The sequence below is a fragment of the Pelorhabdus sp. sgz311002 genome (assembly GCF_056134285.1).
This window is the reverse complement of sequence record NZ_JBWBCL010000001.1, coordinates 1-57,671: the sequence shown is the minus strand read 5'-3', so window position 1 is coordinate 57,671 and position 57,671 is coordinate 1. Positions and strand designations below refer to the sequence as shown.

Annotated in this window: 58 protein-coding genes, 2 riboswitches and 1 other annotated feature (1 of these 61 running past the window's edge); of the genes, 10 read left to right on the top strand and 48 right to left on the bottom strand. The window is 43.0% G+C overall.

Annotated elements, in window-relative coordinates; translation table 11 throughout:
- The 8 genes in view from hisIE to hisG are tightly spaced (at most 13 nt apart) and all read right to left on the bottom strand, a layout consistent with a single transcriptional unit that may run on beyond the window.
- Window positions 1-31: the 5' portion of a bifunctional phosphoribosyl-AMP cyclohydrolase/phosphoribosyl-ATP diphosphatase HisIE gene (gene hisIE, locus AC0NJP_RS00290; protein WP_474037932.1), read on the bottom strand. It extends 641 nt beyond the left edge of the window; only the first 31 of its 672 coding nucleotides appear in the window; the start codon lies at window positions 29-31; its stop codon lies off the left edge, out of view.
- Entirely contained in the window at window positions 28-786 is a 759-nt protein-coding gene (hisF, locus tag AC0NJP_RS00285) for an imidazole glycerol phosphate synthase subunit HisF (RefSeq protein ID WP_474037931.1), read from the bottom strand. The genes hisIE and hisF overlap by 4 nt, the downstream gene beginning before the upstream one ends.
- 1 nt (window position 787) lies before the next feature.
- Window positions 788-1,525, bottom strand: coding sequence for a 1-(5-phosphoribosyl)-5-[(5-phosphoribosylamino)methylideneamino]imidazole-4-carboxamide isomerase (hisA, locus tag AC0NJP_RS00280; RefSeq protein ID WP_474698379.1), 738 nt, complete (start codon window positions 1,523-1,525; stop codon window positions 788-790).
- Window positions 1,525-2,127: an imidazole glycerol phosphate synthase subunit HisH gene (hisH, locus tag AC0NJP_RS00275; RefSeq protein WP_474698827.1), complete on the bottom strand. Its 603-nt coding sequence runs from the start codon at window positions 2,125-2,127 to the stop codon at window positions 1,525-1,527. Before hisH ends, hisA begins: the two co-directional genes overlap by 1 nt.
- A gap of 13 nt (window positions 2,128-2,140) precedes the next feature.
- Window positions 2,141-2,728, bottom strand: coding sequence for an imidazoleglycerol-phosphate dehydratase HisB (gene hisB, locus AC0NJP_RS00270; RefSeq protein WP_474698378.1), 588 nt, complete (start codon window positions 2,726-2,728; stop codon window positions 2,141-2,143).
- A 10-nt stretch (window positions 2,729-2,738) separates the two neighbouring features.
- Window positions 2,739-3,785 (bottom strand): histidinol-phosphate transaminase, encoded by a 1,047-nt coding sequence (hisC, locus tag AC0NJP_RS00265; RefSeq protein WP_474698377.1) that lies wholly within the window; start codon window positions 3,783-3,785, stop codon window positions 2,739-2,741.
- On the bottom strand, window positions 3,785-5,131 hold the full coding sequence (gene hisD, locus AC0NJP_RS00260) for a histidinol dehydrogenase (protein WP_474698376.1): 1,347 nt from the start codon (window positions 5,129-5,131) through the stop codon (window positions 3,785-3,787). Before hisD ends, hisC begins: the two co-directional genes overlap by 1 nt.
- Window positions 5,125-5,793 (bottom strand): ATP phosphoribosyltransferase, encoded by a 669-nt coding sequence (gene hisG / locus AC0NJP_RS00255; RefSeq protein ID WP_474037926.1) that lies wholly within the window; start codon window positions 5,791-5,793, stop codon window positions 5,125-5,127. Before hisG ends, hisD begins: the two co-directional genes overlap by 7 nt.
- Window positions 5,794-6,006: 213 nt before the next feature.
- Between hisG and AC0NJP_RS00250 the strand changes: the two genes are divergently transcribed.
- On the top strand, window positions 6,007-6,948 hold the full coding sequence (locus tag AC0NJP_RS00250; RefSeq protein WP_474037924.1) for a D-2-hydroxyacid dehydrogenase: 942 nt from the start codon (window positions 6,007-6,009) through the stop codon (window positions 6,946-6,948).
- Window positions 6,949-6,955: 7 nt separating this feature from the next.
- Here the strand turns inward: AC0NJP_RS00250 and AC0NJP_RS00245 are convergent, their stop codons facing one another.
- The 3 genes from AC0NJP_RS00245 to AC0NJP_RS00235 are packed head-to-tail and all read right to left on the bottom strand — an operon-like array spanning window position 6,956 to window position 8,989.
- Window positions 6,956-7,498: an HD domain-containing protein gene (locus AC0NJP_RS00245; RefSeq protein ID WP_474698375.1), complete on the bottom strand. Its 543-nt coding sequence runs from the start codon at window positions 7,496-7,498 to the stop codon at window positions 6,956-6,958.
- Window positions 7,491-8,678, bottom strand: coding sequence for an ATP phosphoribosyltransferase regulatory subunit (gene hisZ, locus AC0NJP_RS00240; RefSeq protein ID WP_474698374.1), 1,188 nt, complete (start codon window positions 8,676-8,678; stop codon window positions 7,491-7,493). Before hisZ ends, AC0NJP_RS00245 begins: the two co-directional genes overlap by 8 nt.
- Window positions 8,679-8,683: 5 nt before the next feature.
- Complete coding sequence (locus AC0NJP_RS00235) at window positions 8,684-8,989, bottom strand: YerC/YecD family TrpR-related protein (protein ID WP_474037920.1); 306 nt, start codon at window positions 8,987-8,989, stop codon at window positions 8,684-8,686.
- A gap of 253 nt (window positions 8,990-9,242) precedes the next feature.
- Window positions 9,243-9,363: riboswitch (SAM riboswitch) on the top strand.
- 72 nt (window positions 9,364-9,435) lie between these two features.
- On the opposite strand from AC0NJP_RS00235, the gene AC0NJP_RS00230 reads away from it, so the two are divergent.
- The 3 genes from AC0NJP_RS00230 to AC0NJP_RS00220 are packed head-to-tail and all read left to right on the top strand — an operon-like array spanning window position 9,436 to window position 11,972.
- Window positions 9,436-10,494, top strand: a complete 1,059-nt coding sequence (locus tag AC0NJP_RS00230; protein WP_474698373.1) for a methionine ABC transporter ATP-binding protein — start codon at window positions 9,436-9,438, stop codon at window positions 10,492-10,494.
- The gene (locus AC0NJP_RS00225) at window positions 10,463-11,116 is read left to right on the top strand and encodes a methionine ABC transporter permease (RefSeq protein ID WP_474698372.1); all 654 of its coding nucleotides are present in this window, start codon (window positions 10,463-10,465) and stop codon (window positions 11,114-11,116) included. The genes AC0NJP_RS00230 and AC0NJP_RS00225 overlap by 32 nt, the downstream gene beginning before the upstream one ends.
- Window positions 11,117-11,147: 31 nt before the next feature.
- The gene (locus tag AC0NJP_RS00220) at window positions 11,148-11,972 is read left to right on the top strand and encodes a MetQ/NlpA family ABC transporter substrate-binding protein (protein WP_474037917.1); all 825 of its coding nucleotides are present in this window, start codon (window positions 11,148-11,150) and stop codon (window positions 11,970-11,972) included.
- Window positions 11,973-12,053: 81 nt separating this feature from the next.
- On the opposite strand, the gene AC0NJP_RS00215 is transcribed toward AC0NJP_RS00220, so the two are convergent.
- Complete coding sequence (locus AC0NJP_RS00215) at window positions 12,054-12,692, bottom strand: TetR/AcrR family transcriptional regulator (protein WP_474037916.1); 639 nt, start codon at window positions 12,690-12,692, stop codon at window positions 12,054-12,056.
- 171 nt (window positions 12,693-12,863) lie between these two features.
- Between AC0NJP_RS00215 and AC0NJP_RS00210 the strand changes: the two genes are divergently transcribed.
- From AC0NJP_RS00210 to AC0NJP_RS00200, 3 genes are all read left to right on the top strand, one after another.
- Window positions 12,864-14,339, top strand: a complete 1,476-nt coding sequence (locus AC0NJP_RS00210) for a DASS family sodium-coupled anion symporter (RefSeq protein ID WP_474037915.1) — start codon at window positions 12,864-12,866, stop codon at window positions 14,337-14,339.
- An 87-nt stretch (window positions 14,340-14,426) separates the two neighbouring features.
- Entirely contained in the window at window positions 14,427-14,603 is a 177-nt protein-coding gene (locus tag AC0NJP_RS00205; protein ID WP_474037914.1) for a hypothetical protein, read from the top strand.
- 56 nt (window positions 14,604-14,659) lie between these two features.
- Window positions 14,660-14,866: a binding site (T-box leader), on the top strand.
- Between the two features lie 79 nt (window positions 14,867-14,945).
- Window positions 14,946-16,109, top strand: coding sequence for an aminotransferase class I/II-fold pyridoxal phosphate-dependent enzyme (locus AC0NJP_RS00200; RefSeq protein ID WP_474698371.1), 1,164 nt, complete (start codon window positions 14,946-14,948; stop codon window positions 16,107-16,109).
- A gap of 65 nt (window positions 16,110-16,174) precedes the next feature.
- Here AC0NJP_RS00200 and AC0NJP_RS00195 read toward each other — a convergent pair whose 3' ends face one another.
- The 16 genes from AC0NJP_RS00195 to AC0NJP_RS00120 form a co-directional block, all read right to left on the bottom strand.
- Window positions 16,175-19,099, bottom strand: a complete 2,925-nt coding sequence (locus AC0NJP_RS00195; protein WP_474698370.1) for an insulinase family protein — start codon at window positions 19,097-19,099, stop codon at window positions 16,175-16,177.
- Window positions 19,100-19,263: 164 nt separating this feature from the next.
- Window positions 19,264-20,646, bottom strand: a complete 1,383-nt coding sequence (locus AC0NJP_RS00190; RefSeq protein ID WP_474698369.1) for an amino acid permease — start codon at window positions 20,644-20,646, stop codon at window positions 19,264-19,266.
- A gap of 208 nt (window positions 20,647-20,854) precedes the next feature.
- A complete protein-coding gene (locus tag AC0NJP_RS00185) occupies window positions 20,855-22,309 on the bottom strand; it encodes a nicotinate phosphoribosyltransferase (RefSeq protein WP_474698368.1) in 1,455 nt (484 codons plus the stop codon).
- Between the two features lie 141 nt (window positions 22,310-22,450).
- Window positions 22,451-23,716: a phosphoribosylamine--glycine ligase gene (gene purD, locus AC0NJP_RS00180; RefSeq protein WP_474698367.1), complete on the bottom strand. Its 1,266-nt coding sequence runs from the start codon at window positions 23,714-23,716 to the stop codon at window positions 22,451-22,453.
- A gap of 14 nt (window positions 23,717-23,730) precedes the next feature.
- The gene (purH, locus tag AC0NJP_RS00175; protein WP_474698366.1) at window positions 23,731-25,272 is read right to left on the bottom strand and encodes a bifunctional phosphoribosylaminoimidazolecarboxamide formyltransferase/IMP cyclohydrolase; all 1,542 of its coding nucleotides are present in this window, start codon (window positions 25,270-25,272) and stop codon (window positions 23,731-23,733) included.
- An 11-nt stretch (window positions 25,273-25,283) separates the two neighbouring features.
- Window positions 25,284-25,886 carry a phosphoribosylglycinamide formyltransferase gene (gene purN, locus AC0NJP_RS00170; protein ID WP_474037906.1) on the bottom strand — a complete coding sequence of 201 codons (603 nt, stop codon included), beginning with the start codon at window positions 25,884-25,886 and terminating at the stop codon, window positions 25,284-25,286.
- Entirely contained in the window at window positions 25,886-26,953 is a 1,068-nt protein-coding gene (gene purM / locus AC0NJP_RS00165) for a phosphoribosylformylglycinamidine cyclo-ligase (RefSeq protein WP_474698365.1), read from the bottom strand. The genes purN and purM overlap by 1 nt, the downstream gene beginning before the upstream one ends.
- A complete protein-coding gene (gene purF / locus AC0NJP_RS00160; RefSeq protein WP_474037903.1) occupies window positions 26,934-28,358 on the bottom strand; it encodes an amidophosphoribosyltransferase in 1,425 nt (474 codons plus the stop codon). Before purF ends, purM begins: the two co-directional genes overlap by 20 nt.
- A gap of 27 nt (window positions 28,359-28,385) precedes the next feature.
- Window positions 28,386-29,102: a phosphoribosylaminoimidazolesuccinocarboxamide synthase gene (purC, locus tag AC0NJP_RS00155; RefSeq protein ID WP_474037902.1), complete on the bottom strand. Its 717-nt coding sequence runs from the start codon at window positions 29,100-29,102 to the stop codon at window positions 28,386-28,388.
- A 2-nt stretch (window positions 29,103-29,104) separates the two neighbouring features.
- Window positions 29,105-29,596: a 5-(carboxyamino)imidazole ribonucleotide mutase gene (gene purE, locus AC0NJP_RS00150; protein ID WP_474037901.1), complete on the bottom strand. Its 492-nt coding sequence runs from the start codon at window positions 29,594-29,596 to the stop codon at window positions 29,105-29,107.
- A 99-nt stretch (window positions 29,597-29,695) separates the two neighbouring features.
- The gene (locus AC0NJP_RS00145; protein WP_474037900.1) at window positions 29,696-31,066 is read right to left on the bottom strand and encodes an NCS2 family permease; all 1,371 of its coding nucleotides are present in this window, start codon (window positions 31,064-31,066) and stop codon (window positions 29,696-29,698) included.
- Window positions 31,067-31,233: 167 nt separating this feature from the next.
- Window positions 31,234-31,335, bottom strand: a riboswitch (purine riboswitch).
- Between the two features lie 60 nt (window positions 31,336-31,395).
- On the bottom strand, window positions 31,396-32,391 hold the full coding sequence (locus tag AC0NJP_RS00140; protein ID WP_474037898.1) for a GGDEF domain-containing response regulator: 996 nt from the start codon (window positions 32,389-32,391) through the stop codon (window positions 31,396-31,398).
- Between the two features lie 251 nt (window positions 32,392-32,642).
- Window positions 32,643-33,344 (bottom strand): YczE/YyaS/YitT family protein, encoded by a 702-nt coding sequence (locus tag AC0NJP_RS00135; protein WP_474698364.1) that lies wholly within the window; start codon window positions 33,342-33,344, stop codon window positions 32,643-32,645.
- A 132-nt stretch (window positions 33,345-33,476) separates the two neighbouring features.
- Window positions 33,477-33,899, bottom strand: a complete 423-nt coding sequence (locus AC0NJP_RS00130) for a MarR family winged helix-turn-helix transcriptional regulator (RefSeq protein WP_474037896.1) — start codon at window positions 33,897-33,899, stop codon at window positions 33,477-33,479.
- A 216-nt stretch (window positions 33,900-34,115) separates the two neighbouring features.
- The gene (locus tag AC0NJP_RS00125) at window positions 34,116-35,081 is read right to left on the bottom strand and encodes an aldo/keto reductase (RefSeq protein WP_474698363.1); all 966 of its coding nucleotides are present in this window, start codon (window positions 35,079-35,081) and stop codon (window positions 34,116-34,118) included.
- A gap of 79 nt (window positions 35,082-35,160) precedes the next feature.
- A complete protein-coding gene (locus AC0NJP_RS00120; RefSeq protein ID WP_148567895.1) occupies window positions 35,161-35,733 on the bottom strand; it encodes a flavin reductase family protein in 573 nt (190 codons plus the stop codon).
- A 358-nt stretch (window positions 35,734-36,091) separates the two neighbouring features.
- Between AC0NJP_RS00120 and AC0NJP_RS00115 the strand changes: the two genes are divergently transcribed.
- On the top strand, window positions 36,092-37,036 hold the full coding sequence (locus tag AC0NJP_RS00115) for a helix-turn-helix transcriptional regulator (protein WP_474698362.1): 945 nt from the start codon (window positions 36,092-36,094) through the stop codon (window positions 37,034-37,036).
- Window positions 37,037-37,223: 187 nt separating this feature from the next.
- Here the strand turns inward: AC0NJP_RS00115 and AC0NJP_RS00110 are convergent, their stop codons facing one another.
- Window positions 37,224-37,793, bottom strand: a complete 570-nt coding sequence (locus AC0NJP_RS00110) for a flavodoxin family protein (RefSeq protein WP_474698361.1) — start codon at window positions 37,791-37,793, stop codon at window positions 37,224-37,226.
- A gap of 198 nt (window positions 37,794-37,991) precedes the next feature.
- On the opposite strand from AC0NJP_RS00110, the gene AC0NJP_RS00105 reads away from it, so the two are divergent.
- Complete coding sequence (locus AC0NJP_RS00105; RefSeq protein ID WP_474698360.1) at window positions 37,992-38,873, top strand: LysR family transcriptional regulator; 882 nt, start codon at window positions 37,992-37,994, stop codon at window positions 38,871-38,873.
- A gap of 367 nt (window positions 38,874-39,240) precedes the next feature.
- On the opposite strand, the gene guaA is transcribed toward AC0NJP_RS00105, so the two are convergent.
- The 13 genes from guaA to thiL form a co-directional block, all read right to left on the bottom strand.
- Window positions 39,241-40,791, bottom strand: coding sequence for a glutamine-hydrolyzing GMP synthase (gene guaA / locus AC0NJP_RS00100; RefSeq protein WP_474698359.1), 1,551 nt, complete (start codon window positions 40,789-40,791; stop codon window positions 39,241-39,243).
- A 137-nt stretch (window positions 40,792-40,928) separates the two neighbouring features.
- Window positions 40,929-41,672, bottom strand: coding sequence for a polysaccharide deacetylase family sporulation protein PdaB (pdaB, locus tag AC0NJP_RS00095; protein ID WP_474698358.1), 744 nt, complete (start codon window positions 41,670-41,672; stop codon window positions 40,929-40,931).
- A gap of 73 nt (window positions 41,673-41,745) precedes the next feature.
- The gene (locus AC0NJP_RS00090; protein WP_474698357.1) at window positions 41,746-42,558 is read right to left on the bottom strand and encodes a HipA family kinase; all 813 of its coding nucleotides are present in this window, start codon (window positions 42,556-42,558) and stop codon (window positions 41,746-41,748) included.
- Between the two features lie 108 nt (window positions 42,559-42,666).
- Window positions 42,667-43,281, bottom strand: a complete 615-nt coding sequence (locus tag AC0NJP_RS00085; RefSeq protein ID WP_474698356.1) for a hypothetical protein — start codon at window positions 43,279-43,281, stop codon at window positions 42,667-42,669.
- Between the two features lie 228 nt (window positions 43,282-43,509).
- Complete coding sequence (groL, locus tag AC0NJP_RS00080) at window positions 43,510-45,159, bottom strand: chaperonin GroEL (protein ID WP_474698355.1); 1,650 nt, start codon at window positions 45,157-45,159, stop codon at window positions 43,510-43,512.
- Between the two features lie 44 nt (window positions 45,160-45,203).
- A complete protein-coding gene (groES, locus tag AC0NJP_RS00075; protein ID WP_474037882.1) occupies window positions 45,204-45,488 on the bottom strand; it encodes a co-chaperone GroES in 285 nt (94 codons plus the stop codon).
- Window positions 45,489-45,699: 211 nt separating this feature from the next.
- Window positions 45,700-46,278, bottom strand: coding sequence for an ANTAR domain-containing response regulator (locus tag AC0NJP_RS00070; RefSeq protein WP_474037880.1), 579 nt, complete (start codon window positions 46,276-46,278; stop codon window positions 45,700-45,702).
- A gap of 5 nt (window positions 46,279-46,283) precedes the next feature.
- Window positions 46,284-47,714: a sensor histidine kinase gene (locus AC0NJP_RS00065; RefSeq protein ID WP_474037879.1), complete on the bottom strand. Its 1,431-nt coding sequence runs from the start codon at window positions 47,712-47,714 to the stop codon at window positions 46,284-46,286.
- A gap of 109 nt (window positions 47,715-47,823) precedes the next feature.
- Window positions 47,824-48,861: a tRNA (adenosine(37)-N6)-threonylcarbamoyltransferase complex transferase subunit TsaD gene (gene tsaD / locus AC0NJP_RS00060; protein ID WP_474698354.1), complete on the bottom strand. Its 1,038-nt coding sequence runs from the start codon at window positions 48,859-48,861 to the stop codon at window positions 47,824-47,826.
- Window positions 48,862-49,005: 144 nt separating this feature from the next.
- Window positions 49,006-49,452, bottom strand: coding sequence for a ribosomal protein S18-alanine N-acetyltransferase (gene rimI, locus AC0NJP_RS00055; RefSeq protein WP_474037876.1), 447 nt, complete (start codon window positions 49,450-49,452; stop codon window positions 49,006-49,008).
- Window positions 49,439-50,179 carry a tRNA (adenosine(37)-N6)-threonylcarbamoyltransferase complex dimerization subunit type 1 TsaB gene (tsaB, locus tag AC0NJP_RS00050; protein ID WP_474698353.1) on the bottom strand — a complete coding sequence of 247 codons (741 nt, stop codon included), beginning with the start codon at window positions 50,177-50,179 and terminating at the stop codon, window positions 49,439-49,441. Before tsaB ends, rimI begins: the two co-directional genes overlap by 14 nt.
- Window positions 50,160-50,633, bottom strand: coding sequence for a tRNA (adenosine(37)-N6)-threonylcarbamoyltransferase complex ATPase subunit type 1 TsaE (tsaE, locus tag AC0NJP_RS00045; protein ID WP_474698352.1), 474 nt, complete (start codon window positions 50,631-50,633; stop codon window positions 50,160-50,162). The genes tsaB and tsaE overlap by 20 nt, the downstream gene beginning before the upstream one ends.
- A gap of 8 nt (window positions 50,634-50,641) precedes the next feature.
- Window positions 50,642-51,634, bottom strand: a complete 993-nt coding sequence (gene thiL / locus AC0NJP_RS00040; RefSeq protein WP_474037871.1) for a thiamine-phosphate kinase — start codon at window positions 51,632-51,634, stop codon at window positions 50,642-50,644.
- 193 nt (window positions 51,635-51,827) lie between these two features.
- On the opposite strand from thiL, the gene alr reads away from it, so the two are divergent.
- Window positions 51,828-52,940: an alanine racemase gene (alr, locus tag AC0NJP_RS00035; protein ID WP_474037869.1), complete on the top strand. Its 1,113-nt coding sequence runs from the start codon at window positions 51,828-51,830 to the stop codon at window positions 52,938-52,940.
- 43 nt (window positions 52,941-52,983) lie between these two features.
- Here the strand turns inward: alr and AC0NJP_RS00030 are convergent, their stop codons facing one another.
- The 6 genes from AC0NJP_RS00030 to AC0NJP_RS00005 all read right to left on the bottom strand — a co-directional run bounded on the left by AC0NJP_RS00030 (window position 52,984) and on the right by AC0NJP_RS00005 (window position 57,459).
- Complete coding sequence (locus AC0NJP_RS00030) at window positions 52,984-53,571, bottom strand: GerMN domain-containing protein (protein ID WP_474037868.1); 588 nt, start codon at window positions 53,569-53,571, stop codon at window positions 52,984-52,986.
- Window positions 53,568-54,629, bottom strand: coding sequence for an N-acetylmuramoyl-L-alanine amidase family protein (locus AC0NJP_RS00025; protein ID WP_474037866.1), 1,062 nt, complete (start codon window positions 54,627-54,629; stop codon window positions 53,568-53,570). Before AC0NJP_RS00025 ends, AC0NJP_RS00030 begins: the two co-directional genes overlap by 4 nt.
- Before the next feature lie 141 nt (window positions 54,630-54,770).
- Window positions 54,771-55,121, bottom strand: coding sequence for a type II toxin-antitoxin system PemK/MazF family toxin (locus AC0NJP_RS00020; RefSeq protein WP_474037864.1), 351 nt, complete (start codon window positions 55,119-55,121; stop codon window positions 54,771-54,773).
- A gap of 3 nt (window positions 55,122-55,124) precedes the next feature.
- Window positions 55,125-55,400: a CopG family ribbon-helix-helix protein gene (locus AC0NJP_RS00015; protein WP_474037862.1), complete on the bottom strand. Its 276-nt coding sequence runs from the start codon at window positions 55,398-55,400 to the stop codon at window positions 55,125-55,127.
- A 125-nt stretch (window positions 55,401-55,525) separates the two neighbouring features.
- On the bottom strand, window positions 55,526-57,079 hold the full coding sequence (locus AC0NJP_RS00010; protein ID WP_474037861.1) for an NAD(P)H-hydrate dehydratase: 1,554 nt from the start codon (window positions 57,077-57,079) through the stop codon (window positions 55,526-55,528).
- Window positions 57,076-57,459 (bottom strand): holo-ACP synthase, encoded by a 384-nt coding sequence (locus tag AC0NJP_RS00005; RefSeq protein ID WP_474037859.1) that lies wholly within the window; start codon window positions 57,457-57,459, stop codon window positions 57,076-57,078. Before AC0NJP_RS00005 ends, AC0NJP_RS00010 begins: the two co-directional genes overlap by 4 nt.
- Window positions 57,460-57,671 lie beyond the last annotated feature (212 nt).

Genomic DNA, 57,671 nt, shown 5'->3' with positions numbered 1-57,671 from the left:
TAAGCCACGGGGCCTGTTCTACTCCGTTCATAATCGTACCTCCACCTGTTGACTTTTTAAATACTCTTTTACTTGCTTTACTGTAAACTGGCCGTAATGAAAAACGGAAGCGGCAAGGACCGCATCGGCTTTTCCTAGTGTCAATACATCATAAAAATGAGACATTTCACCAGCACCGCCTGAGGCGATAACTGGTACGGGCACACTTTCCGCTACAGCTCTAGTTAACAAAATATCATAGCCGTCTTTCGTGCCGTCTTTATCCATACTTGTCAGCAAAATTTCTCCGGCGCCTAATGCAACGCCTTTCTTGACCCACTCAAGCACATCAAGACCGGTAGGAGTCCGCCCGCCATGAATATAGACTTCCCATTTTCCTGGACTAGTCTGACGAGCGTCTACCGCCAAAACCACGCATTGACTGCCAAATTTTTTAGCGCCTTCGGCAATCAAATCTGGTTGATTGACCGCTGCTGTGTTCAGTGATACCTTATCAGCGCCCGCTTTCAGCATTTTGCGAATATCGGCACTGGTACGAATACCGCCGCCGACAGTAAACGGAATAAACACCTCAGAAGCGGTACTTTTCACCACATCAACCATCGTATCGCGCTGGTCCGAAGAAGCAGTAATATCAAGGAAAATCAATTCATCAGCCATCTCACGATCATAAATCTGAGCAAGCTCCACAGGATCACCGGCATCACGCAGTCCCACAAAATTGGTACCTTTTACAACTCGCCCATCTTTTACATCAAGACAGGGAATAATCCGTTTTGTATACATCTTACCGTCCCCCTTGCTGTTCGCAGCGAGCCAAAGCCTCGCGTAAGTCAAGTGAACCTGTATAAATTGATTTCCCCACAATAACCCCTTCAATTAAGGGTTCGCCGCAAGCTAACAGCGCCTCAATATCGCCCAAATCTTTAACTCCGCCAGAAGCAATCACCTTAAGACCGGAGCGTTTAGCCAAATCGGCAGTCGCTGCGATATTCACACCACTTAGCGTTCCATCTCGGGAAATATCTGTATAGATCAGTCGAGTTACACCGCAATCAGCCATACGCTCAGCCAGTTCAGAAACTGCCATATCGCCGCTTACACCCCAACCATCCACTGCTACAATCCCCGCTTTCGCATCAATACCGACAACAATTTTTTCGCCAAATTCTTTTACAGCTTCTTTCACAAGCTGCGGGTTACGGACGGCTACTGAGCCTAAAATAACACGTTCAATTCCGATATTCAGCCAAGTTTCCACGGCAGTTAGATCACGGATCCCGCCGCCAAGCTGCACAGGCACTGTCGCTTCTTGCAAAATTTCTCGAATCGCACTGATATTCACTGGCTTAGCTTCCTTGGCGCCATCAAGATCCACTACATGAAGATACTTAGCGCCTTGTTCCTGCCAGCGAAGCGCCATATCTGCTGGCCGATCGGCGAAAACAGTTTCTTGGGAAAAATCGCCTTTATAAAGTCTGACGCACTTTCCTCCCAGTATATCAATCGCTGGAAATAAAATCATCAGGTCATCTCCTTAAAGTTCGCCAGAATTATCATGCCAGCCTGACCGGATTTCTCCGGATGAAACTGCACAGCCTGCACATTATCTCGCCCTACAGCAGCAGTAATCGTTTCACCATAATTACTTGTCGCTGTGATAATGGAGGAATCAGTCGGCGCCGCATGATAGCTGTGCACAAAATACACAAAGCTTTGTTCAAGACCGGATAGCAGCGAGCTTTCTTTTTGCAGCGTCAAATCATTCCAACCCATATGCGGAATTTTTAGCTCTGGCGCCACAATTTTCTTTACCATACCGGAAAAAATGCCGATTCCAGACACGCCAGGATCTTCTTCACTGCCTTCAAATAACATTTGTAAGCCAACGCAAATACCTAAAAAAGGTTTCCCTGACTGAATCGTTTCTAAAATCACCGGCTCTAATTGAAATTGTCGCAGGTTGTTCATGCAGTCGCCAAAAGCGCCGACGCCAGGAAGAACTACTTTATCGGCTTTGAGAATTTGCTTAGGATCTCTCGTAACAAGGACCTGCGCCCCTAGTTTCACAAAGGCTTTTTCCACACTGAACAGATTTCCCATACCGTAATCAATAATTGCAATCATCATGATCGCTCCTTTATTCAAGCATGCCCTTAGAGGACATGACACCTTCAATTCTTACATCTTTTTGTGTCGCTTCGTCTAAGGCGCGGCCAAAAGCCTTGAAAACGGCCTCAATAATATGATGCGAGTTCTCACCAGCTAATTTACGAATATGCAACGTAATCCCTGCCTGAACGGCCACGGCGCGAAAAAATTCCACAGTAAGTTCGGTATCAAAAGAACCTACTAGCGGCGCCGGAACAGCTGCGTCATAAGCCAGAAAAGGCCGCCCCGAAAGATCCAGCGATACCATCACGAGCGCCTCATCCATAGGAACGAAAACGGTACCATACCGTTTGATTCCCGCCTTGTCGCCAATCGCCTGCTTAATCAATTGGCCCAATAAAATGCCGCAATCTTCCACGGTATGATGGCCGTCAACTTCTAAGTCGCCCTTTGCCGAAAGGGTTACATCAAAAAAGCCATGCTTTGCAAACAGTATGAGCATATGATCAAAAAAGCCGATCCCCGTGTCAATCGTTGCTTGACCCTTTCCATCTACTACGAAGGAACCAGTAATTTCTGTTTCACCAGTCTTGCGATCTGCTTTAGCAAACCTCACATTCTCCGCCTCACTTTTCTAGAAATTGAACGATTTCCTTAAGCAGCGCTTCATTTTCTTTTGACGTGCCTACGGTGATCCTTATGCAGTTTTCTAAATCGGGCGCGCCATGAAAGCTGCGCACAGCAATAGATTTTTCCGCAAGATACGCGGCAAGAGCTTCCGCTCGAGGCAACCGTACCAAAAGAAAATTTGTTTGCGACGGAAATACGGTAACACCAATGCTTGACAGCTTTTCTGTTAGAATCTGACGTTCTTTTACTGTTGCTGCAATCGCTGCTTCAAATAGGCTACGTTCAGAAAAGACAGCCTCTGCCGCCGCCAAAGAAAACGTATTGACATGATACGGCAAGAGCACCTTATTTACGACTTCAATCAACGCCTGCGAAGCAATCATATAGCCAGTTCGAGCCGAAGCCAAACCGTAGGCTTTTGATAAAGTTCTGGCAATAATTAAATTAGGATATTTATTTAATAGCGGCAAAGCTGTTTCACCGTAAAATTCCATATAGGCTTCATCGACAACTACCGGACATGTAAGCGCAGCGACAATCTTTTCTACATCGGCTAAAGCCATACCATTGCCTGTTGGATTATTGGGGTTGCAAAGGAGCGCCAACTGAGCGTCTTTGGCAGCATCAATATAATCTGCTACTGGTAGGGAAAAATCATCTGCCAGTGCGACTGGCACAGACTGGCTGTCAGCAATCCGCCCATAAATTTCATACATAGAAAAAGACGGACTGGGGAAAACTAATTTGCGGCCTTTCCCGCCGAAAGCGATGCAAAGAGCTAACAGAATTTCACTGGAGCCGCAGCCTAGCGCAACTTGCTCAGCTGTCACGCCATAAGCGGCAGCAATTTGCCCGCGCAGTGGTTCATCCGAACCGGGATAGCGTTGCAACACGACCTTACTAAGGGCTTGCTGTACCTTTTCGGCTACGCCCAGTGGCATGGGACCGTTTTTCTCATTGGCATCAAGCTTAATCTTCCAGTCAGACTCTTCTACATGGTAAGCGGTGAGACTTTGTAGTGATTCACGAATATCTAGCTTCATTATTTCATTCCCCGCTTTCTGATCGCATTGGCATGGGCTGTCAGCCCTTCGGCTTCAGCCAGACAAATTACAGCATCGCTGACTTTCTCAAGACCCGCTTTCGTATAGGAAATAATACTCGTCTTTTTCATAAAAGTATCCACATTCAGCACGGAATAAAACCGCGCTGTCCCGCCTGTCGGCAAAACATGATTCGGACCGGCCATATAATCGCCTAATGGTTCTGGCGAGTAGGGCCCAAGGAAAATGGCGCCGGCATGCTCTAAATAAGGCAGTAAGGAAAAGGGATTTTCCGCTAAAACTTCTAAATGCTCTGGCGCGGCATAGTTGGCAATTTCAGCTGCCTGCAGCATGTCTTTTGCTACAAGAATCTTTCCGTTATTGGCAAGCGAAGCAGCGGCAATTTCCCGCCGCGGCAAAAGTTCAAGCTGCTTTTTTACCTCAACTTGAATCTTTTCGGCCAATACCGGCGAATTAGTAACAACCATACAGGCTGCTAAGGGATCATGCTCCGCCTGACTCAACATATCAGCTGCCGCATAAACCGGATTCGCCTGTTCATCTGCCAAAATCAATATTTCACTAGGCCCTGCCAGCATATCAATATCACAATGGCCATACACAGCCTTTTTAGCTAAGGTTACGAAAATATTACCGGGGCCCGTAATCTTATCGACTTTAGGCATCAATTCAGAACCAAAAGCGAGACCGGCAATCGCTTGTGCGCCGCCGATACGGAATATCCGATGAACCCCAGCTAGTTTTGCCGCTGCAAGTACGCACGGATTGACGGAACCGTCTTTCGCTGGCGGCACCACCATAATAATTTCTTTAACACCTGCTACGGAAGCCGGAACAGCATTCATAATCACCGAAGAAGGATACGAAGCAGTACCGCCAGGCACATAAATACCGACTCGCTCCAGCGGCCGTACATTCTGTCCTAGCATTGAGCCTTCTTCCCGATAAGTAATCCAAGATTTCGGCAGTTGTTCTTCATGGAAGGCCCTTACATTGCGTTCCGCCTGTTGCAATGCCGCTAATACCGCCGGGTCGATTTGGTCTAAAGCCGACTCGATCTCTGCCGCGGAAACTTCGAAATTTGCTTCTGTCAAAGTTACGCCATCAATAAGCTGACTGTAATGAAATAACGCTTTATCGCCCTGTTGTCGTATATCGTTTACGATTTGATCAACGACTTCAGCGGCCGACATCTCCCGACCAAAGGTCTGGGCAATTCGTTTTTTAGCGCCCTCGCCAAGTTCTACCTTATCAAAAGCAGGCTTTACCATGAATTGTTTAAGCTGCTCTGGCGCATAGGCAGAAACGTTCAAAATCTCTAGCATGATTTAGCCTCCTCTTCGGTTAAAACTTTTAATTTTTCTACCACATCATGGATGCGATCAAATTTCATCTTGAAACTCACGCGATTTGCAATAAACCGAGCTGTGGCTGGTGCAATTTTCGCCACTTCAATCAACTTATTCTCACGCAGCGTCGTCCCTGTTTCCACAATATCAACGATCAGCTCAGCAAGACCTACCATCGGCGCTAATTCAATCGAGCCATTCAGCTTAATAAACTCCATTTGAATTCCTTTATCATGAAAGAAACGCTCGGCCACGCGCGGATATTTCGTCGCAACCCGCATATGGGCATAATCACTTAACTTGGGCTGTAACAGCGCCTCTGGTACAGCAACCATAAGACGGCATAAACCATATTTTAAATCGAGAAGTTCATAAACGTCACGATTTTCTTCCAGTAAAACATCTTTTCCAATAATCCCGATATCGGCAGCGCCATATTCAACATAAGTAGGCAGATCAGCCGTTTTAGTAATAATAAACCGCAGCTTCTTGGCTTCGTTCGTAATAATTAATTTGCGCGAGTCTTCCTTTAAGCCTTCGGCGTCATAGCCGCAAGCGGCAAGTTTCTGTGCTGACAAATCAAATAACTTGCCCTTCGGCAAGGCAATTGTCAAATAATCCATATCGCTGGAAGTCATAAAATCCTCCTTAAAACGCCTTTTCTTTAGTTATTTAAAGCATTAACTTATTAATAAGTTATCACAAATTCTTTTTTTCGTCAAGTTTAGAAAGAAAGGTCTTTTCCATTCATAGGAATTTTTGCCTAGGTCGTAGAATGAGTAATTATGACCAAAAATCGTTTAAGCCTAAAATGAACTCAAATAAGAAGCTTCGCTAGGAGGGTATCCTTTATGAAAATTCTTGTTTTAAATCCACTGTCTGATGATCAAAAGGCTGAAATTGCAGCAATCGATTCGTCCATCGAAGTCGTCACAAGCACGCTGCCGGAAGCCCACTTAGAAATTGCCGACACGGATATACTTGTCGCCTGGGGCTTTATGCACATTGAAGAACTCTTTGCTAAGGCGCCGAATTTGAAGTGGATTCATGCGTTAAGCGCCGGTGTAGAAAATCTAAATCTGCCCGAATTAAAAGAAAAGCAGGTTTTTCTGACAAATTCGAAGGGAATTCATGGTATTCCCGTCTCAGAACACGTTTTCGCCATGATGCTGTCCTTCAGCCGCGGTCTCTACCTGTCGCGCCATAAACAGCAGGAGCATCGCTGGAAACGAGTTCCCACTGATGAACTCTATGAAAAAACGATTGGTATTGTCGGCCTGGGAAGTATTGGCCGAGAAATTGCTAAAAAAGCAAAATGCTTCGGCATGAATGTAGTAGCTACCAAACGAGAAATGACGACAGAAATTTTTGTTGATCGTCTCTATCATCCTGATGAAATTTTTGAGATGCTATCGCATTGTGATTACGTAGTAGCGGCACTACCGCTCATTGCCGAAACAGAAAATTTCTTTTCGCAAAAACACTTCGACGCCATGAAACAAACAGCCTATTTTATTAATATTGCCCGCGGCCCCGTCGTCGTTGAACAAGATTTGATTGCAGCCCTCCAAGAGGGTGTGATTCAAGGCGCCGGACTTGATGTCTTTCCTGTAGAACCGTTGCCGTCAGACAGTCCGCTTTGGGATATGGAAAATGTTATCATCACGCCCCATGTAGCAGCGCTATCGCCTTATTATCTGGATCGAGCCATTAAACTTTTTGCTGATAATCTGTCGCGGTTTATTGCTAAGGGCGAATTATGCAATCAGATTGATCCCATCAAGGGTTACTGAAAAACTATTAATGCAATTCATCAGCCTGCCGCAGCAAGCTAAGTTCTAACGAATCCGCTTCCCGCGGCGGCTGGTGGTGAATGCGGACAAGAGCTACAAGCAATTCGTCGCACCCTAGCCTTTGCAGTCGATCAGCGCCCACTTCGCCATGACAATAATGCAGATATAAAGCCCGTCGCCAATGATCTCGCGGTAGTGCTGTCTGACTGGCCCACTTTCTTCCCCGCTTTTCCCAAAAACAGTCAAATAAGACTGTCCATATTTTATCGAAAGTCGTCACATCGCCTTTCAATCGTCCCACATCATGCAGCAATGCCGCTCTAATCAGCAAATTCAGCTGAATAGAGCGGCTTTTTGTATGAGAAATCGCCAAACGCCGGACGCTATAGGCGACCTGTAGCGCATGATATTGATCGGGAAGATTCATTTGATAAAATAAGGCTCGTTCCTTTTCTTGTAGATATTCTTGTACAAACTGATGATCCTCCGCTGTTAACACAGCGGCAAGAGCCGCTGTAAGCTGGCGAATTCGCTGTTGCCAGCTAGTCACAATAAATCAACTCACTATAGCCTTTTTCTTGCATGGTTTTCTCAGCCTCGGCGCGCTCCTGCGCCCAAAGCGCCATGGCAACACGGCGACCTTCACTTCTAAGGGCGGAAGCTTTTGCGATCGCCTTAGCACTAGCGCCGTCTTGCCAAGCAATGTACACATTGTCTTTGGCAACAGCCACTTCTGCGGCCTGCCGCTCTAAAGCCAGTAAAACTCGCTCCATGCCTAGGGCGAAACCAGTAGCAGGCGCACCTGGTCCAAACGAGGCCAGCAATTGATCATAGCGGCCGCCGCCGCATACAGGAAAGCCAAGACCCGGCGTATAGCCTTCAAAAACAACTCCCGTATAATAGTCGAAATCGCGAATCATGCCAAGGTCAAATTCTACATACTTGGCTACGCCATAGCTTTTTAAAAGCTCGAAAATATGCGTTAAATCAGAAAGCGCCTGAGCACTTTCTTTCGTATTGGCCAATTTTTCCGCTTTCGCCAAAAGTTCTTCGCGGCCGTGGAGAAGCGGCAGTTCCAGTAGCGTCTTTTGGATATTCTCAGGCAGATTGGACTCAGTTACAGCAGCTTGCAGCGCCACGAGATCGCGAGACATTAAGAGTCTCTTCAGGTTTTGTTTCTGACTGCTTGACAAATGACTTGCCGCCATCATGCCGCTAATAAACTGCATGTGACCAAGGCTCAACTGAAATTCTTTTAAGCCGCAGGCGGCAAGCGATTCTACCGCCAAGGCAATAATTTCGGCATCAGCCTCTGGACCGGGCACACCCATAAGTTCTACGCCAGCCTGATGGAATTCGCATTGTCGGCCAGCCTGATACTCCTCCTGCCGAAAGACACTGGCAATATAGCTTAACCGTAGCGGCGCTTCATTTTCTTTGAGACGGGTCGCAGCGACTCTGGCCATGGGCGTCGTCATTTCCGGCCGAAGTACAAGCAAACGATTGGTTTGATCAAAAAATTTAAATACATTTTGCTCGTAGGAATTGCTTTCAGAAGCAATCGATAAAGTTTCCCAATACTCAAAGGTCGGCGTAATGACTTCATCATAGCCCCATTTGTCAAAAAGCTGAGCTAACCGATCTTCTAAAATCCGTTTGCGTTTCGCCTCCTGCGGCAAAAAGTCGCGCGTTCCGTAAGCAATTTGAGGTAAAAACTGCGCTGTTTTCATAGACTCTATTCCTTCTCCTCTGCTTCAATTCGCGGCAAAATTGTCCGATAGCCATCAGCCCCGTAATAGAGACAACGCTTGACACGGCTGATCGTGGCAGTACTTGCCCCGGTTTTTTCTACAATATCATCATAAATAGCCCCTTTTTCCAACATTCGGGCTACTTCCAATCGCTGCGCCATTGCTTTGAGTTCACTGATTGTACAAATATCCTCAAAAAACTGATAACACTCCTCTAGTGTCTCAATGGAAAGAATTGCTCTAAATAATTGATCCGTATGCGGATCCTGTATTTTTTGATTAATGGACATAGCTTGAACCCCCATCATTTTCTTATGTGTTTCCTTTATTCGGTATAAGAAATAACAGTTCCTGCTTTCCTTTAATTCTTTATCTCTTTTTCTTTTTATCACTTTTATTCTTTAATTTATAAAATTTCAACTAAACTGATACTAAACTCATTATAAATAGCTCGAATATTCAATATATACTTTTTTATTACTTCTCCCTTGACAGACATTCTATCCTTTGCTATTATCAATTCTAACAACTCCATACACTTGTAATTCATCAAGAGTTGGCTGAGGGACTGGCCCAATGAAGCTGCGGCAACCATCGTATTTTGCAAATATGTATAATACGAACGGTGCCAATTCCTACAGGATGATATCCTGGCAGATGAAGCGATTGCTATGACAAGCTAACTTCCTCTGCTCCCTGAGCAGAGGTTTTCTATTTTGTAAAGGAAGTGACATGTATGATTACTTTGAAAAACCTCTCCAAAGTATACCAGTCTGATGCTGGTTCTATACCCGCGTTAGAAAACATTAATCTTACCGTAGAAAAAGGAGAAATTTTCGGCATTATTGGTAAGAGCGGCGCTGGCAAAAGCACCTTAGTCCGTTGCATGAACATGCTGGAAAGACCGACAGAAGGCGAAGTTCTCGTCGCTGGCCAAGATCTCACGGTCTTAACCGAAAAACAGCTTCGCGATGCTCGCAAGCAGATTAGTATGATTTTCCAACATTTTAATTTACTTTCTTCCCGTAGCGTATTCGACAACGTAGCCTTTCCGCTAGAGCTAGCCGGAAAAAGTAAGAATGAAATTAAAAATGCGGTTTTGCCGCTCTTAGAGCTTGTCGGCTTAGCTGATAAAGCAAATCAGTATCCTTCCCAGCTTAGCGGCGGCCAAAAACAGCGTGTCGGCATCGCCCGCGCTCTAGCTAGTCAACCAAAGGTTCTGTTGTGCGATGAAGCCACCTCGGCGCTCGACCCGCAAACGACTCACTCGATTTTACAGCTGTTAAAAAGTATTAATAAAAAATTAGACCTTACTATTGTTCTTATCACTCACGAAATGCATGTCATCAAAGAAATCTGTCACCGCGTAGCTGTAATTGAAAACGGTCATATTGTCGAAGAAGGACCGGTCTTAGATATCTTCACTAATCCGCAATCAGCTACAACTTGTGATTTCATCAGTACTTTAGAGCAAAACAATCTGGACGAACTCTTAAGCGGTCGTGAAATCCGCCAAGAGAGCGTCACTGGTGATAATCTGCTCGTAAAACTTTCCTTTATCGGCGCTTCTGCTGAAGAGCCTATTATTGCTAGCTTGATTCGCCGTTTCAATGTAGACGCTAGCATTCTCTACGGCAATATTGACCATATTGACAGCACGCCTTACGGGACTCTTGTAATTGAACTGTCAGGCGTTAAAGAAAATATTGAAAGCGCCTTAAAGTATCTACAAACTAAAGATTTAGGAATCGAGGTGATCGGCTATGTCGCAAGAAATACTTCAATTGCTGGCTGAGTCTTTTGGACAAACCGTATATATGGTCATCATTTCAACAGCCATTGCTACGATTCTCGGCATACCCCTCGGCGTCATTCTTGTCGCCACGAATAAAGGACATATCTTAGAAAAACCAGCTTTAAACCGCATATTAGGTTCGATTGTCAATGCAACACGTTCCGTCCCTTTCATTATTTTAATGGTAGCGATCATTCCGCTTACCCGTATGATCGCCGGAACATCGATCGGCACCAATGCAGCCATTGTCCCCTTAAGCATTGCCGCCATTCCTTTTGTGGGCCGCATCATCGAATCGGCGTTAAAGGAAGTCGATCAAGGACTGATTGAAGCTGCTCAATCCATGGGGGCTTCGCCTTTTCAGATCATTACGAAAGTACTATTACCTGAAGCCATGTCTGGTATTATTTTAGGTCTTACGATTACGATCATCAACTTAATCGGCTATTCCGCTATGGCCGGAGCAATCGGCGGCGGCGGTCTCGGCGATTTGGCAATTCGTTACGGCTATCAACGGTTCCGCGGCGATATCATGTTGATTACTGTTATTATTTTGATTGTGATGGTCCAACTTGTTCAATCTTGCGGTGATCTTTTTGCCCGCCGCGTCAATAAACGCTAAATTTCAAAACTAAAAATCAGGAGGGAAATTCATGAAAAAGCCATTGAAATTGCTTTGCCTTGGTCTTAGTCTCATTACAACACTTGCCTTTACCGCTGGTTGCGGCGACAGTAAAAATGCCGCCGATTCCTCTAAGGACAAGGTCATTAAAGTCGGTGTAACTGCCGGCCCCCATGCTGAGTTAATGGATGAAGTCAAAAAGTTAGCAGAAAAACAAGGTCTTAAAATCCAAGTTGTTGAATTCAACGATTATATCCAGCCTAACGTAGCGCTCCAGCAGGGCGACATTGATGTAAATAGTTTCCAACATGATCCTTATTTAAAAAATATTATTAAAGACCGCGGCTATGATATTGTGAATATCGGTAAAACAGTCATTTTCCCGATGGGTATCTACTCCAAAAAAGTAAAGGACCTTTCGCAGTTGCCTGATGGCGCTACAATCGCTGTTCCAAATGATCCGACCAATGGCGGTCGGGGCCTGCTGTTGCTCGAACAAAAAGGTGTAATTAAATTAAAACCTAATGCCGGTCTTACCGCAACAGCGGCTGATATTGCCGAAAATCCCAAACACTTAAAAGTAAAAGAACTAGATGCCGCCCAGATTCCCCGTTCCCTTGATGATATCGATGCAGCTGCCATCAATACAAACTACGCCGTTACAGCCGGACTGAATCCCTTAAAAGATGCCATTGCCTTAGAAGGCGGCGAATCGCCTTATGCTAATATTATTGCTGTAAGAGGCAAAGATAAAGAAAATCCAGACTATCAAAAACTCGTTAAAATATACCAATCTGATGAAATGAAAGCTTTCATTAAAGACCACTTCAAAGGTTCGGTTATTGCCGCCTGGTAAATAAATAGAGCCAATCAAACAAAACAGGGTTTTTCAAACGCTAAAAGCGATTTGAAAAACCCTGTTTCTTTCTTATTTCATTCAATTCGTTCCGCGATTTACAATTCCATAGAAAAAAGTATCAGCAATCATACAAGCACTCTGTTCCAAACTGTCTGGGCCATCAGCAGCAAATTTCTGAAAAACCATCGTTAAAATCACGCTAAATAAGCAATACGCTGTTCGGTCTGCCTGACATGTTCGGAAAGCTTTTTTTTCAATTCCTTCTTCTAACACTTTTTCTAATAGCGAAATTGTTGCTTTAAAACATTCTCGATATTTATCGCACTGCTTTTCCGAAAGAGATACGCTACTGGAAAAGCCACGCATTTCATGCATAAATACACGCCATAAATCAGCATTTTTAACGTAAAATTCAAGATAAAGACGAATCAGGATTTTGATCTTCTCCAGCGGATCCCTTGCACTCTCTACGATCTTCTTAGCAGCTTCTTCAAAGGGCCGACTCCGCTCAGTGACTAGAGTGTAGAAGAGTTGTTCCTTATTATGAAAATAATTATAAACAGTTCCCTTTCCCGTATCAGCTAGAGCAATGATCTCATCTACTGTAGCCCGATGGTAGCCTTTTTGAGAAAACACCGTGTAAGCAGCATCTAAAATTTGCTCTCGTTTCGTGCGCATGTCTACTGCTGTTGGATCAATTGCTGCTTGTTCTGCCATGGGCACCTCCGTGAAAAATATCTATAATCTATTATAGAAATTCAAGACTTCTCTGTCAATGCAGGTTCAGTAAAACAAAAATTACACAAGCAGGAGGATTTGACTCTTTTTTGCATAATATACGTATATATGTATACATGTACATCACAGTAAAGGAGTGAAATCTTTCTTATGACAAATGAAGCAAAGGAATCTTTCGGGCAAAAATACGGTCTTATTATTTCTCTTCTCGCCATGGCTATCGTACTGATTATGCCTACCCCAGCAGACCTGCCCACTGCTGGTCATCGCATGCTGGCTATTCTGGTATTTTCCGTCATTGTTTGGATGACAGATGCCATTTCCTATCCGGTCAGCGGCGCTATTATTTTAAGTTTGATGGCTTTTCTATTAGGCATGGCGCCTGATCCGGCAAAGCCTGCCCTACTATTAGGAACATCCAATGCCTTAACCCTAGCGCTTGGCGGCTTCTCTAATACAGCCCTAGCCCTTGTCGGCGGCGCACTCTTTTTAGCTGCCGCGATGATGCAGACAGGCCTTGATAAACGCATCGCTCTTGTCGTTCTTTCCAAAATTGGTGCAAAAACAAACCGCGTACTTATGGGCGTAATTACGGTCGGCTTTATTCTCAGCTTCTTTGTGCCAAGTACAACAGCCCGCGTCTCCTGCCTCGTCCCTATTGTTTTAGGGATTATTACAGCTTTCGGCGTAGATCGTAAAAGCCGCTTTGCTGCGGTTATGATGATCGCCACAGCTCAGGCTGACAGCATCTGGAATGTAGGCATTAAAACAGCTGCCGCACAAAACATGATTGCTCTCGGTTTTATCGAAAAACAACTTGGCGTTTATATTTCCTGGATGGATTGGTTTCTCGCCGCAGCGCCCTTTGCGATCCTGATGTCAGCAGCGCTATACTTTGTTCTACTAAAGCTGATGCCGCCGGAAATGGAGGAAGTTCCTGGCGGTAAAGAAGCAATTGCTAAAGCGCTCGCCGATCTCGGACCAATGAGCATTGCCGAAAAAAAGCTGTTAACCATGTCGTTTGTACTGCTCTTTCTCTGGTCAACCGAAAAAATTGTCCATCCCTTTGACACATCAACTACGACTCTTGCCATCATTTCACTCATGCTCTTACCGAAAATTGGCATCATGTCCTGGAAAGAAGCGCAGGCCAGAATTCCCTGGGGTACGCTTATCCTGTTTGGTGTCGGCATTAGTTTAGGCTCTGCCTTACTTTCCACAAAAGCAGCGGCTTGGCTTGCCAAAATCATTGTGGTTCTCTTTGGTTTAAAAACAATGCCGGCTCTAATTATCTTAGCTGTGTTAGCAGCCTTTCTCATTATTATTCATCTCGGCTTTGCCAGTGCAACGGCTCTAGCTGCTGCTATGATTCCTATTATCATTTCTATTCTGCAAGGAGCAACTACGCCAGGACTCAATGTGGTTGGCTTAACCATGATCCTCCAGTATGTAGTCAGCTTTGGTTTTATTTTACCTGTGAATGCACCACAAAACATGATTGCCTATGGTACCGAAACGTTTGAGGTAAAAGATTTTATTAAGACAGGAATTCCACTGACCCTTATTGCTTATGCCATCATCATGCTCTTGGGAGCAACTTACTGGAAATGGATCGGCCTCGTGTAAAGTCAGCAAAATCAGCACTTAAGTCCTAACCTTTTTCTCCCGATATAATAAGTAGAAGGATAAAAAGTAAGCAAGGGAGTGAGTGCTATGAGAATTACGCCGATTATGCCCATTACGCCAATGGCTTCAGCTACTAAGCGAGACAACCAATTTCAAGATGGTAAATTTCGCGAACTACTGCAAAAAAGCAAACAAAGTCCGGCAAAAAATAATAGCACAAAGTCTGTAAATGCTTTTTCTGATGCTTATTCTGTAAATAAATAATTTTTTTGCTGGCAATTTCAAAACTTTTGTGTTATTATACAAACAATCAAAAAAAACAAATGGCCATGACAGGAACAGTACGCTTTATGTCTTAGCTCAGAAAGCCGGATTTGATGTGAGCCGGTGTAAGATATTCAGCCGAACGCCCTCCTGTAGCTGGTAACTTGAAATACAGTAGAGTTACCCGTTTCTTCAACGTTACTGAAGCCAAGCGAGCAATAGCTAAGTAAGGTGGTACCGCGGGATCAGTTCTCGTCCTTTTATTACAGGATGAAACTGATCCCTTTTTGTTTTTTCTGTTTTGTTTATTGAATTTTCATGTTATTTGAAGGAGGATTTTTAATGAACTGGTCAAATCGTATTTCCCCTGTTGTAAACCAAGTAGCGCCTTCGGGACTTCGTAAATTTTTTGACATTGCCGCTACTATGGAAAATGTAATTTCTCTAGGCGTCGGCGAACCTGATTTTGCAACGCCAAAACATATTATCGACGCCTGCGTCACGAGCCTGCAAGCAGGGCAAACAAGTTACACATCAAATTCGGGCCTACCGGAACTCCGTCAGGAAATCGCTAACCATATTTCCGCTTGCTGTCAAGTAGACTATGATCCGGAAAATCAGATCATCGTTACAGTCGGCGTCAGCGAAGCGCTTGATTTAGCAATTCGAACGATCGTCGCCCCTGGCGATGAAGTGCTGATTCCAGAACCATGCTATGTAGCTTACCAGGCCTGCGTAACGTTTGCCGGCGGCGTCCCTGTTCCGATTGCTACCAATCCCAGTCGTGGCTTTTGTGTAACCGCTGAAGAGCTGGAAGAAAAAATCACAACCAAAACAAAAGCTATTATTTTAGGTTATCCCAATAACCCAACCGGAGCAATCATGCCCCAAGCAGAACTTAGCCGCATTGCCGCCTTAGTGGAAAAACACGATCTGCTTGTAATTTCCGATGAGCTTTACTCAGAACTGACTTATGAAGGCAGCCATGTCTGCTTTGCCGCTCTACCTGGCATGAAAGATAGAACCATTCTATTAAACGGTTTTTCTAAATCCCATGCAATGACCGGACTACGTATCGGCTATGCTTTAGGAAATGAAGATTTTATCGGCGCCATGGTAAAAATCCACCAATATACCATGCTGTGCGCTCCCGTTACCGCCCAAATTGCCGCTTTAGAAGCATTAAAGAATGGCTACAAAGAAATGCGCAAAATGATTGATCAATACAATGTACGCCGCCAGCTTATGTACAAAGGACTAACAGAAATGGGACTGTCCTGCTTTGAACCGCAAGGCGCCTTCTATATCTTCCCTTCCATTCAAAAAACCGTTTTATCCTCGCAAGAGTTTTGCGAAAGACTGTTGCAGGAAGAGCGTCTCGCTGTAATTCCTGGCGATGCTTTCGGGGCTTGCGGCGAAGGCTTTATCCGCTGCTCCTATTCCTATTCCACCGAACATTTACAGGAAGCCCTTAGCCGACTGGAACGTTTTGTTTCCCGCTTTTAGACGCCAAAACCGGCAGCAGGCTTAAGCCCTGACTGCCGGTTTTCTTTCAAATCGCTCAGGCAGACTTATTCAAAAACAGAAATAAGTTCGCCGAATAATGCTTTATTTTCTTCAATTTTTTCGCTGCCGCCGAGAACACACAAATAATTTGCTCCAAAGCATTCCTTAACAAGCGGAGCAAAAGAACGGATTTCTTCTTGCGTCAGTTCTAAAATTTCTTTGCGTTCTTGTTCCCGATCGGCTTGCGTAATATGCTGCAGATAATATTCTGTCGCCTTCTCGCCTTTCATCGAAGGGGTTAAAGGTGCATCAATCCCACTCATTGTGCCGATAATATACTTCGTCATTTCCCGATCACTTACGGTAAAGCCGTTAATATAGTCGGCTGTTTCATCGTAGACAGACAGGGTTTCAGCAAGATTGGGATCGCGATAAGAACCAAATGTCATGTTGCCATTTCGTTCAAACTGAGCAAAAGCGCCATAAGCGCCCCCCTGCACGCGAATGCGATTCCACAGATAATCATAGCGCATAATCGTTTCAAGCACTTTCAATCCGCCATGATAGGTATAACCTAAGCGACGGAAATTATAGGCTTTAGCGGCAAATTGAACTTTGGCTGATGTCATTAAGCCTTCATTTTTTGCACCAAAGCAAAATTCATACGACTTAGGTCCTTCACTGCTCTCTTTGAGTTCCTGCCACAAACCAGTAAAGTCTTCACAAAATTTCTGGTAGTCCTCTGCTTCAGTCGTCAGACTAATCATGAGTCCTTGCTTTGTGAAAACAAGCTCAGCCGTCTTTTTCAAATTCGCTTGAATTTCAGAAAACTTCTCTTCAAAGTTATTATCAAGATCAGCTAGGAAATGATAAAAAGATAAGTAGCCTTTTTCCCTAAACTGCGATACTGGTGAAATATAAGAAAGAGCACGGCTAGACGAAATCAATTGACCCCGTTCTAAAATGACAGCAGCCATTTTCGCTTTTAATTCACCGATCAATTCTTTAAGCCGTTTGCGATCTTCAAAGGAGCTGTGGCCAAGTATTTCACCAAGCAAGCCCATAAGTTCACCTAGTTTACTCACAAGAGCCTTCGCCTTCACTTTAAATTTCGGGTAAAGAATTCGATCATCATCTTTTTCCGAAAAAACAATGGAGGCAAAGGATACACCGCCAGTATGAATATTGAGCTCATTAGACAATTCGCCATAACTATACTTCTCTGTGCTTACTTTTCCCAGTACACTATCAAGCAAGAAGAGATAAGGCAGTTGACTTTCCGGCACAACAGCACTATCAAAATAGAGATTTACATAGGCAATCTTATTCGTAAATAGCGGATGAAGTAGCAGCTTCGCTCCATTGAGATCTTTTTCGCTGAGCGGCAATTCTTCTGTTTCCCGGGAAATATCAGCAAGACTGAGCAGCGGGATTGTCTTAAGCGCTTCCGGCGAATCAGGCGCAAGCTGGCGTTCTTTCAACTTTTCCGTCTGCGCAATAATCGTTTCAAGCTCCGCCTCGCTTAAAGCGGCTTTATATTGAGCGAGCTTGTCCCTTACCGCACGGTTCACATTTTCGGCCAAACCTTTTTCTGGTTTCACTACAACCATAGCCTGATGGGTATTGCCTAGCAGTTTTTCTTGAATCATCTGCTCAAAATAAGGCTGCTTGAGAGCCTGTTTTACTTTTGCCAAAGGAGCTTCAAAGGCAAGATGCACAGCAGGATCTGCGCCATAGAGCCAGCTATCCATGCATTTAATATTATAAATCAACCCTTTCGGGTAATTGCCAAAATTGGCTTCACGTAGTTGAAATTCATGAATATTGATCGATGCTTCTACTAGTTTCTTATCAAGACCTTCTTGCGAGAGTTTCTCTAGTGTTTCGTAAACAATCTGCACAAAATCATCCTGCTGATCTTCATTGGCGCCCCTGACGCCGATAGTAAAGACAGGCTGCAAAATACTTTGATTAAATTGACCATAAACGTCTTTGCCGATTCCCGCATCAAGCAGCACTTTTTTCAAAGGAGCTGCCGGTGTGCCGAGCAGCAAATGATTTAAAATATCAAAGGAAAGCGCCACTTCAGGATCTGTTGCCTCACCGACGACGAAACTTAGGCTTAAAAACGTCTTATCAGCTTCTTTCTCACTGGGAGAAATCGGATAGGGATAGGTCGCCACATAGGTAGAATCAAAAGCTGGCTGTTTTTCAATTTCCGAATCAACCGCGCTGGCCGAAAAATGACTTAGATATTCTTCGTCAATAAAACGCAGCTCTTCGGCAATATCCATCTTTCCGTACAGGAAAATATAGCTGTTCGCTGGATGATAGTATTTTTGATGGAACGCCAAAAATTGTTCCTGCGTTAAATCAGGAATAAATTCCGGATCGCCGCCTGATTCAACCCCATAGGTTGTATCAGGGAAAAGCGCTTCTTGAATTTTCCGCTCTAACACAGCATCAGGCGATGAAAAAACGCCTTTCATTTCATTATAAACAACGCCCTTATAAGTAAGTTCACTTTCCTTGGATTCTAATTCATAATGCCAGCCTTCCTGCATCATAATTTCAGGGTATTTGGCAATATTGGGATAAAAAACAGCATCAAGATAGACATCCATGAGGTTGCGGAAATCTTTGTCATTCCGGCTAGCCACAGGATACATCGTTTTGTCAGGAAAGGTCATGGCATTCAAAAAAGTATTGAGCGATCCCTTTACTAACTCAACGAAAGGCTCTTTCGTAGGAAATTTACGTGAGCCGCATAAAACCGAATGTTCTAGAATATGGGGCAAACCCGTACTATCGGTCGGCGGAGTTCTAAAGGTAATGCTGAATACTTTATTATCATCATCTGTTTCCAGATAAAATAACTGAGCGCCGCTTTTTACATGGCGATAGATTTTGGCTGTACCATTTACTTCAGCGACTGGCTTGCTTTCTTCCATAATAAAGCCGTGAAGCAAATCTTTTGATTTTGTCTGCATATAGCGTTAACCTCTTCCTTAAAAGATTTGTAGTCCCTGCACATTATTCCTATGCAAATATCATTATTCTTATTCGTTCCGCTGGGCAAAGTTTCCTGCGTAGTGACAGATAGCAAAAAGGGAAAGCTGCTGCTTTCCCTCTTGTAAGTAAAGTTTTAGAAGAATTATCCTTTATTGTACTGCTTTTGGCGAGATCTTTCACCCATGCCAAAAATATAATAACTGGCGATTACAATGACGCAAAAAACAGCGCCGACAATCAGCGAAAGCTGCGTATCTTCATTAAACCACATGCCAATCAGCACAAAGATCAAGAACACTACCGTAATATAGTTGCTAATCGGATAAAGCGGTGACGTGAATGGATGGCTTTTCATCTCATTTTCCCATTTTTTTCGAAACTTCATCTGACTAATTGCCAGTACAAACCAAGGAATCATACCTGGTAGTACGCTAGCACTATAAATATACAAAAATAATTTTGATTGCGGCATTAAATAATTCAATAAAACGCCGAATAATAGGCACACAATCGTTACAGCAATACTATTACCGGGTACGCCGCTCTTAGAAATTTTGCCAAAAAAAGCGGGGGCTTGTCCATTTTCCGCCAACGTATAGAGCATCCGACCAGCACTATAAATGCCACTGTTACAGCCTGATAACGCTGCTGTCAGCACAACAAAGTTAATAATGCCAGCTGCCGCCGTCACGCCAACTTTAGCAAAAGTCATCACAAAAGGACTGCCGATTGTGCCAATTTGATTCCAGGGATAAATTGTAACAATAACAAAAATGGCGCCAATGTAAAAAATCAAAATACGCCAAATAATATTCTTAGTGGCGCGGCGTAATGTATTTTGCGGATCTTGCGCTTCCCCTGCCGTAATCCCGACTAGCTCGACCCCTTGATAAGCCGCCGTTACCAAACAAAGCGCAAACAAGAATCCTTCCCAACCGCCAGCAAAAAAGCCGCCTTGACTATAAAGATTTTCTAAACCAATCGGCTGGCCCATATTGCCAAAACCAAAGAAGATCATGCCCACGCCAATAACGAGCATCACTACAATTGTTGCAACCTTTATCAGCGCAAACCAAAATTCGAATTCACCGTAATATTTTACTGATGCCAAGTTGGCGGAAGCGACTAAGGCAACGCCAGCAAGCGCGGGTAACCACTGTGGCAAATCAGGCAGCCAATACTTCACATAAATTCCAATAGCCGTTACCTCGGACATCCCGACAGTAACCCATAGAAACCAATAACACCAAGCAGTCAAGTAGCCAACTAAGGGGTGAATATACTTATGCCCATAGGTAGCAAATGAACCAGTAACAGGCTCTAAAAACAGCATTTCTCCCATAATTCTCATCACAAAAAACATGACAAGTCCGGCTAAGGCATAGGCCAGCAGCACTGACGGTCCTGCCCACTTAATCGTACTGGCTGATCCCATAAATAGACCAACGCCAATGGTTCCGCCTAGAGCAATCAATTCAATATGCCTTGCTTTGAGACCTCTAGTTAGTTGTTGTTGTTCACTCATACCAAATCCCCTTCTGCCTTGGCAGACATTCTGCCGCAAAGTCTTTTCTTTTAGGTATATCCGATTTTACAAGATATATCCTATTTCTATGATCTGACAGGACTATGCCGCCGAATTAAACGGCGCTCCTGCTCAAAAGTATGTCATTCCACAAAAAAGACACCCTATTGGGGTGTCTTTTGCTACCTGCTTATAACATTTACGGAAACTATTTAATTGTATGAGTTAACAACAAATCTTCTTTCATATCCCAAAGCGATTTTGATAAATCAACATAATAAGGATGAGGATTCGTAAACCGCAAAACCTCTTCCCAGATTGTAGCAATTTCTTGTTCACGATACGCTCGAATATCATCTAACGAAGGCTGTGCATAAACACATTCACCAGCCTTAAAAATCGGTACAAGTAAGGGCTTAGCTGTAAAGGAACTCACTATTTTGCGTTTCCAAGTGAATTCTGGATGGAAGATTTCATAAGGCTTCTGATCATCAATCACTTCTTCAAATAATGTAATTACATCAGCCACAGCCTTGCCTGTAGCATTTTCATAAAGACGCCACACCTGCTTATGGCCTGGATTCGTGATTTTCTCAACATTTTCACTCAGTTTAATTTTAGGAATAAGCTCTCCTGAAACTTCAATCGCTGCCAGCTTATAAACGCCGCCAAATACCGGATCAGACTTCGCTGTGATTAATCGTTCACCAACGCCAAAGGCATCGAGTTTGGCTCCCTGGGTCAAGATATCTTGAATAATAAATTCATCAAGTGAATTAGACGCCACGATCTTACAGTCCGTAAAGCCAGCCTCATCAAGCATTTTGCGGGCTTGCCGCGACAGATAGGCAATATCACCGCTATCAATCCGAATTCCGCCGGGACGAATTCCTTTCGGCAGTAATTCCTCACGGAAAATGCGAATAGCATTGGGAATACCTGATTTTAGCACATTATAAGTATCTACAAGGAGAGTACAATTTTTCGGATAAATCCGAGCATACTCACGAAATGCTTCCAATTCTGAAGAAAACATTTGTACCCAGCTATGAGCCATCGTTCCTAATGCCGGAATCCCATAATCTTTATCAGCAGCCGTACAAGCAGTGCCCACCGCGCCGCCAATATAAGCCGCTCTAGCGCCAAGTACGGCGCCATGAGCGCCTTGGGCGCGCCGTGTGCCAAACTCCATCACCGGCCGACTTCCTGCCGCCCGGACAATACGATTTGTCTTCGTCGCAATCAAAGTTTGATGATTGATTGTCAACAATACTAAGGTTTCAATAAGCTGCGCTTGGAGCGCTGGTCCTCGTACCGTAATAATCGGCTCATAAGGAAACACAGGCGTACCTTCCGGTATAGCCCAGACATCACAGGAGAATTTAAAATCCGCTAAGTACTGCAAAAAGACTTCGCTAAAGATCTGCCGTGACCGAAGATAGGCAATATCGTCTTCAGCAAAGTGTAGATCTTTCAATTCGTCAATTAATTGCTCTACGCCAGCCATAATGGCAACGCCGCCATCATCAGGTACGCGGCGAAAAAACATATCAAAATAAGCGATTTGATCAGCGAGCCCGCTTTTTAAGTAGCCATTCGCCATTGTCAATTCATAAAAGTCATTTACCATTGCCATGTTGAGTTGTTTTGTCACCTGTAACACTCCCTCACCTAGAAGCCTAAAACAGAACAATCTGTATTATAAAATTATAAACTTTTTTCACTTTACTCTTATCACCTTATTACGTTCCCAGGCAATGGTCAAGCTTTTTTTACAAAAAAAGACGGCAAAAGCCGTCTTACGTTAACGAGGTAAGGCTTTTGCCGCAATATCGGTGCGATAGTGAGCATCTTTAAAATGAACTTTATTGACTTCTTTATAGACTTGATTTACCGCTTCCTGTAAGTTAGCAGCCAGAGCTGTTATACCAAGAACTCGCCCGCCTGCCGTAACAAGCTTGCCTTCTTTCACTGCAGTTCCGGCATGGAATGCATAAGTTTCCGGCAAAAGCTTCTCAAGGCCCATAATTTCGCAACCGCTGCGATACGATCCCGGATAACCGCCTGAAGCAAGTACTACACAGACGCAAGCGCCATCTTTCCATTCTACCTTGAAATCCTCAAGCGTCCCTTGCGTACAATGCTCCATAACCGTCACAATATCGGATTCTAATAGGGGCAATACCACTTGTGTTTCCGGATCGCCGAACCGAGCATTGAATTCAATGACCTTAGGGCCTTCTGCTGTGATAATCAACCCAGCATAGAGGCAACCCACATAAGGACGTCCTTCCTTCGCCATTGCCGCAATAACCGGCTTTAAGATCTTAGCCATAATTTCTTCTTTAAGGCTGTCCGTAATAATTGGCGCTGGCGCATAGGTGCCCATTCCACCCGTATTAGGACCTTGATCTTTATCATAGACCCGTTTGTGATCTTGAGCAGCCACCATAGGTTGAATCGTTTTGCCATCAGTAAAGGTAAGAACCGAAGCTTCTTCGCCGAACAAACACTCCTCAATTACTACAGTCGAACCTGCGGCGCCAAACTCCTGAGCGTCAAGCATCGAATCCACAGCCGCTTCCGCTTCTGCGACAGTTTGCGCTACAATAACGCCTTTACCTGCTGCTAAACCATCAGCCTTTACGACAATAGGCGCACCTTCAGCGCGAATATAGGCCTTAGCGGCTTCCTTTTCCGTAAAGACAGCGTATTTTGCTGTAGGAATCTGATATTTCTTCATTAATGCTTTGGCATAAGCCTTGGAAGATTCAATTTCCGCCGCAAGTTTAGTCGGACCAAAAACAGCCAGTCCCTTGGCGGTAAATTCATCAACGAGACCTGCCGCTAATACATTTTCCGGTCCTACAACAGTAAGGTCTATTTTATGGTCAATAGCAAACTGAGAAAGAGCCGCTACATCCGTTGCCGTAAGGGCGACGCATTCCGCTTTCTCACCCATGCCAGGATTCCCGGGAATTGCATAAATTTTTGATACTCTAGGGCTTTGGCTGATTGCCTCAACAAGAGCATGCTCTCTGCCGCCGCTACCGATTACGAGAATACGCACACCATCACTCCCTCTTAATGTTTAAAATGACGAACGCCGGTAAAGACCATAGCAATGCCATGCTCATTCGCCGCATCAATCGATTCTTGGTCACGAACAGAACCGCCAGGTTGAATAATCGCTTTAATACCAGCTTTTGCTGCTGTATCTATAGAGTCGCGGAACGGAAAGAAAGCGTCAGAAGCAAGAACAGCATCTTCGCTATTAGCCCCGGCCTGCTTTAAAGCAATTTCTACAGATCCAACACGATTCATTTGGCCAGCGCCGACACCGAAAGTCTGGAAGTCGCCAGCTACGACAATGGCATTGGATTTTACATGTTTTACAACTTTCCAAGCAAAGAGCAGTTGTTCCCATTCTTCTTCGGTAGGAGCTTTTTTCGTCACGACAGTCATGCTGTCAAGACTATCTACGCCACGATCGGCGGCTTGCAGTAACAGCCCGCCTGATACTTTTTTCATATCCAGGGCATGTTCCGTGGCTGTTAATAACGGTGCTGTAAGCAGACGGAGATTTTTCTTTGCTGTTAAAACAGCTAACGCTTCTTCGTCAAAATCAGGAGCAATCACGGCTTCCATAAACGTTCTGGCAATGAGCTCCGCTGTTTCTTTATCAACGATGCGATTTAAGGCGATAATGCCGCCAAAAGCTGACGTAGGATCTGACACATAGGCTTTATGATACGCATCGCTGATCGATGCGCCGACACCGGTGCCGCAAGGATTGGTATGCTTAATAATCGCTGCAGCCGGTTGGGAGAAATCACTGACAATGGCATAGGCAGCTTCTACATCAACAATATTATTGAAGGAAAGTTCTTTTCCATGCAGTTGTTTTGCCGAAGCGATGCCTGTTTTTGTATACTTTTCGCGATAAAAAGCAGCATTTTGATGAGGATTTTCCCCATAGCGCAAATCCTGCACTTTTTCATAAACAGTCTGAACTTCTTCAGGAAATAAGCCTTCACCAAGTTGACTAGCCAGATAAGAGGATATGCAGGCATCATAAGCGCCAGTATGAGCATAGGCTTCCCGCGAAAGGGCCATACGAGTCTTATCAGCTACAACGCCATCGGCCTTTAGCTCAGCGATTACCTGCTCATAACGATCTGGATTTACAACAACAGCTACATCATGGAAGTTCTTTGCTGCTGCCCGAATCATGGCGGGTCCGCCAATATCAATGTTCTCAACCGCTTCTTCTAAGGTAACGCCGTCCTTCGCAATGGTCTGACGGAAAGGATACAAATTTACTACCACAAGATCAATGGGTTCAATCCCATGCTCTTTCATGGCTGCCTGATGGGCTTCATTATCACGGATCGCCAAAATGCCGCCATGAATATAAGGATGCAGCGTCTTTACTCGACCATCCATCATTTCCGGAAAACGAGTAATATCGCTTACATAAGTAACAGGAATATCAGCCGCTTTAATGGTTTTCATCGTGCCGCCTGTAGAAATAATTTTAATGCCTAGTTCATGAAGCTGACGGGCAAACTCCACAACGCCCGTTTTATCTGATACGCTAATTAATGCTTGCTTTACTTTTGCCATAGTCTTCTCTCCTATTTCTCTTGCAGGGTTTTTCTTCCCGTAAGAGAGATTTTTCCTTGCGCACACAACGCGATAGCTGCGGGATATAACTTATGTTCCTGCTCTAAAATCCGCGCTGCCAAAGTCTCTTCCGTATCCTCATCGAGAACCGGAACCGCTTGCTGCATAATAACCGGACCGGAATCCATCCCTTCATCGACAAAATGGACTGTACAGCCTGAGACTTTAACACCATAGTCAAGCGCTTGCTGCTGAGGATGAAGTCCCGGAAAAGAAGGAAGCAATGATGGATGAATATTAAGTACACGACCAGGAAAACGGCTTAAAAAAGCACCGCCTAAGAGTCGCATAAAACCAGCTAGAACGACTAGGTCTACTTTATATTCAGCTAATTTTTCTGCTAGAGCAATTTCAAAAGCTTGTTTACTGTCATAAGCGCTGCGTTCCATTAACAAGCAGGGAATTTCCCCAGTTCTTTCTCTAACGCCAGCCTGACTCTGGTCGGTAATTACAACAGCGATTTCGGCCGGGACTTGTCCCGCCGAAATCGCTTCTTGAATTGCCACAAAATTACTTCCCCGGCCAGAGGCTAAAATACCGAGCCGAAAAGCCATTAGAAAGAGCCTCCTGTCAGGATCGTTTCCTGATCGCCGGAAACAATTTCTCCGATTTTATAAGCAGCTTCGCCTGCTGCCGCTAGCGAAGCAATTACAGCATCCGCTTCGTCTTGCGGTACCACGAAAACCATGCCAATTCCCATATTAAAGGTCCGATACATTTCCTTATCAGCCACATTGCCCCATTTCTGCAGACATTCAAAAATGGGCAGCTTCGGCCAGGAGTCTACAGATACTTTCGCGGCACAGCCTTTTGGTAAAACACGAGGAATATTATCATAGAACCCGCCGCCAGTAATATGAACCATGCCGCGAATCGTAAACTTATTAAAGAGCGGCAAACAAACCTTCGGATAAAGCCGTGTCGGCGTAAGCAATTCTTCGCCTAGCGGTTTGCCAAGTTCCGGCACAACTTCTTTAAGATCAAAACCCTTGATATCCAGACAAATTTTCCGAACAAGCGAAAAACCGTTAGAATGAACGCCGGTCGATGGCAAACCGATCATAACATCGCCGGGCTGAATGGTCTCGCCAGTAATCAATTTCTTTCTATCAACTATGCCCACGGAAAAACCAGCTAAGTCATACTCGCCGTCAGGATAAAAACCAGACATTTCGGCGGTTTCACCGCCAATTAGCGCACAGCCTGATTCTTTACAAGCTTTGGCCACACCACTGACGATCGTAGCAACTTTTTCTGATTCTAAGGTTCCTACGGCTAAATAATCGAGGAAAAATAAGGGTTCCGCCCCTTGTACCAGAATGTCATTGACGCACATAGCCACAGCATCTTGACCGATTGTATCATGTTTATCAAGCATAAAAGCCAGTTTCAATTTTGTACCTACGCCATCAGTACCTGACACAAGAATCGGTTCTTCATACCGACCGCTTAACGCAAATAAACCGCCAAAGCCGCCGATGTCTCCCATGACTTCCGGACGGTAGGTGGAACGAACATGTTCCTTCATGAGTTCTACAGCTTTATTGCCCTCATCAATATTCACACCTGAGTCTTTGTAGGTTACAGAAGCCGCCGTTGGCTCAGTTTTGTTCGAAGACATATTTATTTCCCTCACATTCTTTTTCGCCTGGTATACAAGATGGATACTTTCCGTTAAAGCAAGCATAGCACATATCACTTGGCGGTACCTGAGAAATCGCTTCATGAAGACCTTCTATCGACAAGTAGTGAAGCGAATCAGCACCGATATAGTCTCTGGTTTCTTCTACTGTTTTCGTTGCCGCAATCAGTTCTTTCCGTACTGACGTATCAATCCCATAGAAGCAAGGATCCGTAATCGGCGGTGAGCTAACACACATATGAACTTCCTTAGCGCCAGCTTCCTTCAGCATTTTTACAATTTTTCCGCTTGTTGTACCCCGCACGATCGAATCATCAACCATAATGATTGATTTTCCTGCCACGACAGAACGAACGGCATTTAATTTCAGCTTTACACTCTTCTCGCGTTTTTTCTGTTCTGGCTGAATAAAAGTACGGCCAATATAACGATTTTTGATGAGCCCTTCGGCAAAGGGAATGCCTGATTCAGCCGAAAAACCTAAAGCAGCTGTCGTACCGGAATCTGGTACAGATATCACAATATCGGCCTTAAATTTGCTTTCCTTCGCCAACTGACGTCCCATAGCTAGTCTCGCTTGATAAACGCTTTGTCCATCAATAGAACTGTCAGAGCGAGCAAAATAAATATATTCAAAGACACACAAGGCTTTCTTCTTTTTCACTGGAAGCTGATAAGTTTTTACGCCGCTATCATCGATCACGACCATCTCGCCTGGTTCAATATCACGGATGAAGTCAGCATCTACTGTATCAAGCGCACAGGACTCGGAAGCAACGACATAGCCTTCGTGGAGTTTACCTAAGCAAAGCGGACGATAGCCTTGGGGATCGCGAACGCCAATCAGTTTGTCCTTTGTCATAATAACAAGGCAATAAGCGCCCTCGATTTTGACCAGACTTTCTAAGATCTTCTCTTCGATTGTTTCTTTGGTTGACCGGGCAATTAAGTTTACAATAACTTCACTGTCCATAGTGGTCTGAAAAACACTGCCAGCTGCTTCTAACTGTTGCCGCACGGAACCAGCATTTGTCAGATTGCCATTATGAGCCAAACTCATTTGACCACCGGCAAAGCTAACCATGAGCGGTTGCGTATTGACAAGCATGCTCGAACCTGTTGTGGAATAACGCACATGACCGATAGCAAGGTGGGCCGGCTGCGTCGGCACGCCGTTACGAAACACGTGGCTGACAAGCCCCATTCCTTTCATAACGTCCATATGATGTCCGTCACTAACGGTAATACCGGCGCTTTCTTGGCCGCGGTGCTGCAGTGAGTAAAGTCCCCAGAAGGTCGTTTCTGCTACATAATCCTGTCGGGAAAAAACGCCAAAGACGCCGCACTCTTCATGGAACTTATCATCTAAAATCTTACAGGTCATAGAGAGCCTCCTTTTTTTCCCAACCTATTATAAAGTTTCACCGGTGAGTCGTTTTAACACTTCTTTATAAGCATCTTCTACATTGCCTAAATCACGACGGAAACGATCTTTGTCAAGTTTCTGTTTCGTTTCGCTATCCCAGAAACGGCAGGTATCAGGAGAAATTTCGTCGCCTAACAACACTTCGCCTTTATGCGTACCAAATTCCAATTTGAAGTCAATCAGTTCAATTTTCTTTTCTTTCAGATAGTCTGTCAAAATTTTATTGATTTTAAGAGCCATATCTTCCATGGTTTTAACTTGTTCTGGCGTAGCTAAACCCATAGCGGCAATATGAAAATCATTGATTAAGGGATCGCCAAGATCGTCATTTTTATAGTACATTTCTACGATCGTAGTTGGCATTTTACGGCCTTCTTCCCAGCCAATTCGTTTTGCCAAGCTGCCTGCCGCAATATTACGGACAACGACTTCTACTGGAAGAATTTCTAATTTTTTAACAAGCATTTCACGATCACTGAGCTGTTTTACAAAATGATGATGAATGCCTTCTTTGCTCAAAAGTTCAAAGAAAAAAGTGGAAATTTTATTATTTAAAACGCCTTTATTAGCAATTGTACCTTTTTTCTCGCCATTAAAAGCCGTTGCATCATCTTTAAAATAAACTACATATTCATCAGGATTTTCTGCTTGGAATACACATTTTGCTTTGCCTTCATAAAGTGGTTTTACTTGATCTGCCATGGTTATTCTCCCCCTAATTGTTCTTGTAATTTACGATTTTTTTCTCTTACTTCAGCAGCCATCGTCTGACGATGACCTTCTAACTTTGTCTGAATTTCTTTATTGCTAACCGCTAAAATCTGAGCGGCAAATAAAGCAGCATTTTTAGCACCGTTAATTGCCATGGTTGCCACGGGAATACCAGAAGGCATCTGGACCATAGCCAGCAGCGAATCAACACCGCCAAGTGACACCTCAATCGGTACAGCAACAACTGGCAATGTAGTAAAGCTTGCTACAACGCCTGCCAAGTGAGCGGCAGCGCCAGCAGCTGCAATAATCACGCCAATACCTCTGTCTCTAGCGCCTTCGGCGAAAACTTTTACATCTTCTGGTGTCCGATGCGCCGAAGCGACAATTACTTCTGTTTCAATGGCAAAATCTTTCAGACAATCATAGGCCGGTTTTAATTTTGGCCAATCTGAATTACTGCCCATGATAATAGCGACTTTCATGTCTTTTCCTCCCAATTCGAAAATGAAGTGAATTGAAAACCCAGATACTAAGGAGAATCCTTAAGAATCTGGGTTCAATATATATTTTAAAAACAGCCTCTACTCGTTCAGGAAAATAAAGCGAGCAATAACTAAGACTGCCAAAATGTAAACAATTGGATGAACTTCGCGACCACGGCCTGTTACTAGTTTTAATAAGGGGTAAAAGACCAGACCGACAGAAATGCCGTTAGCAATACTGTACGTAAGCGGCATCAGTACAATCGTAAAAAAGGCAGGAAGCGATTCGGTAAAATCACTAAAGTCAATTTTCACAATTCCTTCCATCATCAAAGCGCCAACAATAATCAAAGCCGGAGCTGTTGCCGCATCAGGAATAAGACTTGCCAGCGGCGAAAGAAACAGTGAAAAAATAAAGAGAATCCCGCAGACAATCGCCGTAAGACCAGTGCGACCACCAGCGCCAACGCCTGCCGCGCTTTCGACGAATGCCGTAATAGTACTTGTACCAAGCAAAGAGCCTAAGCTTACGCCAGCAGCATCCACCATCATGGCCTTACCAATACCAGGGAAATTTCCTTGTTTATCAATCAGACCGGCCTTGGTAGCCGTACCGACAAGTGTTCCCATCGTATCAAATAACTCAACAAACGTAAAAGTAAAGATGATCGTCATAAGTCCCATGTTTAAAGCGCCAGCAATATCAAGAGCGCCAAAAGCATTATGACTAAAGTCAGGCATCGCAATAGGACTAAAGTTTGCCGGAACTTTCACAACACCACAAGTAATCCCCACGATAGTTGTCACTAAGATGCCAATCAACATTGCGCCTTTTACTTGTCTAGCCATAAGAACAACCATTAAAACAATACCGAAAACAGTTAACAATACGTCTTTATCAGCTAATTTTCCCATTTCAATAATTGTTTCAAACGAAAGAGGCGTGCCATTGCCATGATTCGCAGCAATTTTTTCTAAAGTGGGCGGAATTAAGGACAAACGAATACTCATCAATCCGGAAAGTTTCAAACCAATAATCGTAATAAATAAGCCAATCCCCACTGTAATCGCATATTTTAGCGAAGCTGGCATTCCTTCCACGAGAAGCTGGCGAATATGAGTCACCGTAAGTAAAATAAAAATAATACCAGAAATAAAAACAGCGCCTAACGCAACCTGCCACGTAACGCCCATACCAATAACGACAGTAAAAGCATAGAAAGCGTTTAATCCCATACCAGGTGCCAAACAGATTGGATAATTAACAAATAAGCCCATCATAATGGTAACAATGCCCGCGCCAAGCGACGTTGCCAGAAGTACGGCATTCTTGTCCATCCCGGCAGCACTTAAAATGCTCGGATTCACAAATAGGATGTAGGCCATGGTCATAAATGTAGTAATACCAGCCACTACTTCGGTTTTTACATCGGTGTTGCGCTCGGATAAAGCAAAAAACTTTTCTAACATCCTTTTCTCTCCTTTGTCTTTGGAACTGCTTCGATTTTCTTCCTTGTCCAGCCTTGCTAAACAAATAGCATCGCCACAAGCCGCAAAAAAAATACCCGAACAGGAAATTTGCATGCAGAGCGAAAGATCCTGCTCGGGTTTCTTTCCTATTAGCAATACAATAGCAAAGGCCGAACAATTTCACCCGTAGTCAGGCAATTTACGGTTACCTGGTAGAAACATCTGAGCCATATCCTCAACTTTATACGAGCCTTATGAGTTTTTACAAACCTATTTTACCAGTCCCCTCGGAGGGTGTCAACAGGAATCTGAACCTTTCAGACTTTTCTCTACATATCGTTCGGATTTTTTGTGAATTCTCCCAAAGTCACTCGATTTCTGCCGTTTCGTTTTGACAAATAGAGCGCTTGATCGGCATAATGAATCAAATCTTCGGGATTTGGCTGCTGGTTAAAACTCCCCCAAGTTAAGCCAACGCTGACCGTAACATAAGCGGCTACTGGTGAGTGTTCATGACGCAATTCAAGGGATTCTACGGCAGTTCTGACAGATTCCGCCGCTGCTAAAGCGTCTGGCAACGAAAGATCTCTCGCTACTAAAACAAATTCCTCGCCGCCATACCGAGCAGCTAACTGATTTTCTGTTGTTAAACCATTGATAGCCTGGGCAATTTTCCGCAGCACTTCATCGCCTGCTACATGACCATAGGCATCATTGTAGAGCTTAAAACAGTCTACATCAAGCAAGATAAGGCAAAGCATTTGTTTCTGCGAAACCTCTCGACAAGCTTTCGCTAAAAATTCGTCAAAAGAGCGGCGATTGGAAATTCCGGTTAAACCGTCAATAGCGGTCATTTGTCTCAGTTTTTCATTCATCAGTTGCAGCTGCTTGGCCGCCACTACCAGCTCCGCTTCCCGTCGCTGACTGCAATCAATCTGTTCTTTCAAACGAAGGGCTGCCCGAACTCGCGCTAAAAGTTCTACTCGCTTCAACGGCTTGGTCATATAATCAGATGCGCCACAGGCAAAAGCCGCCGATAAACGTTCTGGCGACTGATCTGCCGTCACCATTAGCACGGGAACATGTTTGTATTCTTGCATCGCTTTAATGCTTTTTAAAAGCGCAATTCCATCAGGATCAGGCATAAGGATATCTAAAATAATCAAGTCAATGGCCGTCGCACCACCAGAAATTGCAGCAACAAGATTTTCACAGCATTCTCGTCCGTTGGCTGCCTCTAAGCAATCCAAATAGTCGGCATCAGTCAGATAAGTGCGAATAAGCAATCTGCTTTCAGCGGAATCATCGACAATCAATATCGACATAAAGCCACCTTCCTTTTCGAAAATCCACTTACCATAATATCTTATGTAACAAGGCGGCAAAAAGCCCCTGCATAGCGAATGCAAGGGCTCAGACTATAGACAAAAAAACAAACAACTTATGCTATGATTTCACGTTTTTTACTATGTAATTACCCCGGAACATACTTTGCAATCCCAAGTAAAGTGTCAATTGTTTTTTCTACACCATATTTGCTTAATTTGATTGCTTCCGCATTATCGGGAGATTGTAATTACAAATTCTGCTCGGGGATAGAAATATCATGTTCTTCACTTTTTCTGTTTTCAGGTAAAAGCAAAAATGTGAGCGTTTGAAACTTCAAAATGAAAAAACGTACCATATAGCCAACAATCAAAGCTGCAATAACAGTTCCTTCACGAACACCGGACAGCTTTCCCAACATAATCATGCAGAGTATTCCGGCAATCACTGTCATACTGCTGTCCGAAATCACACGGACAACACCATATTCTTTGCACAGAACCTTGGCAAGCGTGCGGATAAATGCATCGCCGGAAAGCATGACGACATCAGCAATTACTTCCAGATATGCGCCAAAAGCAATAATAGCACAACCAATCAGCAATGAAATAATCATTACCAGATACGCCTGTGGTGCAAAACCAGATAGCACTATCATGGATAAATCAATAAAGGAACCAAAGAAAAAGCAGATAACGACCTGTAAAAGTAATTCCAGCTTATTCGCAGCTTTCCGAAGTATAATCAGTTGTATCAAAACTAATAAAATATTGAATAGGATTGTCCAGTTGCCAAGTGATAGTTTAGGAATAATCAGTGATAAACTGTAGGGTATCGCTGCAATGGGAGAAGCGCCAAGTGCTGCTTTAGTGACAAACGCAACGCCAAAAGCGTTAAAGAACAAACCAAATATAAATATAATGTACCGCTTTACTAAATTTTTCCTATTCATCTTTCTAAATTTTCTCCTTATAGGTTAAACGATCATAAATACAATGCATTGTATAGTATTGCAAGACTTATTTAAAAATTACTGCTCCCAAGCGAGATATATACAATGGATTGTATATATCTTTAAAATTTTTTATTCCATGTTTTTGCTCAATTGTTCAAGCAATGACAAAATCCATTTGCGATCTTCGTCGCTTATTCCTTCAAGTAGCTTATGACCAACACTTGTCCCTGCACGTTTTAGAGAATCACAGGTTTTCTGTCCTTTTTCCGTTAAACAAACCAGTCTAGCCCTTCCGTCATTTGGTGACACTTCAACATATAAAAGTCCTTTTTTCTTCATACGCTCAACAAGATTTCTGGCTGCTTGATGGCTAATTCGAAGGTGGCCTTTTAAATCAAGTATCAGCGCTTTTTTATGAAGATCAAAAAATAAAAGCGTCTCCGATTGTTCAGCAGTTAAATCATATGCTTTTAAGTCATCATTACGATGATTCAAAAGTTGGTTACCAAGCCTTAGTATTTTCCGCTCAATTAGGAATTCTAAATTTATCATATTTTACTTCTCCACAATATACAACATGTTGTATATTGTATCATGATACCCGAAGAAATTCAATAAATAACTAGCCTTTTTCACAGGTTCAATAAATTCATTAAAATATTAAAGCAATATTCCAAAACAAAAAGAAAAAAGTTCTGAAATATTGCTAATTATATATTGACTAGTTTAACTACTCTTAAAGAGTGAGACAAATACATTATTTAAAACTTAAAAAAATGTTTCATCTATATCAATTTTAGATAAAGCTTCATTGATACCCGCTAATTCTTCCCCTGTTAATTGAATGTTAGCTACTCCCAGATTTTCTTCTAATCTATGTAATTTAGTTGTTCCAGGAATTGGAACAATATAAGACTTTTGTGCCAATTCCCAAGCTAGGACGATCTGTGCTGAAGTGGCATTTTTACTTTCAGCAATTTGCACAATTAAATCTAATAATGCTTGATTTTGCGCAATTACTTCTGGTTTAAATCTTCCCATCATGTTTCTAAAATCGCCTTCTTGATATTTTGTATCTTTTGTATATTTCCCACTTAAGAAACCATTTCCTAAGGGGCTATACGCAACAAATCCAATTTCCAGCTCTTCGCAAACTTGAAACAAGCCCTGCTCAGGCTTACGCCACATCATTGAATATTGGTCTTCAATTGCAGTAACAGGACAGACAGCATGAGCACGTCTAATATAATCTATTGGTGTGTTTGATAATCCCCAGTATTTAATTTTCCCTTCAGATATTAATTCTTTCATCACTCCAGCAACAACTTCTGGCTCTACTTTAGGGTCAATACGATGTTGATAGTACAAATCAATACAATCTACCTTTAACCGCTTTAAAGATCCATCTAATTGTTTTCTAATAGATTCTGGACTACTATCTAATGATTGGACTATTTGGCCACCGATAGTGTCCATTCCAGTAACTCCAAATTTAGTAGCAATAACAACTTTATCTTTATAAGCTTTTAGCGCTTCACCTAATAACTCTTCATTTTCATATCCATAAATAGGAGCTGTATCAAAAAGATTACATCCTAATTCTACTGCTCTTTGTATCAACTTAGTCATTTCTTGACGATCTACTGATTGACCATAACCATGATCCATCCCCATACAACCAAGTCCTATCTCTGAAACAACGAGCCCCTGGTTACCTAATTTTCTAGTTTTCATATTTAATTCCTCACTTTTTCATATAGTTAAACTCTCTTATTAATCTCGTATAAAGGCAAATCTCAATAAAAACCCCCTCTTAGTTCTTCTCTCTCAACTGAAGTCCGTCGCGGTAAGCATTACCGACCTTTTCACCAACGGACAAATAGGACTTATTCATCCAATCGAAAGTAATCGGATGGAATTTTTCAAATGATACCTTGCCATCTTCTCCAAGAATCCGTTCATCCAGACTTACATTGACGATTTCGCCTACCAATCTCCAGGTTTCCTCATCATAGCTCTTCACTCTGCACTCAACGGCAAAAGGAAGCTCATCGATAATCGGTGCATCTACGAATTCGGACTTTGTTGTATGAAATCCTGACTTTTCAAACTTATCTTCCACTTTATTTCCTGTTGTGATGCCAAGGTAATCACAGGCAACTTCATTTTCCACATCCGCCATACTTACAACAAAAGAACCTCTGGCAATAATCCCTTTTAACGTATTTCTCTGAGATGCTACGGTGATAGTAATTTCTGTCTCATTCGTGATTCCGCCCCATACTGCTAACATGGCGGTCGGCTTTTCAGCCTCATCATAAGATGAAATCATCAAAACCGGCATCGGTGTGATGTATGGCTTTGCTCCAATGTTTTTTCTAGACATATTTATCCTCCTTTAAATTATGTAATAAATTACAGTTATCTGCTGAATTATGCTCTTAGCGATATGATTTCTTATAGATTCCAAGGGAATCTTCATCCGTAAGCGATAACTAGTCTGCGGTAATGTCGCCGCCGAGCACCTCGTGTATTCTCTTCGGATACTTTGTGAGCTCTTCTTCCTTGTGAACATTCTTGTTACTAATCCATCATATAGATTTCCACTTTTCAAATCAGCGCTAAATATTAACTTTAATCATGGCTTATTTTAACCTATAATTAGATATAAGCATGTCTGATTTACTAAAAACGTTGCAAGACTTGAAAGAATTGCTCAGAAATCTGAAGAAAGGAACGCTAGTATGTCTTGGAATTGCGATACCGAAATCGATCACGCATTAGAAAAACTCAGTCAGGACTTTCCACACCTCAATTGGGACTTTAGCCCAGATTCGTCATCAGGAAATAATGAACTGATTTCTCATTGGTTGGGCGAGAAATCCGAGGAAGTTATGGTATGTGTATTTAAAGGGAAAAAAATTGAGGAGCGTTTTCACCGCCAGGACTTTTTTTTCATTCATTTTGCTTACCATGGAGATTATGATGCATTAAGCGCCAACTATGACAATCGAATCACGGTAAAAGAAGGAGACTGCTATATCGGTCAGCCCTACAGCGGCTATGCCGTTAAGCGGGATTCTGATCACGAATGTATTATTCTCGGAGTACTGATTCGTAAAGAAACCTTTTTCCGAGAATACCTGAGTGCGCTCTCAGCAGATAGCTCCATGCTTAATTTTTTTCTGGAACCACAGAAAAACAAATATGCAGAAGAGTTCGTTCATCTGGAAATACCAGCTTCTTCGCCAATCTGGCAGCTGCTGAATGTCATGATTCTTGAATATGCTCATAAAACAGAGGATTCACAGAAAATTTTAAAGCCTATGGTCATGTCCCTTGCAATGTATCTTTCCTATGAGTACAAGCGTCAGCATCTAACTACTGGCACGACATTAATCGATCGGATTATGCAATATATCGAATCACACTCTGATTCTGTAACATTGAATGACATCGCATCCCATTTCGTATATCATCCCGTCTATATTTCCCGTCTTTTGCCAGAAAAGACAGGGAAAACCTTTTCTGCCTTGCTAACCGAATCGCGTATGCGAAGAGCCAAGCTATTATTGGGTCATACGAATCTTTCCATCGCTGCTATTGCTGATATGCTCGGATACAGCAATAGCAGTAATTTCTATAAGGCCTTTAAACAATATTATGGTACTTCTCCTCGTAAGCTTTAATGGTGAACGCTCTTTTTGACCAAACATAATTTTCCTGTATTTACGCGGATTGAGGATAACAAAAAGACCTTGCATAAGCTTCGCAAAGCTTTAATGCAAGGTCTTTTTGTTTATGTCGGCAGGCTAGTCCACTTTGCCCTTTTCAGAATAAACGGCAGTACCCTGAGACAAAATACCCTCGACCTTGTTACTTTTTCAAAAGAATCGCCATATTTTTCCCAAGCGTTTTGAAGGTGTGAATACCTTCCTCATCTTTTTGTAAATCTCCTATATCACGTGATAAAGTCATATTCCAACCAATTGAACCAGGTATTGTCATTTCGTTGCTGCCAAAGAAGAAGTTTATAGCAGAATATACAAAACTACTTCCAGATCTTCTTACAGATACTACAGCTGCTCCAATTTTGCCTCTTAATAAGTTACGATCATTAGCTATATTAACACAACCGCATCTATCAATAAATGCTTTTACTTCTGTAGATACATTAGCAAAATATGTTGGTGATCCAATAAGAACACCATCTGCTTCTGCTGCTTTTTCTATAAACTTGTTCATTTCATCATCCTTACGTGCACAGCGGTTGTCCTTATTTTTAAAACACATCTCACAAGCTGAACATCCAAATAGTTTTTGTCCACCTAATTGAACTAATTCTGTTTCGATACCTGCTTTTTCAAGCTCTTCAAGAACTAATTTCAAACTTTCAGCTGTATTCCCATTTTTTCTTGGACTTCCGTTAAAAGCAATAACTTTCATGTAAACTCCTCCTAACAATTTATTTGTTGTTTGCTGTTTGTTATAATATTCATGATTAAAATTACAACTTACAACACAAATAATATCATCATTTAAAAATAACTTAAAACGAATAATTCCGATTGAACCCATTGCAAAATAAAATAGTTAACCAATTTATGAATTTTTAAATTATACATATTTGAAAGGATATTGTTCATGATCTTAAATTTAGAAGGAAAACTTTTTCATACTTTTATTGCCGTATTTGAGGAAGAGAATATAACTAGAGCAGCTGAACGTCTTGATTATGTTCAATCTACTATATCTACACATATTAATATTTTAGAAGAAACATTTGGGGAAAAGCTGTTTATCAGATTACCAAGAGGAGTTATGGTTACAGAGGTGGGGAAAGAATTTGCTAAATATGCATACAGATATATTGATTTTGAGAAAGAGTTATCGGATTCCATGATTAATTTTCATCAACCACAAGGAATAGTAAAAATGGCTACTTCTGAAACTTTTAGTTCTATCAGACTTTCTGAGGTTATTAGGAAATTTTCATATATTTATCCTGAAATAAGTTTTAGTGTAGATAGAATTCCCGTAGAAGATGTAATAGCCTCTGTTCTTAAGAGAAAGATTGATTTTGGTATCATTCCACAGGATCCTCATTCAAAACAAATAGATTTTATACCCCTTTATAAAGAATGTTTAGTATTTATTTCAGAAAAATCCTATTGGGAAGAAAACAAAAAAAGTAATTATTCTGATATTACCCTCTTTTCTTTTGGCGAAAACTGTAAATATACAATTATAGCAGAAAAAACTCTCCAGAAATTTAACATTAAAATAAAAAAAATTATGGAATTTAATAATGTTGAGACTATTAAAAATATGGTTGAAAATAAGATGGGTATATCACTGATTCCTAGTGGGAATATAACAAAAGAACTTTCTGATGGCAAATTTATAATTATTTCTGAGTTTCCAACCTCTGAACTTACAGGTGGTGCTATACTAATTAAAAATGGAGAATTAAATAAAGCTTCTAAATTAGCACTGGAATACTTTAAGAAAGATGTTTATAACTAGCCTCTTAGACTGCTGCTGATATAGAAATAACAGATAGAAAGCTACAATTCGAGATATCCTGTATAACACTATGCTTTTTCCCAAAAATCATAAAAGAAAATATCACCCTGTCGCGGGGCACTGCCGTTTATTCTGCAAAGGGCATTTTTCTTTATTCTCTCTGGCTTTGCCAGATATGCCCGCCACTCCATGGTGACCGCTCTTTTTCAGCAAGCAGAAATCCCTGTATTTACGCGGTTTGAGGATAACAAAAAGACCCTGCATTAGCTTCGTAAAAAGCTTTAATGCAAGGTCTTTTTGTCTATGTCGGCAGGCTAGTCCACTTTGCCCTTTTCAGAATAAATGGCAGTGCCCTACAACAATAATATTATTCAAATTCAATGGTTGCTGGCGGCTTGCCTGTGCAATCATACATTACACGATTCACGCCTTTTACTTCATTAATGATGCGACTTGTCACTATCGACAAGACTTCCCATGGCATTTGGGCACTTTCAGCTGTCATAAAATCGGAAGTCATAACGGCACGAAGCGCAATGGCATAGTCATACGTACGGCCGTCTCCCATAACACCTACTGAACGCATATTCGTCAATGCGGCAAAGTATTGTCCCAAATCCTGAGCAATCCCGGCTTTTGCGACTTCTTCCCGATAAATAGCATCTGCTTCCTGCACAATTTTCACTTTTTCTTCCGTAACTTCCCCAATAATGCGGATGCCAAGGCCAGGACCAGGGAACGGCTGGCGACTCACCAGATATTCAGGAATCTGAAGTTCTCTTCCTGCCCGTCTTACTTCATCTTTGAACAACATTCTAAGTGGTTCTACGATTTCTTTAAAATCAACATAATCAGGCAACCCGCCCACGTTATGATGGGATTTAATGACTGCTGATTTTCCCAGACCGCTTTCAATCACATCGGGATAAATCGTTCCTTGTACTAGAAAATCAACCGTACCTATTTTTTTCGCTTCTTCTTCAAAAACACGAATAAATTCTTCACCAATAATTTTCCGCTTTGTTTCAGGGTCAGTTACGCCTTTCAGTTTTTCATAAAAACGCTTCTTCGCATCTACTCGGATAAAGTTGAGGTCATATTGTCCCTTAGGACCAAATACGCCTTCGACTTCTTCGCTTTCGTTCTTACGAAGCAGACCGTGATCTACAAAAACGCAGGTAAGCTGTTTACCAATCGCTCGGGAAAGAAGGACTGCCGCTACCGAAGAGTCGACACCACCAGATAAGGCACATAATACTTTACCTGTACCGATTTTTTCACGCAGGCTTTCGATTGTTTTCTCTACAAACGAATCCATTTTCCAGTCGCCGCGGCAGGCACACACATTAAATACGAAGTTATGCAACATTTTCATGCCTTCCACTGTATGCATAACTTCAGGATGGAATTGTACCGCATATAAATTTCTTGCTTCATTTTCCATGGCCGCTATAGGACAAACGGGAGTCGATGCTGTTACCGTAAAATCAGCAGGAGCTTCCGCTATATAATCAGTATGACTCATCCAACAAATTGTCTTTTCGGAAACACCCTCCAAAAGTTTGGATGCTTTATTTTGTATATGGACTTCTGTTTTGCCATATTCGCTGATCGGTGCTGTTACTACCTTACCGCCAAGCAAATGGGCCATAAGCTGCGATCCATAACAGATGCCCAGAATAGGAATCCCAAGTTCTAATAATTCTTCCTGACAAACAGCAGAATCTTTTTCATACACACTGTTTGGTCCACCAGTGAATATAATACCCTTTGGCTGCATTTCCTTTATTTCCGCAAGACTCAATGTATGTGGAAATACTTCACAGTATACATTACATTCTCTTACACGTCTGGCGATCAGCTGATTATACTGCCCACCAAAATCCAATACCAAAATGGTTTCTTTCTGCAATGACAAACTAATCCCTCCCTATATTTTTCTCGTTAGAATAACGAAATCAACATAAATAACCGAACCTTCTTTATAGAAAAATACTATACCACAACTTGCGCCTGACTGTAAATAGCTGCACAAAAAAACAGGCCGCAGCCTGTTTAATGTCGCAAAATTCCTTTTTCACTATAATTGGCCAATAAATCACCAACTGTAACAATCTTATAGCCGGCTCCGGCAATTTTATCAAGCAGTTCCGGCAAAGCCTCAGCAGTCTGTGTCGGTGTATCAGACGCATGCAATAAAATAATAGCACCTGGCTTTAACCGGGAAACGACGCGCTCGATAATCACATCTTTGCCGGGATTTTTCCAATCAAGCGAATCAATATTCCAAATAATCGTCTTATACCCCAGTTCCTGCGCTGCTGCAATGGACTGATTACTATAATGGCCATTAGGCGGACGCAGCAGAACTGGATCTACCCCTGTCACTTCCTTAATTAACCCATGAGCCTTTTGGATATCTTCCTTAACCCATTCAACACCCATATCGCCATAATTTTCATGGCGATAGCCATGACTGCCGATTTCGTGTCCGTCCGTCGCTATCCGTTTCGCCACCTCGGGAAACTTCTTTGCCCAAGGCCCCATAATAAAAAAGGTTGCTTTTAAATTGCGGCTTTGGAGCGCATCTAAAATAGATCCAGTATATTTATTGCCCCAGGAATGATCAAAAGTTAAGGCAACGACTTTTTGGTCGGTTCTAGTTCCCGCTATGGCTAAGGATTCATGACCAATTAAATCAGCCACTTGTATATATACAGCGCCAATCATGAATAAACCAACAAGGCTATAAAATAAATGACGGTGTACAAAGAGCCGCCGCAAATTAATAACGAGCATATTGCCCCCCACCTCCTTATAGCACCTTATGTGCGCTATAAGAAAAATATAACCAAAGGAGCAATCACTTTTATTACAGCTTGATGCGCCGATAGCTGTAGCGGCTCGTTCCACCTCTGACCACGGGAATTTGACGACATAGTTCAGTGAATATCTTATCTGCTAAACCGCAGCGTTGTTGAATAAAAGCAGCCAAAGCTTGCCGTTCCTCAGACGATCTCAGCCAAGGTTCAGGAATCTCTTGTAAAATAGAATCGATTAGTCCTGCATCAATCGCTTTTACCCTAGTTAAGTAAGGTATAAAATCTTCACGCCTGGCAAATCGCTGCAAGAGAAACCCAAATAAGAAGCCATAATATATTTTTACGATAGGTCCTAACTTTTCCAGCGTAGCCACAGACCATTTGCCTGAGCCGCAAAAATGCGAATGATCAATCGCATAGCATTGATACCCTTGCGGAGTGGGGGCCATCAGTAAATTTTTACGGTTTTTCGCCCGGTCACGATTACAAAAGAGATGGTCAAAAAATAAAATTCCCACTAATTGATTACAGTTTGTCAGTGCTTTCACAGCTCGCCTTGTTACATACTCACTATCGGACAAATAGGCTGAAGCAAAATGAAGACCTGGCATAGCCTGCAGTTTCTGCAGCATGACATGTCTATCAATTATTGCAGCAGGTATTTCAATCTGATCATATGTTGGCAAGGGCAGTTCCAAAACTTGGGCCAGTCGCGCGCCAAGCCACTCATTGGCAAGTACTTTCGTATGTTCTTCTTTGCGGCATAGCTTAACAATATAAACTCTTCCATCTAGACCACGAAAAAACTGCGGAGCTGTCACACCAATCCCAACAGGCTTGATATATTCTGCCGCAACGACCATCTTTTTCGCTCCTTTTTAGCCTGTCACAAGAAAAAAAGCCGTTCCGCCAAGCATGATTCTCACTGGGAAGACCACAGCGGAACAGCCCTGCTTTATCTTGCCAAAATTCTAATCTGGCCTGCATGTAGAGGAAGCTATTGATGTAATTGCTTCTAAATTAACGACGACAGAACGTACGTCATTATCGGAAATAGAAGAACTTGTAGCAGGTCCAAAAATATCCTCTACAGTCAAAATGGCCAATTCATCTTCTACTGCGCCTAAAACTCCTTCAAAGAGAAATCCACCCAGTGTTGTAATTGCTACCGCATCGCCAACCATCCGGCAGAGTCGGCGAATCAGTTCATGGCTTTCCTGACGAATCGATGTCTGATCGGCATCAGATTCTTCCTGTCGCACGACACCTTCTTTTACTACAAGACCACCGCCACTTCCACCCTCAATAGGATCCGATACAATACCTGTTCCCTTGGCAATCAGCGTCCACAGATCAACTCGCAAAAACGCCACAGTTCTAAGTTCACCGCCTGGCGTTAAAATCTCCACGTCACTGGTTTCCGCGGCAATGGCTGGTACTAAAAGGCCAATCCGACAATTATCAATGCCTTGTAAATTTCCAAAATAAACAAAACCATCGACGCCAAAGAGCAAAACATCGGTATTGATTTCCCGCTCCAATTCACGAATTAAGGCCCGATTGGCAATCTCTTCATAAAAACTCATGGCTTTTCTCCTCCCTAGCCTATAAGATGTAGCTCACCCTATTATATGAAAACCTTAAATAAAGAGTGCTTAATACAAACTTAAAGAGCTTAGAGAAAAGCAAAAAGCTGCACATAAGTCTTGTGAACTTATGTGCAGCTTTTATATTTTATTAGTAACAAATAAGTAACATTCAAAAGATTCCGTGGCGAAATCCGCTGAATTTACTGGCCTGTCACGAACATGATATTACATCATGCCCATGCCGCCCATGCCACCCATACCGCCCATGCCGCCCATAGCAGCAGCTGCAGCAGCACCGTTATCTTTTTCCGGTTTATCAGCAACAAGCGTTTCTGTGGTCAATACAAGAGCTGCAATGCTGGAAGCATTTTGCAGAGCAGAGCGCGTTACTTTAGCAGGGTCAACGATACCAGCTTTAATCATGTCAACATATTCTTCCGTCAAAGCATTGAAGCCAATGCCTTTGCCGGCTTTTTTCACGTTTTCAACAACGATAGAGCCTTCTAGACCAGCATTATTAGCGATCTGACGAACAGGTTCTTCGATAGCGCGTTTTACAATGTTCACGCCAGTCTTTTCGTCACCTGAGGCTTGAATCGTATCAAGTACAGGCAGAATATCGATGAAAGTTGTACCGCCGCCAGCGACAATACCTTCTTCCACAGCAGCGCGAGTTGCATTCAAAGCATCTTCAATGCGCATTTTCTTTTCTTTCAATTCCACTTCTGTTGCAGCGCCGACTTGAATTACAGCAACACCGCCGGACAATTTAGCCAAACGTTCCTGCAGTTTTTCTTTATCAAAGTCAGATGTGCTTTCTTCCACTTGGCTTCTGATATTCGCTACACGAGCTTTAATGTCATCAGCGGAACCTGCGCCGTCAACAACCGTTGTTTCTTCTTTCGAAACGCGAATTTGACGAGCACGACCAAGATCTTCTAACGTTACACTGTCTAATTTACGGCCAAGATCTTCCGTAATAACAGTACCGCCCGTTAAAATTGCGATATCTTCTAACATAGCTTTGCGGCGATCACCGAAGCCAGGAGCTTTTACAGCAACAGCTTTGAAGGTACCACGAAGTTTATTGACAACCAAAGTAGCAAGAGCTTCGCCTTCTACATCTTCAGCAATAATGAGAAGTTCTTTACCTTGTTGTACTACTTTTTCCAGAACAGGCAGCATGTCGGCAATTGCGCCAATTTTGCGGTCCGTAATCAAGATATAAGGATCATTGAGAACTGCTTCCATTTTGTCCGTATCTGTTACCATGTAAGGAGAAATGTAGCCGCGGTCAAACTGCATGCCTTCAACAACGTCAAGGTCAGTTCCCATCGTTTTGGATTCTTCTACGGTGATAACACCATCGTTGCCGACTTTTTCCATAGCTTCCGCAATGAGACGGCCAATTTCTTCGTCAGCTGCCGAAATCGAAGCAACCTGAGCAATCGCGTCTTTTGTTTCAACTTTTTTAGCAGATGCTTTAATTTCAGAAACAAGAGCATCTACAGCTTTCTGGATGCCTTTTTTAATAATCATTGGGTTAGCGCCAGCAGCAACATTGCGCATGCCTTCATGGATGAAAGCTTGAGCTAAAAGCGTAGCTGTTGTCGTGCCATCACCTGCTACATCATTTGTTTTTGTAGCAACTTCTTTAACGAGCTGAGCGCCCATATTTTCAAATGGGTCTTCCAAATCAATATCGCGAGCGATCGTTACGCCGTCATTAGTAATGGTCGGAGCACCGAATTTTTTATCAAGAACCACGTTGCGGCCTTTTGGTCCAAGAGTTACTTTTACAGCATTTGCTAAAGCATTAACGCCTCTTTCCAGTGCGCGGCGTGCTTCTTCATCAAAAATAATCTGTTTAGCCATTGTATGTATATCCCCCTTTTATTTTCGTTACGTCTTACGCTAGATTATTCGGCAACAGCCAAAATATCTCTTTCGCTGAGAATGATATATTCCTGATCGTTGATCTTTACTTCTGTGCCAGCATATTTCGAGAAAATGATTTTGTCGCCAACTTTCACTTCCAAAGCAACTCTTGTACCATTTTCCAAAAGTTTACCTGTTCCTACGGCAACGATTTCACCTTCTTGAGGTTTTTCCTTCACCGTATCAGGAAGAACGATTCCGCTCTTTGTTTTTTGTTCGGCTTCTAAGGCTTTAATAACAACTCTGTCACCTAATGGCTTAATCATGAAAAAATAACCTCCCTTTAAAAGTGTTCGTTTTTATTATTGTTAGCACTCACTAAGATAGAGTGCTAATTCCATAAATTATGATATATAATTTTGGGCAAAAAATCAAGCGTTTTCCACAAAAAAAGAAGATTTTTTTTACTTTTTTTCTAGTGCAGCAACAAGACGAGGTCCCGCCACCGGCAAGACCTCGTTCTTCAAGTCCATTTTGTTATTTTTTCTTAACGGAATTAATAATAGCCTCTGCTACTTCTCGGATCGATTTTCGCTTCGCCATACTATACTGCTGAATCCGACGGTATGCTTCACTTTCACTTAGATGATAGGCATCCATTAAAATTCCCTTGGCCCGATCCAAAATTTTCCGCATCTCCAAAGAATTTTTTACATCTTCTAATTCTTTTTCCAGTTCACTGAACTCTCTAAAGCGCGACAAGGCAATTTCGATAGCAGGAAACAGATTCGCTTCTTTGACCGGCTTGACAAGATATGCCAAAACGCCAGAATCCTTTGCTTTATCAACAATCTCCTTCTGACTAAATGCTGTTAATAACAAAACGGGAGCTACTTTATCAGTAGATAAAATGCGCGCCGCCGTAATTCCATCCATTTCCGGCATTTTAATATCCATGATAACAAGATCAGGCTTTAGACGCCGTGCCAAATCGACAGCTTTAGCACCATCAGAGGCTTCGCCAACTACTTCGTGCCCCGCTTCTTCCAGTAGTTCCTTCAAATCCATACGGATGATTGATTCATTATCAGCGATTACAATCCTTAATGCGTCCATCTCTCTTATCCTCCCTCTGTCATCCGGGGTATTGTAATAATAGCTCTTGTTCCGCCTTGCGACTTCAATTCAAACTTCCCGGATAGATCGGATTCAATTAGGGTTGTAACTATTTGAATGCCCAGGCTCTTCAATTTATGGGGATCAAAGTTTGGCGGAAGCCCAATGCCGTTATCATAGATTTCTACTTGATAGCAGTCAGGCAGAGCGCGAATATCAATACCAATCAAGCCTTCCTTACAGCCGACAAAACCATGTTCGATCGAATTTTGAATCAGTTCGTTAATTGCCAGCGCCAAGCTGCTAGCATAGTCAGAAGGTAAAATCACGGTTTCGCCGTTAAATACCGTTTGGATATTAAAATCAGGTTCCAGCATATTCTGAATAACTGCATCCATAATATTTTTTGCCACTTCAGCCACATTAATCACTTCTACATCTTGCTGTGACAAAAATTCATGAATGACAGAAATACTAAGAATCCTGTTAATGCATTCTCTTAGCGACGCCTTTACTTCTGGCGATGGCGACCGCCGTGCCTGTAACCGCAATAAGCTGGCAATCGTCTGCAGATTATTTTTAACGCGATGATGAATTTCTTGAATCACCGCTGATTTAACGAGCAATTCTTTCTCTTTTTTCTTAATTTCTGTAATATCGCTGACAATAAATAGTACGCCGCATACAATATCAGCCTTTACTACTGGCAAAGCCCTTTGATTAAAAATCAAATTGCCTGTTTCAAGCTCTTGTTCCTGGGCCCGCTTTTGCTCAATTGCACTTTGTACTAAATTCATATGAGTGCGGCGGTCCGTAACTCGCCGACCAACAATATGACTCACGCCAAGTACTTTATAAATACTTGTGGCGACGGCATTGGCAAAAATAACCTGACCGGAGTCGTCAACAATCACAATTCCATCACGCGCACTAAGGCGTCGGTACATATCGCCGCCAGACAGGGCTGGACTTGTTGTCGTAAACAGCAAAAAGGCCGTATCCACAAGAATATTATGCGAACCGATGCGGGCCTGCGCCTCTTCAAAGCTAGCTTCAAAGCTCGCCACGGCAATAACTTCACCCTGTTCATCTTTTATCGCATAAGTTTTCATTTCCAGCGATTCCATGCCAATTTCCCATTCTCGTTGACCAGAAATATTTTTTCCTGTCGTGAGCGTCCGCCAAACAAGCGGCTCTTCATCAGCTCGCACCGTAGTTCCTAGAAGATGGGGGCGATATTCGATAAAACTCGTGTTGGGCCGCACCTGCGCAATAATGACAAGATACTTGTCAGAGTGCGTTTTTGCATAAATTGTAATCTGAGCATGAGCCAAATCAGCCGCAATTCCCATCAACTTCGCCTGGTTTTCTAAATGCATGATTTGCTGCGATTTTAAACTTGTTGTTTTTCGGCAAATGTCACTAATAACTCCCATAGGCACCCCCCACGGCTTACAGAATTACACTTTTCTTTATTAAAGTACTAACTATTCCACATGAAAGAGAAAAATCCTTGCTTAGAAAAAAAGTATTTTGAAAGGCGCTTTAGCCCAAAGACTGACCTAAACGCATCGTTGGCCTAGCGTTTAAAGTAAGAGGCGAAGTAAAACCGCTCTGAAATTGATAGTAGGCGCGACAACCAATCATTGCCGCATTATCCGTACATAAAATAAGGGGTGGATAAAAAACCTTAGCACCTTGCTTATTAAGAGCCTTGGTTAACTGAAGACGTAACGAAGAGTTTGCCGCTACCCCGCCCGCCAGGACCACTTTAGAAATCCCCGTTTCTTTCACGGCAGCCGCAGTCTTTTCTACGAGAACATCGACCACAGCAGCTTGAAAACTGGCAGCCACGTCGGCTTGATCGTAACTTTCCTGTTTTTGCTTTTTAGCATTTAAATAATTCAGTACTGCCGACTTTAAGCCGCTAAAACTAAAGTCATAGTTGGAATCATGGACAAGCGCCCGCGGAAAAGCAATAGCCGCGGGATTACCGGATTTAGCCAATTCATCAATATGGGGACCGCCAGGATAAGGCAGACCCATGACGCGGGCAATCTTATCAAAGGCCTCGCCTGCGGCATCATCACGCGTTTGTCCCAAAAGTTCAAAGGAATTATAGCCAGTTACTTTCACCAGAGAAGTATGACCGCCTGACACAACCAATGCTAAAAAAGGTGGCTCTAAGTCACGATGGGCCAATAGATTAGCAAAAATATGTCCCTCTAAATGATGAACTCCCACCAAAGGAACTTTCGCCGCAAAAGCTAAAGCTTTCGCCGCTGCGACTCCTACTAACAGAGCGCCGACGAGACCGGGTCCATAGGTCACGCCAATAGCATCCATGTCGGTAATTTTAAGCCCTGCTTCTGTAAGAGCCTGATCCACAACAGGAATAACTTGTTCAATATGCTTGCGCGAAGCAATTTCCGGCACAACGCCGCCAAATTTTTGATGAACTGGGACCTGCGATGAAATCACATTTGATAAAATGATCCGTCCGTCCTGTATAACTGACGCCGATGTCTCATCGCAACTTGTTTCCAATCCAAGCACAAAAATGGATTTCTTTTCTTTCTCCATAATATTATAATATCCTCCATTACATACCCCAAATAAAAATAAGCAGGACGGTTAGGCGCCGTCCCGTCTACAAGTCAGCACAAACCGACCTGTTATCGCATAGGCTGTAGCACAATCACCCTTAGCCACGAAAGTGGCTTTTTTTCATAGGTCGACCCACATGATGATGGCATCTTCGCCTGTATCGCTATAGTATTTCTTACGAATTCCCTTGGCTTCAAAGCCAAAGTTTTTATAAAGGTTTTGAGCTGCCGTATTAGACGTACGAACTTCTAGTGTCATCCTCACAGCTCCCTGAGCTTTGACTCTTTCAATTAGAGTTTTTAAAATCACAGCTCCTATTCCTTGCTGACGGTACTTTGGCAGTACAGCCACATTCGTTACATGAGCTTCATCAAGAATCAACCAAGTTCCCGCATAAGCGGCAATTTCCCCGTCTTTTTCCACCACCAAATAATAGGCCAGATCATTTTCCGCTACTTCCGCTTCAAAAGCGACTCGCGACCACGGCTCAGAAAAGGATACTTCCTCAATCGCCAGCACGCCATCAATATCCTGTTCTGTCATGCTACGCACGTTAAGCTTGTCCATGATGCTCCTTCGTTTGCAACATGGGCATTTGATTTTGCTGGCGTTTTTCCCATAAAACCTCGGCTTCAGAACGGCGGATATAAATCGGCTCAAGCGTCATCGCATCAAAGACCTTGCCTTGCTGATAAAGCTGTCGCGCGGCTGCAGCAATACTGGCGGCTCGCGGCATAAGTAAGTGCGGTGGAGCCACAGTAATCAGCGGATTATTGTCACCAGCTGCCTGTACTACTTGGGCTGACTCACCAAGTAATGTAACTTTTCTTGCTAAGGAAACCAATTTTTCATAAGCTGCCTCGGCTTTTAAAATCGTCACAGGCATTCGTTCCTGAATACCGTCGGCAGTAAACTCATAAAGCGCCATGTAAACATTACCTTTTTGCGCATCTAAGACCGGCGCTAAAATTTGCGTAGAACCAGCCAGATTATAAGCAAGTCCTGCCAAGGTGGGTACGCCAATTAACGGTAGTGAACGAACATAACTCATGGCCTTTGCTGTTGCCAAGCCAATACGCAGGCCCGTAAATGAGCCTGGTCCGATACTCACAGCAATAGCCTCAATGTGTTCTGGCTCCACCGCAGCAAAGCGGCAAAGCGCATCAATCGTCGGTAAAAGCTTCTCCGAGTGGGTTTTTGTCGTTTGCAAAGTAAATTCAGCAAGCAATTTCTCTTCCGTATCTAAAGCAACAGAAGAAACAAGAGTTGCTGTATCAAGAGCTAGGATTAGCAAAATGCTTCAGCTCCTCACACAAAAATTCATAGCGCTTTCCTTGCGGCTGAAACTGAAAAATTCGTTCTTCCTCGCCCGCGCTTTTTTCAATAGTAATCCATAAATAATTGCTAGGTAAAGCCTCACGAAATTGATCAGGCCATTCGATCAAAGAAATGCCATACGTCGTATATTCATAAAAACCGATATCTTCTAGTTCCTCTATTGATTCTAAGCGATACAGATCAAAATGATGAATTTCTACAGTTCCTTCATAAACTTGAAGCACTGTAAAGGTCGGACTTGTCGCCTCGCTGTCTGGCGCTAGCACTTTCGTGATTTGCTGGACAAAAAAAGTTTTACCAGCCCCTAAATCGCCTTCCAGCGCAAGCACATCACCGTCTTTTAGTAAAGAAGCGACAAAGGTAGCGAGATCTTCTGTATCGGCTAAACAATTGCATTGAATTGAAACCATGTATCCTCCTAACGGAAATGATTGTATCCTTTCGGCTCCAGCAAAGTCATATCACCTGCTATCGTCCGCAAAAACACTTCTTTTCCAGCAACAACCTCGCCAACAGCAGTGAGCGCTAAATCAGGATACTGCTCTGTGAGCAAAGCAAAATCACCTTGGCTCATCGTAAAGACAAGCTGATAATCTTCCCCTCCATAGAGGGCGCATTCCACTGCTGACAATTCTAGCAGACGAGCCGCCTGCTTTAACTCATCTGATAAAGGAATCTTTGCCTCATCAAGAATCATGCCCACTTTGCTGGCAGCTGCAATTTCATTTGCTTCACTGGCGAGCCCATCACTAATATCATTCATACTGTGAGCCCCATTTTTCGCTAACAGCTGTCCTAGTTCAACTTGCGGTCGCGGTGTAAGATGGGCGGTTACCAGTGGCCAAGCAAAAGAAATCTCTTCCCACTGCCCTTCTGATAACAAAGTAAAGCCCATGCTCGAATTACCGAGCGTTCCTGTTACAACAACAAGATCACCGACACGAGCGCCGGAACGCCGCACTAAAAAAGATGGATCTACTTCACCAGTTACTGTTACACTAATAACAAGTTTTTCTTTTGACGCTACCGTATCGCCGCCAACAATATTGACGCCATACTCACGACAAATTTCCTTCATGCCTTCATAAAGATTAATTAAAAGTTCTACATCGGTCTGAGGCGGAAGCGCAATAGAAACGACAGCATGATTCGGCTTGCCGCCCATAGCGGCAATATCACTAAAACTCACAGCCATTGATTTATATCCCAGTTGCAACGGTAAGGTTGTTTTCATATCAAAATGAACATTTTCTACAAGCATATCTGTCGTCATCAGTTGCAATCTATGAGGCGTCGGCAAAAGCACAGCCGCATCATCGCCAATCCCAACAACAACGGTGCCAGGATCATGAATCGTATCTTGTTTCAATATATCAATCAGCCCAAATTCACCAAGATCTGTTACATTCATTTTTCCACCTCAATCACTGTCAACAACCTGAACAATTCCTTTATTTCCATCTTCGACTAAATGTTTCCTGCCTTTTCAGTATACCCTTTAGAAAAAAAGTTACACGGAAAACAGGAAAATTCAGCCGTTACAGCAAATTCATACAAAGTCGGATCAGCATGATCTTAACAAACGGTAAAGAAGGAATCCTGAAATGAGACCAACCATTGCGCAAGTAAACCTAAGTTATCTCTCTCACAATCTTAGACAAATTCGTAAACATCTCCCTGCTGCCATTGATATGACAGCTGTCGTCAAAGCTGACGCCTACGGCCACGGCGCAATCCCAGTAAGCAAACGGGCTTTGTTTGAAGGCGCTACGTCTTTGGCTGTTGCGACCGTCCAAGAAGGAATTGAGCTGCGTGAAGCAGGTATAAAAGTTCCTATTCTGATCTTAGGACTTACTTTCCCTGAAGAGGCTAAAGACATCATCAGATACGACTTAACCGTAGCCGCCTGTACGAAAGAACAAATTGACCTGCTTGCTACAACAGCCCGTGCCAAAAGCCAACAGGCGCGGATTATGCTAAAAGTCGATACAGGCATGAGTCGTATTGGTTTTCTACCGCAAGACCTCTTAGAATTTGTCGACTATACCGCATCCTTACCGAATGCCAATCTACGCGGCTGTTTCACCCATTTAGCTACAGCCGATAGCGCTGACAAAGAATACGCGGGAAGGCAAATAGGCGCTTTCAAAAATGCCTTGCAGACTTTGGAAGCCAAACGCATCCAGCTACCCTATATTTCCTTCGCCAATAGCGCCAGCATTATGGACCTAGACTGTACTATTTGCACTCATGCTCGCCCTGGCATCATTTTATATGGCTTGGAACCTTCGAAAGAAATGCAGCAACACCTAAACTTAAAACCAGTTATGTCCTTAAAAACAAAAGTTGCCTATGTAAAACAAATTCCTGCCGGAACGACGGTCGGTTATGGCCGGACCTTTACAGCAGACGAAGATGTTTATGTGGCTACACTGCCAATCGGCTACGCCGATGGCTACCATCGCTTACTTTCTAACAAAGCGCCGATTCTCATCGGAGGAAAACGCCGCCAACTGATTGGCAATATTTGCATGGATCAAATCATGGTCAACTTAGGCAATGATCCTACTGTGCAGGCTGGCGATGAGGCCGTATTATTCGGCCAACAAGGCAAAGAAGAAATCACGTTAGGCGAATTAGCAGATCTTGCCCAGACAATTCATTACGAACTAGCTTGTGCTGTAAGCAAGCGAGTACCTCGCCACTATATTGATTAACAGAAAAGCTAAAAACCAGCCACAATGGCTGGTTTTTTTATGCTCATTTTTTAACAATGCTCTCGGACCTGCTTAGTGGAACGGAAAGATCCATATGTCCGTAAAGAGTGTCAATTTTTTTGCCTTCTACTAAAATTTGTACTTTATCCACTGTAGAAAATTCAGTAAGAGTATTTACCAAGGAAGTAACCAGAAGCATTTCCGTGGCAGATCCACCATTCCCCTTTAATAGGGCCTTATTAAAATCCACATAAGCAACACCGTCTTTGATGGTAAGCTGCCGCAATTTTGTCCCTGCCGGAAACACCTTTGCGGTATGCGGCTGATTAGACCCAGTCAAAAGAGCTTCCACTGCCATATGGGCTGGTTGGTCATTTAACGGAAAAGTTCTTGGTTCCATCACAAGATGGGCGCCATCATCGCTGGGAAAATACAAATTAAACTTGACATAGCTCAGCTTCGAATCAATAGGAGTCCCCGCCGCCACTGGTTGGACAGGTGTTTTCGCAGCATCAGTTGAAGCGTTAGCTCCAGGCGTCGCCGTAGTCGCTGCACTTTGCGAATTGTCGCACCCTGTTAAGAGCAACATCGGAAAAATAACAAAAAGCGCCAAAATCAAATACCGCTTCATGAACGATTCCCCCCTCTGCTTGCTGCCTGTAGAAAGAAAGAATCAAGTCCTTGGACAATTCCGTTTGCCATTTTCTGCTGAAATTGACTATTTATCAAATCTTTTTCCTCTTCAGGATTAGAAATAAAAGCAAGTTCTATCAGCGCAGCAGGCATCGTTGTATGTTTTATAACATAAAAATTGGCCTGATACGTGCCTCGGTCCTGAAGATTTGTGGCCTGTACAAAAGAAGTCTGCAACGATTGAGCTAGGAGCGCATCATAATCTGATTTCTCATAATAATATGTAGCAGCTCCATTAACAGCTGGATTGGTAAAAGAGTTTGCATGAATACTTAAAAAGATATCGGCCTTGCGACTGTTTGCAACATCGGCCCTTGCCCCTAGTTCTTCTACGCCGCTTGCATTTGGTCCATAAACGTCCACATCCGTGTCACGCGTTAAGATCACTTTAGCGCCAGCTCGTTCCAACATGGCTTTTACTTTCGCAGCCACAGCCAAAGTAACCGTTTTTTCCTGATTTTTCCCCGGACCAATAGCGCCAGGATCACTCCCACCATGACCAGGATCTAAAACAATAGTCTTCTGGGCAAGTCCTGCAGAATAAGAAAAGTTCGCTTTAGCTATTGGCTTACTAATATCTACGACAACACGATAGGGTTTATTATTCTTACTGTCGGAAGGAAGAGTAAACACTTTGAAATTGCTTGCCGTAATAACATCTGCTAAATCAATGACAAGTTTTGCTGCATTAGCGCCAGAAACCACATTGACTTTGCTAGCAATCTTCCCATCAAAACTGACAGGACCTACACGGCCTGCCGCTGCATTTTTTATATCGACAACTAATCGCGGCTGTGCCGTCGATACAATCGTCCCCGCCGCCTGTACCGGGCCTGAGACATCAACAACCATCCGAAATGATAGAGCACCTGTTGCTGCATCGACATGATTGGCCCAACGGATATTTGTTAAAGACGTGGTCCCTGCTCCAGCAAAAACCAACTGAGGAATCAATAAGATTGCCATAAACAATAAGATGGCAATTTTTTGCCGCATTCACCACACCTCCTGTTTCTGCGACATACTTTGTTTTATTTTCGCCGCAAAAAAAATAAATCCTGCAGGACCTATGTCGCAGGCAAACAAAAAAAGCTGAAACCATCATAGAATTCAGCTTTAATGACTATGTTCTTTATTTCATAACTCCATAAGACCAAGGCTAACGCGAATCGCCTCATCGACTTTTTCCATAACCTCTTCGCTTAAATGAGTCACTTTTTCTCGAAGACGCCGTTTATCAATCGTTCGAAGCTGTTCCAGCAAAATAACGGAGTCTTTATCCATTTGAAAGAGTTTCGCGCTAATTTCAATATGAGTTGGCAATTTAGCCTTAGCAATTTGTGAGGTAATTGCCGCCACAATTACAGTTGGACTATATTTATTGCCCACATCATTTTGAATCACTAAAACAGGACGGTGTCCTCCCTGTTCTGAACCGACTACAGGACTTAAATTGGCAAAATAAATGTCTCCGCGTTTTACGACCACCGCTTATTCACGCTCCGCCAGTAAAGTAGGCATCAAATCAGAAGCTTCACAATCGGCAGGCAAACCTTCTTCTGCTAATGCCAAATTAATGACCGCCATTTCCTGATACCCTTTTTTCATCATGTCCCGTACAGCCTTGCGTTTCTTATCCTCGATATACAGCCGCATTGCCTCTCGAACAAATTGACTGCGGCTTAATTTTTCCATGGCAATAATTCCGTCCACTTCCTGTAGTAAACTATTGGGAAGACTAATCATAATCCGTTTTAATTCGGCCACTCTCTCACCCCCGCTGACTCTTGCGGCGCCTACATCTATCAACAGTATATAGAACCATATAGACGAATGTCAACTTTTATCTATCATAAACCAGCTGACAAAATTGCCCTTTGAAAAACCATCCGTTATTTTTCAGAAAGCAGGCCATAAATCGCAGCAGGAATCACTTCCGCTACATCACTTGCCGCCATGCCAATCGGGTTACTTTTTGCAACTAAATCACCAGCTAAACCATGCAAATATACACCAAGCAAAGCTGCTTCATGACTTGAACAGCCTTGAGCAATAAAGGCGGCAATCATACCAGTGAGCACGTCACCCATGCCACCTGTAGCCATACCGGCATTGCCCGTAGAATTAATATAAAGTTCGCCGTCAGGAAAAGCGATAATCGTAGCAGCACCCTTTAACACAACAATACTCTGCCACTTTTCCGCATATTCTTTAGCTACAGTCAAACGATTCTCTTGAATTTCTTTAACGGAAAGCCCAGTCATCGCCGCCATTTCACCAGGGTGAGGCGTCAATACACACAAAGCGGGACTTTCCTGAAACAAATTTTGATCGACTGTTACTGCATAGAGAGCATCAGCATCAATAACAAAGGGTCTGTCTACCTTATGAACTAATTCCCGCACCAAATTCAGCGTCTCTTCCGTTCGTCCCAAACCTGGCCCGATTGCTACAACAGAGACTTTTTCCGCTAATAGTTCAATCTCTGGCAACGAATCAGGTGTCAGTATAGCCCCTGCCCCGCCAGGCAAGGGTGTTACCATGGCTTCGGTTAATTTTGCCGCAAGAATTGGATAGATTGATTCAGCTACACCTAAAGTAACTCGCCCTGTTCCTGCACGAAGCGCCCCAGCTGCAGTCAGCGCTGCAGCGCCAGTATATCCTTCAGACCCGCCTAATACTAGCGTCCAACCGCAGTCTCCCTTATGACTTTCTGCGTATCGCAAAGGGATTTTTGTCACCATATCAGTTGCGGTCAGCACATTTTGGCGAATCCGATCTTGGCACAGCAAAGCGGCGGGAATCCCAATATCATCGATAACAACCTGGCCGGCGTATTCTGTCCCAGGATAAAGAAACAGCCCAGGTTTAGCTAGCCCTAGGGTAATGGTATGATCTGCTTTTACTGCAGTCGATATAACCCGTCCATCATTTGCTTGAACGCCAGAAGGTAAATCAATCGCAAAAGTCAATTTTGCCGCCTTATTTATCGCTTCAATCGCTTGGGAAAATACAGGATATAACTCGCCTGTCATACCAGTTCCTAGCAACGCATCAACAAGGCAATCGGAAAATGACAGAGAAACTTTTAAACGGTCCCAATCACGCTCAGCAGAGATTTCTAAAATATCAATTCCCATTTGCAACAAAACGTCAAGATGAACTGCCGCATCACCCGCTACATCACCTTGTTCAGAAAAAAGAAAAACCTTAACTTTAGCGCCGCGGTTTGCCAAGTAACGAGCGACAACAAAACCATCGCCGCCATTATTTCCCTTACCAGCTAAAATAGTAATCCGTTTTCCCGTCACATCACCAAGGATTTTTTCCATATATCGAGCGACAGCCGCTCCGGCATTTTCCATTAAGACAACGCCAGGAATTCCATACTCTTCTATTGTTTTGCGGTCTATCTCCCGCATTTCTTCCGCCATGGCTATTTTCATATTTTTTTACCTCCCCAGCAAATTACCTGTGCCGCCGCATATTTTTTCGCATGCGTCAGTGATATATAAATTTCAGAAATTCCTTTTTCTTCTGCCATCTCAGCAAACCGACCTGAAAGCGAAAGATGCGGTGCTCCTAGTTCATCAGGCAAGACTTCCATATCAATCCATTTGCCTTCTCTTAGTCCTGTTCCCAAAGCCTTTAAGAAAGCTTCCTTGGCAGCAAATCTCGCTGCAAAAGAAGCCGCGCAGCCTGCCCTGAGACTTTCACAGTACGCTTGCTCAGCAGGAGTAAAAACTCGCTTTACAAAAGAATTTTTTTCTATGGCAGCAGCAATTCGATCAATTTCAACAATATCAAGTCCAATTCCAATAATCAAGATACTGCCTCCCATCTCAAACAAAACTATGTCAACAACCTTAGTTTTCTTTTAAGTATACCACAGTCTACAGTCAGAGAAAAAATCAATAAATATCCACCCGCATAGCGGGTGGTTTTTCATTTTCGGGCATAGCCCTTTTAAACTGGCTGCGCATAAATGCGCTTTTTATTGGCCTGCCAGCCATGCAACTTTTACTTGCTACCCGTAAA

Excerpts from the sequence above, each read along its gene's own strand:
- hisF (WP_474037931.1), bottom strand. The coding sequence starts at position 786 with ATGTATACAAAACGGATTATTCCCTGTCTTGATGTAAAAGATGGGCGA.
- hisA (WP_474698379.1), bottom strand. The coding sequence starts at position 1,525 with ATGATTTTATTTCCAGCGATTGATATACTGGGAGGAAAGTGCGTCAGA.
- hisH (WP_474698827.1), bottom strand. The coding sequence starts at position 2,127 with ATGATTGCAATTATTGATTACGGTATGGGAAATCTGTTCAGTGTGGAA.
- hisC (WP_474698377.1), bottom strand. The coding sequence starts at position 3,785 with ATGAAGCTAGATATTCGTGAATCACTACAAAGTCTCACCGCTTACCAT.
- hisD (WP_474698376.1), bottom strand. The coding sequence starts at position 5,131 with ATGCTAGAGATTTTGAACGTTTCTGCCTATGCGCCAGAGCAGCTTAAA.
- hisG (WP_474037926.1), bottom strand. The coding sequence starts at position 5,793 with ATGACTTCCAGCGATATGGATTATTTGACAATTGCCTTGCCGAAGGGC.
- AC0NJP_RS00250 (WP_474037924.1), top strand. The coding sequence starts at position 6,007 with ATGAAAATTCTTGTTTTAAATCCACTGTCTGATGATCAAAAGGCTGAA.
- hisZ (WP_474698374.1), bottom strand. The coding sequence starts at position 8,678 with ATGAAAACAGCGCAGTTTTTACCTCAAATTGCTTACGGAACGCGCGAC.
- AC0NJP_RS00235 (WP_474037920.1), bottom strand. The coding sequence starts at position 8,989 with ATGTCCATTAATCAAAAAATACAGGATCCGCATACGGATCAATTATTT.
- AC0NJP_RS00230 (WP_474698373.1), top strand. The coding sequence starts at position 9,436 with ATGATTACTTTGAAAAACCTCTCCAAAGTATACCAGTCTGATGCTGGT.
- AC0NJP_RS00225 (WP_474698372.1), top strand. The coding sequence starts at position 10,463 with ATGTCGCAAGAAATACTTCAATTGCTGGCTGAGTCTTTTGGACAAACC.
- AC0NJP_RS00220 (WP_474037917.1), top strand. The coding sequence starts at position 11,148 with ATGAAAAAGCCATTGAAATTGCTTTGCCTTGGTCTTAGTCTCATTACA.
- AC0NJP_RS00215 (WP_474037916.1), bottom strand. The coding sequence starts at position 12,692 with ATGGCAGAACAAGCAGCAATTGATCCAACAGCAGTAGACATGCGCACG.
- AC0NJP_RS00210 (WP_474037915.1), top strand. The coding sequence starts at position 12,864 with ATGACAAATGAAGCAAAGGAATCTTTCGGGCAAAAATACGGTCTTATT.
- AC0NJP_RS00205 (WP_474037914.1), top strand. The coding sequence starts at position 14,427 with ATGAGAATTACGCCGATTATGCCCATTACGCCAATGGCTTCAGCTACT.
- AC0NJP_RS00200 (WP_474698371.1), top strand. The coding sequence starts at position 14,946 with ATGAACTGGTCAAATCGTATTTCCCCTGTTGTAAACCAAGTAGCGCCT.
- AC0NJP_RS00195 (WP_474698370.1), bottom strand. The coding sequence starts at position 19,099 with ATGCAGACAAAATCAAAAGATTTGCTTCACGGCTTTATTATGGAAGAA.
- AC0NJP_RS00190 (WP_474698369.1), bottom strand. The coding sequence starts at position 20,646 with ATGAGTGAACAACAACAACTAACTAGAGGTCTCAAAGCAAGGCATATT.
- purH (WP_474698366.1), bottom strand. The coding sequence starts at position 25,272 with ATGGCAAAAGTAAAGCAAGCATTAATTAGCGTATCAGATAAAACGGGC.
- purN (WP_474037906.1), bottom strand. The coding sequence starts at position 25,886 with ATGGCTTTTCGGCTCGGTATTTTAGCCTCTGGCCGGGGAAGTAATTTT.
- purM (WP_474698365.1), bottom strand. The coding sequence starts at position 26,953 with ATGTCTTCGAACAAAACTGAGCCAACGGCGGCTTCTGTAACCTACAAA.
- purF (WP_474037903.1), bottom strand. The coding sequence starts at position 28,358 with ATGACCTGTAAGATTTTAGATGATAAGTTCCATGAAGAGTGCGGCGTC.
- purC (WP_474037902.1), bottom strand. The coding sequence starts at position 29,102 with ATGGCAGATCAAGTAAAACCACTTTATGAAGGCAAAGCAAAATGTGTA.
- purE (WP_474037901.1), bottom strand. The coding sequence starts at position 29,596 with ATGAAAGTCGCTATTATCATGGGCAGTAATTCAGATTGGCCAAAATTA.
- AC0NJP_RS00145 (WP_474037900.1), bottom strand. The coding sequence starts at position 31,066 with ATGTTAGAAAAGTTTTTTGCTTTATCCGAGCGCAACACCGATGTAAAA.
- AC0NJP_RS00140 (WP_474037898.1), bottom strand. The coding sequence starts at position 32,391 with ATGTCGATATTGATTGTCGATGATTCCGCTGAAAGCAGATTGCTTATT.
- AC0NJP_RS00135 (WP_474698364.1), bottom strand. The coding sequence starts at position 33,344 with ATGAATAGGAAAAATTTAGTAAAGCGGTACATTATATTTATATTTGGT.
- AC0NJP_RS00130 (WP_474037896.1), bottom strand. The coding sequence starts at position 33,899 with ATGATAAATTTAGAATTCCTAATTGAGCGGAAAATACTAAGGCTTGGT.
- AC0NJP_RS00125 (WP_474698363.1), bottom strand. The coding sequence starts at position 35,081 with ATGAAAACTAGAAAATTAGGTAACCAGGGGCTCGTTGTTTCAGAGATA.
- AC0NJP_RS00120 (WP_148567895.1), bottom strand. The coding sequence starts at position 35,733 with ATGTCTAGAAAAAACATTGGAGCAAAGCCATACATCACACCGATGCCG.
- AC0NJP_RS00115 (WP_474698362.1), top strand. The coding sequence starts at position 36,092 with ATGTCTTGGAATTGCGATACCGAAATCGATCACGCATTAGAAAAACTC.
- AC0NJP_RS00110 (WP_474698361.1), bottom strand. The coding sequence starts at position 37,793 with ATGAAAGTTATTGCTTTTAACGGAAGTCCAAGAAAAAATGGGAATACA.
- AC0NJP_RS00105 (WP_474698360.1), top strand. The coding sequence starts at position 37,992 with ATGATCTTAAATTTAGAAGGAAAACTTTTTCATACTTTTATTGCCGTA.
- pdaB (WP_474698358.1), bottom strand. The coding sequence starts at position 41,672 with ATGCTCGTTATTAATTTGCGGCGGCTCTTTGTACACCGTCATTTATTT.
- AC0NJP_RS00090 (WP_474698357.1), bottom strand. The coding sequence starts at position 42,558 with ATGGTCGTTGCGGCAGAATATATCAAGCCTGTTGGGATTGGTGTGACA.
- AC0NJP_RS00085 (WP_474698356.1), bottom strand. The coding sequence starts at position 43,281 with ATGAGTTTTTATGAAGAGATTGCCAATCGGGCCTTAATTCGTGAATTG.
- groL (WP_474698355.1), bottom strand. The coding sequence starts at position 45,159 with ATGGCTAAACAGATTATTTTTGATGAAGAAGCACGCCGCGCACTGGAA.
- groES (WP_474037882.1), bottom strand. The coding sequence starts at position 45,488 with ATGATTAAGCCATTAGGTGACAGAGTTGTTATTAAAGCCTTAGAAGCC.
- AC0NJP_RS00070 (WP_474037880.1), bottom strand. The coding sequence starts at position 46,278 with ATGGACGCATTAAGGATTGTAATCGCTGATAATGAATCAATCATCCGT.
- AC0NJP_RS00065 (WP_474037879.1), bottom strand. The coding sequence starts at position 47,714 with ATGGGAGTTATTAGTGACATTTGCCGAAAAACAACAAGTTTAAAATCG.
- tsaD (WP_474698354.1), bottom strand. The coding sequence starts at position 48,861 with ATGGAGAAAGAAAAGAAATCCATTTTTGTGCTTGGATTGGAAACAAGT.
- rimI (WP_474037876.1), bottom strand. The coding sequence starts at position 49,452 with ATGGACAAGCTTAACGTGCGTAGCATGACAGAACAGGATATTGATGGC.
- tsaE (WP_474698352.1), bottom strand. The coding sequence starts at position 50,633 with ATGGTTTCAATTCAATGCAATTGTTTAGCCGATACAGAAGATCTCGCT.
- thiL (WP_474037871.1), bottom strand. The coding sequence starts at position 51,634 with ATGAATGTAACAGATCTTGGTGAATTTGGGCTGATTGATATATTGAAA.
- alr (WP_474037869.1), top strand. The coding sequence starts at position 51,828 with ATGAGACCAACCATTGCGCAAGTAAACCTAAGTTATCTCTCTCACAAT.
- AC0NJP_RS00030 (WP_474037868.1), bottom strand. The coding sequence starts at position 53,571 with ATGAAGCGGTATTTGATTTTGGCGCTTTTTGTTATTTTTCCGATGTTG.
- AC0NJP_RS00025 (WP_474037866.1), bottom strand. The coding sequence starts at position 54,629 with ATGCGGCAAAAAATTGCCATCTTATTGTTTATGGCAATCTTATTGATT.
- AC0NJP_RS00010 (WP_474037861.1), bottom strand. The coding sequence starts at position 57,079 with ATGAAAATAGCCATGGCGGAAGAAATGCGGGAGATAGACCGCAAAACA.